This is a genomic window from Streptococcus sp. 121 (assembly GCF_016458205.1).
Classification (GTDB): domain Bacteria; phylum Bacillota; class Bacilli; order Lactobacillales; family Streptococcaceae; genus Streptococcus.
Map to the genome: position 1 here is coordinate 1 of NZ_JAEMED010000005.1, position 57671 is coordinate 57671.

General features: G+C 42.5%; 61 protein-coding genes (1 of these 61 running past the window's edge). 7 read left to right on the forward strand and 54 right to left on the reverse strand.

All coding sequences use genetic code 11. The features are described from left to right. The 12 genes from JEQ21_RS01470 to pcrA form a co-directional block, all read right to left on the reverse strand. Nucleotides 1-553: transposase (locus JEQ21_RS01470; protein ID WP_199363665.1), on the reverse strand; the 553-nt coding region annotated here is incomplete at its 3' end. A 356-nt stretch (nt 554-909) separates the two neighbouring features. Next, on the reverse strand, nt 910-2295 hold the full coding sequence (locus JEQ21_RS01475; RefSeq protein WP_199363666.1) for a sensor histidine kinase: 1386 nt from the start codon (nt 2293-2295) through the stop codon (nt 910-912). Further along, nucleotides 2282-2959 carry a response regulator transcription factor gene (locus JEQ21_RS01480; protein ID WP_199363667.1) on the reverse strand — a complete coding sequence of 226 codons (678 nt, stop codon included), beginning with the start codon at nt 2957-2959 and terminating at the stop codon, nt 2282-2284. The genes JEQ21_RS01475 and JEQ21_RS01480 overlap by 14 nt, the downstream gene beginning before the upstream one ends. A gap of 284 nt (nt 2960-3243) precedes the next feature. Next, the gene (locus JEQ21_RS01485; protein ID WP_199363668.1) at nt 3244-5790 is read right to left on the reverse strand and encodes a M1 family metallopeptidase; all 2547 of its coding nucleotides are present in this window, start codon (nt 5788-5790) and stop codon (nt 3244-3246) included. A 10-nt stretch (nt 5791-5800) separates the two neighbouring features. After that, nucleotides 5801-7111, reverse strand: coding sequence for an RsmB/NOP family class I SAM-dependent RNA methyltransferase (locus tag JEQ21_RS01490; protein WP_199363669.1), 1311 nt, complete (start codon nt 7109-7111; stop codon nt 5801-5803). Beyond that, on the reverse strand, nt 7089-7961 hold the full coding sequence (locus JEQ21_RS01495) for an inositol monophosphatase family protein (protein WP_233340687.1): 873 nt from the start codon (nt 7959-7961) through the stop codon (nt 7089-7091). The genes JEQ21_RS01490 and JEQ21_RS01495 overlap by 23 nt, the downstream gene beginning before the upstream one ends. Then, nucleotides 7927-8214, reverse strand: a complete 288-nt coding sequence (locus tag JEQ21_RS01500; protein WP_196091862.1) for a UPF0223 family protein — start codon at nt 8212-8214, stop codon at nt 7927-7929. Before JEQ21_RS01500 ends, JEQ21_RS01495 begins: the two co-directional genes overlap by 35 nt. After that, nucleotides 8198-8617, reverse strand: a complete 420-nt coding sequence (locus tag JEQ21_RS01505) for a Spx/MgsR family RNA polymerase-binding regulatory protein (protein WP_196091863.1) — start codon at nt 8615-8617, stop codon at nt 8198-8200. Before JEQ21_RS01505 ends, JEQ21_RS01500 begins: the two co-directional genes overlap by 17 nt. A gap of 96 nt (nt 8618-8713) precedes the next feature. Then, nucleotides 8714-9370, reverse strand: coding sequence for an antibiotic biosynthesis monooxygenase family protein (locus JEQ21_RS01510; RefSeq protein ID WP_199363670.1), 657 nt, complete (start codon nt 9368-9370; stop codon nt 8714-8716). After that, complete coding sequence (locus tag JEQ21_RS01515) at nt 9371-10294, reverse strand: bifunctional riboflavin kinase/FAD synthetase (RefSeq protein WP_199363671.1); 924 nt, start codon at nt 10292-10294, stop codon at nt 9371-9373. Nucleotides 10295-10306: 12 nt separating this feature from the next. Further along, nucleotides 10307-11185 (reverse strand): tRNA pseudouridine(55) synthase TruB, encoded by an 879-nt coding sequence (gene truB, locus JEQ21_RS01520; protein WP_199363672.1) that lies wholly within the window; start codon nt 11183-11185, stop codon nt 10307-10309. Nucleotides 11186-11194: 9 nt separating this feature from the next. After that, nucleotides 11195-13456: a DNA helicase PcrA gene (pcrA, locus tag JEQ21_RS01525; protein ID WP_199363673.1), complete on the reverse strand. Its 2262-nt coding sequence runs from the start codon at nt 13454-13456 to the stop codon at nt 11195-11197. Between the two features lie 236 nt (nt 13457-13692). Between pcrA and JEQ21_RS01530 the strand changes: the two genes are divergently transcribed. The 4 genes from JEQ21_RS01530 (at nt 13693) to JEQ21_RS01545 (ending at nt 18362) form a co-directional block, all read left to right on the forward strand. Beyond that, nucleotides 13693-14886, forward strand: a complete 1194-nt coding sequence (locus JEQ21_RS01530; protein WP_199363674.1) for a cation diffusion facilitator family transporter — start codon at nt 13693-13695, stop codon at nt 14884-14886. A gap of 379 nt (nt 14887-15265) precedes the next feature. Next, nucleotides 15266-15586 carry a role in replication gene (locus JEQ21_RS01535; RefSeq protein ID WP_199363675.1) on the forward strand — a complete coding sequence of 107 codons (321 nt, stop codon included), beginning with the start codon at nt 15266-15268 and terminating at the stop codon, nt 15584-15586. Nucleotides 15587-15696: 110 nt separating this feature from the next. Continuing rightward, on the forward strand, nt 15697-16065 hold the full coding sequence (locus JEQ21_RS01540) for a hypothetical protein (RefSeq protein WP_199363676.1): 369 nt from the start codon (nt 15697-15699) through the stop codon (nt 16063-16065). Between the two features lie 836 nt (nt 16066-16901). Next, nucleotides 16902-18362: an NCS2 family permease gene (locus JEQ21_RS01545; RefSeq protein ID WP_199363677.1), complete on the forward strand. Its 1461-nt coding sequence runs from the start codon at nt 16902-16904 to the stop codon at nt 18360-18362. A 47-nt stretch (nt 18363-18409) separates the two neighbouring features. Here the strand turns inward: JEQ21_RS01545 and JEQ21_RS01550 are convergent, their stop codons facing one another. The 24 genes from JEQ21_RS01550 to JEQ21_RS01670 form a co-directional block, all read right to left on the reverse strand. After that, complete coding sequence (locus JEQ21_RS01550; protein ID WP_199363678.1) at nt 18410-19183, reverse strand: acetyl-CoA carboxylase carboxyl transferase subunit alpha; 774 nt, start codon at nt 19181-19183, stop codon at nt 18410-18412. After that, nucleotides 19173-20045, reverse strand: a complete 873-nt coding sequence (gene accD / locus JEQ21_RS01555; protein ID WP_199363679.1) for an acetyl-CoA carboxylase, carboxyltransferase subunit beta — start codon at nt 20043-20045, stop codon at nt 19173-19175. Before accD ends, JEQ21_RS01550 begins: the two co-directional genes overlap by 11 nt. A gap of 283 nt (nt 20046-20328) precedes the next feature. Next, nucleotides 20329-21696 (reverse strand): acetyl-CoA carboxylase biotin carboxylase subunit, encoded by a 1368-nt coding sequence (locus tag JEQ21_RS01560; RefSeq protein WP_199363680.1) that lies wholly within the window; start codon nt 21694-21696, stop codon nt 20329-20331. Between the two features lie 209 nt (nt 21697-21905). Next, nucleotides 21906-22328, reverse strand: a complete 423-nt coding sequence (fabZ, locus tag JEQ21_RS01565) for a 3-hydroxyacyl-ACP dehydratase FabZ (protein WP_199363681.1) — start codon at nt 22326-22328, stop codon at nt 21906-21908. Next, nucleotides 22325-22783: an acetyl-CoA carboxylase biotin carboxyl carrier protein gene (gene accB, locus JEQ21_RS01570; protein WP_199363682.1), complete on the reverse strand. Its 459-nt coding sequence runs from the start codon at nt 22781-22783 to the stop codon at nt 22325-22327. Before accB ends, fabZ begins: the two co-directional genes overlap by 4 nt. 2 nt (nt 22784-22785) lie before the next feature. Next, nucleotides 22786-24018, reverse strand: coding sequence for a beta-ketoacyl-ACP synthase II (fabF, locus tag JEQ21_RS01575; RefSeq protein WP_199363683.1), 1233 nt, complete (start codon nt 24016-24018; stop codon nt 22786-22788). 12 nt (nt 24019-24030) lie between these two features. Next, nucleotides 24031-24765, reverse strand: a complete 735-nt coding sequence (gene fabG / locus JEQ21_RS01580; RefSeq protein WP_199363684.1) for a 3-oxoacyl-[acyl-carrier-protein] reductase — start codon at nt 24763-24765, stop codon at nt 24031-24033. Continuing rightward, entirely contained in the window at nt 24765-25694 is a 930-nt protein-coding gene (fabD, locus tag JEQ21_RS01585) for an ACP S-malonyltransferase (RefSeq protein ID WP_199363685.1), read from the reverse strand. The genes fabG and fabD overlap by 1 nt, the downstream gene beginning before the upstream one ends. An 11-nt stretch (nt 25695-25705) precedes the next feature. Then, complete coding sequence (fabK, locus tag JEQ21_RS01590) at nt 25706-26662, reverse strand: enoyl-[acyl-carrier-protein] reductase FabK (RefSeq protein WP_199363686.1); 957 nt, start codon at nt 26660-26662, stop codon at nt 25706-25708. 137 nt (nt 26663-26799) lie between these two features. After that, nucleotides 26800-27024: an acyl carrier protein gene (locus JEQ21_RS01595; RefSeq protein ID WP_196092214.1), complete on the reverse strand. Its 225-nt coding sequence runs from the start codon at nt 27022-27024 to the stop codon at nt 26800-26802. A gap of 212 nt (nt 27025-27236) precedes the next feature. Further along, a complete protein-coding gene (locus JEQ21_RS01600) occupies nt 27237-28196 on the reverse strand; it encodes a beta-ketoacyl-ACP synthase III (protein ID WP_199363687.1) in 960 nt (319 codons plus the stop codon). Further along, on the reverse strand, nt 28197-28631 hold the full coding sequence (gene fabT / locus JEQ21_RS01605) for a fatty acid biosynthesis transcriptional regulator FabT (RefSeq protein WP_199363688.1): 435 nt from the start codon (nt 28629-28631) through the stop codon (nt 28197-28199). A gap of 115 nt (nt 28632-28746) precedes the next feature. Continuing rightward, nucleotides 28747-29538, reverse strand: a complete 792-nt coding sequence (gene fabM, locus JEQ21_RS01610; RefSeq protein ID WP_199363689.1) for a trans-2-decenoyl-ACP isomerase — start codon at nt 29536-29538, stop codon at nt 28747-28749. A gap of 618 nt (nt 29539-30156) precedes the next feature. Beyond that, nucleotides 30157-31089: a bifunctional biotin--[acetyl-CoA-carboxylase] ligase/biotin operon repressor BirA gene (gene birA / locus JEQ21_RS01615; protein ID WP_199363690.1), complete on the reverse strand. Its 933-nt coding sequence runs from the start codon at nt 31087-31089 to the stop codon at nt 30157-30159. A gap of 2 nt (nt 31090-31091) precedes the next feature. After that, entirely contained in the window at nt 31092-31619 is a 528-nt protein-coding gene (locus JEQ21_RS01620) for a biotin transporter BioY (RefSeq protein ID WP_199363691.1), read from the reverse strand. 218 nt (nt 31620-31837) lie between these two features. Further along, the gene (locus JEQ21_RS01625) at nt 31838-32221 is read right to left on the reverse strand and encodes a hypothetical protein (RefSeq protein ID WP_199363692.1); all 384 of its coding nucleotides are present in this window, start codon (nt 32219-32221) and stop codon (nt 31838-31840) included. 26 nt (nt 32222-32247) lie between these two features. After that, a complete protein-coding gene (locus tag JEQ21_RS01630; protein ID WP_199363693.1) occupies nt 32248-32427 on the reverse strand; it encodes a hypothetical protein in 180 nt (59 codons plus the stop codon). Between the two features lie 425 nt (nt 32428-32852). Then, nucleotides 32853-33392: a thioredoxin family protein gene (locus JEQ21_RS01635; protein WP_233340689.1), complete on the reverse strand. Its 540-nt coding sequence runs from the start codon at nt 33390-33392 to the stop codon at nt 32853-32855. Nucleotides 33393-33978: 586 nt separating this feature from the next. Next, on the reverse strand, nt 33979-34299 hold the full coding sequence (locus tag JEQ21_RS10175) for a transposase (protein ID WP_199363696.1): 321 nt from the start codon (nt 34297-34299) through the stop codon (nt 33979-33981). 29 nt (nt 34300-34328) lie between these two features. Then, nucleotides 34329-34646, reverse strand: coding sequence for an IS630 transposase-related protein (locus JEQ21_RS10180; RefSeq protein WP_196091182.1), 318 nt, complete (start codon nt 34644-34646; stop codon nt 34329-34331). Nucleotides 34647-34701: 55 nt separating this feature from the next. Next, nucleotides 34702-34938 (reverse strand): hypothetical protein, encoded by a 237-nt coding sequence (locus JEQ21_RS01655; protein ID WP_199363697.1) that lies wholly within the window; start codon nt 34936-34938, stop codon nt 34702-34704. A gap of 292 nt (nt 34939-35230) precedes the next feature. Next, entirely contained in the window at nt 35231-35425 is a 195-nt protein-coding gene (locus tag JEQ21_RS01660) for a TmhB bacteriocin enhancer peptide (protein WP_196091204.1), read from the reverse strand. Nucleotides 35426-35447: 22 nt separating this feature from the next. After that, the gene (locus JEQ21_RS01665; RefSeq protein ID WP_199363698.1) at nt 35448-35696 is read right to left on the reverse strand and encodes a ThmA bacteriocin; all 249 of its coding nucleotides are present in this window, start codon (nt 35694-35696) and stop codon (nt 35448-35450) included. Nucleotides 35697-35804: 108 nt separating this feature from the next. Then, nucleotides 35805-35963: a hypothetical protein gene (locus JEQ21_RS01670; protein ID WP_196091206.1), complete on the reverse strand. Its 159-nt coding sequence runs from the start codon at nt 35961-35963 to the stop codon at nt 35805-35807. Nucleotides 35964-36455: 492 nt separating this feature from the next. Here JEQ21_RS01670 and JEQ21_RS01675 point away from each other — a divergent pair, with 492 nt between their 5' ends. Both JEQ21_RS01675 and JEQ21_RS01680 read left to right on the forward strand, forming a co-directional pair. Next, the gene (locus JEQ21_RS01675) at nt 36456-38606 is read left to right on the forward strand and encodes a peptide cleavage/export ABC transporter (RefSeq protein ID WP_199363699.1); all 2151 of its coding nucleotides are present in this window, start codon (nt 36456-36458) and stop codon (nt 38604-38606) included. Between the two features lie 37 nt (nt 38607-38643). Further along, nucleotides 38644-38787 (forward strand): hypothetical protein, encoded by a 144-nt coding sequence (locus tag JEQ21_RS01680; RefSeq protein ID WP_199363700.1) that lies wholly within the window; start codon nt 38644-38646, stop codon nt 38785-38787. A gap of 39 nt (nt 38788-38826) precedes the next feature. On the opposite strand, the gene JEQ21_RS01685 is transcribed toward JEQ21_RS01680, so the two are convergent. From JEQ21_RS01685 to JEQ21_RS01700, 4 genes are all read right to left on the reverse strand, one after another. After that, complete coding sequence (locus tag JEQ21_RS01685; protein ID WP_199363701.1) at nt 38827-40167, reverse strand: sensor histidine kinase; 1341 nt, start codon at nt 40165-40167, stop codon at nt 38827-38829. 10 nt (nt 40168-40177) lie between these two features. Next, nucleotides 40178-40915 carry a response regulator transcription factor gene (locus JEQ21_RS01690; RefSeq protein ID WP_199363702.1) on the reverse strand — a complete coding sequence of 246 codons (738 nt, stop codon included), beginning with the start codon at nt 40913-40915 and terminating at the stop codon, nt 40178-40180. Nucleotides 40916-41480: 565 nt separating this feature from the next. Next, complete coding sequence (locus JEQ21_RS01695; protein WP_199363703.1) at nt 41481-41672, reverse strand: bacteriocin; 192 nt, start codon at nt 41670-41672, stop codon at nt 41481-41483. A gap of 182 nt (nt 41673-41854) precedes the next feature. Then, the gene (locus JEQ21_RS01700; RefSeq protein WP_199363704.1) at nt 41855-42055 is read right to left on the reverse strand and encodes a ComC/BlpC family peptide pheromone/bacteriocin; all 201 of its coding nucleotides are present in this window, start codon (nt 42053-42055) and stop codon (nt 41855-41857) included. A gap of 361 nt (nt 42056-42416) precedes the next feature. On the opposite strand from JEQ21_RS01700, the gene JEQ21_RS01705 reads away from it, so the two are divergent. Next, entirely contained in the window at nt 42417-43673 is a 1257-nt protein-coding gene (locus JEQ21_RS01705) for an IS110 family transposase (protein WP_199363705.1), read from the forward strand. A 285-nt stretch (nt 43674-43958) separates the two neighbouring features. Here JEQ21_RS01705 and JEQ21_RS01710 read toward each other — a convergent pair whose 3' ends face one another. From JEQ21_RS01710 to JEQ21_RS01775, 14 genes are all read right to left on the reverse strand, one after another. Further along, entirely contained in the window at nt 43959-44798 is an 840-nt protein-coding gene (locus JEQ21_RS01710; RefSeq protein ID WP_199363706.1) for an amino acid ABC transporter substrate-binding protein, read from the reverse strand. A gap of 11 nt (nt 44799-44809) precedes the next feature. Beyond that, on the reverse strand, nt 44810-45439 hold the full coding sequence (locus JEQ21_RS01715; RefSeq protein WP_196091216.1) for an amino acid ABC transporter ATP-binding protein: 630 nt from the start codon (nt 45437-45439) through the stop codon (nt 44810-44812). A gap of 9 nt (nt 45440-45448) precedes the next feature. Further along, nucleotides 45449-46090 (reverse strand): amino acid ABC transporter permease, encoded by a 642-nt coding sequence (locus JEQ21_RS01720; protein ID WP_199363707.1) that lies wholly within the window; start codon nt 46088-46090, stop codon nt 45449-45451. Nucleotides 46091-46093: 3 nt separating this feature from the next. Next, complete coding sequence (gene lepB / locus JEQ21_RS01725) at nt 46094-46654, reverse strand: signal peptidase I (RefSeq protein ID WP_199363708.1); 561 nt, start codon at nt 46652-46654, stop codon at nt 46094-46096. 146 nt (nt 46655-46800) lie between these two features. Further along, the gene (locus JEQ21_RS01730; RefSeq protein ID WP_199363709.1) at nt 46801-49293 is read right to left on the reverse strand and encodes a bifunctional 2',3'-cyclic-nucleotide 2'-phosphodiesterase/3'-nucleotidase; all 2493 of its coding nucleotides are present in this window, start codon (nt 49291-49293) and stop codon (nt 46801-46803) included. A gap of 210 nt (nt 49294-49503) precedes the next feature. Then, complete coding sequence (locus JEQ21_RS01735) at nt 49504-49824, reverse strand: putative heavy metal-binding protein (protein ID WP_196091220.1); 321 nt, start codon at nt 49822-49824, stop codon at nt 49504-49506. A 23-nt stretch (nt 49825-49847) separates the two neighbouring features. Beyond that, entirely contained in the window at nt 49848-50456 is a 609-nt protein-coding gene (locus JEQ21_RS01740; RefSeq protein WP_199363710.1) for a GNAT family N-acetyltransferase, read from the reverse strand. 5 nt (nt 50457-50461) lie between these two features. Continuing rightward, nucleotides 50462-50626, reverse strand: coding sequence for a hypothetical protein (locus JEQ21_RS01745; protein WP_196091222.1), 165 nt, complete (start codon nt 50624-50626; stop codon nt 50462-50464). Nucleotides 50627-51133: 507 nt separating this feature from the next. Beyond that, a complete protein-coding gene (locus tag JEQ21_RS01750) occupies nt 51134-51871 on the reverse strand; it encodes a CHAP domain-containing protein (protein WP_199363711.1) in 738 nt (245 codons plus the stop codon). Beyond that, nucleotides 51855-52316: a phage holin family protein gene (locus JEQ21_RS01755; RefSeq protein WP_233340691.1), complete on the reverse strand. Its 462-nt coding sequence runs from the start codon at nt 52314-52316 to the stop codon at nt 51855-51857. The genes JEQ21_RS01750 and JEQ21_RS01755 overlap by 17 nt, the downstream gene beginning before the upstream one ends. Nucleotide 52317: 1 nt before the next feature. Next, nucleotides 52318-52458, reverse strand: a complete 141-nt coding sequence (locus tag JEQ21_RS01760) for a CD1375 family protein (RefSeq protein ID WP_233340693.1) — start codon at nt 52456-52458, stop codon at nt 52318-52320. Between the two features lie 19 nt (nt 52459-52477). Continuing rightward, nucleotides 52478-52846, reverse strand: a complete 369-nt coding sequence (locus tag JEQ21_RS01765; protein WP_199363713.1) for a DUF1366 domain-containing protein — start codon at nt 52844-52846, stop codon at nt 52478-52480. Nucleotides 52847-52859: 13 nt separating this feature from the next. Further along, nucleotides 52860-54875 (reverse strand): DUF859 family phage minor structural protein, encoded by a 2016-nt coding sequence (locus tag JEQ21_RS01770; protein WP_199363714.1) that lies wholly within the window; start codon nt 54873-54875, stop codon nt 52860-52862. A 1-nt stretch (nt 54876) separates the two neighbouring features. Continuing rightward, nucleotides 54877-57671, reverse strand: partial view of a peptidoglycan amidohydrolase family protein gene (locus JEQ21_RS01775; protein WP_199363715.1) — the 3' end only. It continues 2860 nt past the right edge of the window; 2795 of the gene's 5655 nt are visible here — the last part of the coding sequence; the start codon falls outside the window, past its right edge — the gene reads right to left on this strand; its stop codon occupies nt 54877-54879.

Sequence of the window (57671 nt, forward strand, 5' to 3'; positions counted from 1 at the left end):
CATTGAAACAATAGCCCGTTTGACTTTCAAAAGCATAGAGAGGATGGTAGCCTGTAGCACGGTAATGGGCATTGTAATCCGAACCTTCTTGCTTCCCATAAGTTGTAAAATGAGTTGAATCGACATCAATGATAAGATTATCCAACTGATGAAATTGTAAAAAGAGTTGGATTAGTTCAAAATTAAGCTGTCTTAAAGCCTCAACAGTTTCTTCTGTTGCACGTGAAAAGAAACGCGACAGGGTTGATTGAGAGGCAACTTGTTTCGACTCTAGCAGCTGATAGAAATAAGCATCATCTTTCAATTCTTGACAGGCATAGTCTGTATCATGACCCGCTAGAATTTGAAAAATGAGTTGGATAACAATCATTGTGTCTGAGTAAAGAGGGGAATGGCGTTGATCATTAGTGACTAAATATTTGGAAATTAACTCAGCCAGCTTCAAGACCTCAAACAATTCTTTAAAGAGAATCAGTCCGCCATAATTCGTAAGATTTCCTCCCTCAAAAGAAAAATTCTTGTTTTTAGCATTATTATTTGTTAGACTGAACATGTGGATTTCCTTTCTTTTTATTTTTTTTTGCACTTATATCATAAAGGGGAAATCCTTTTTTGTCTAGTCGAACGTTTCACCCAATGGGTGAAAAGCAGAACCTTCCAGAAACCCTGTAATCAATACGGTTTCTGGAAGGTTTTTAAGTTAGGTATGAATAATTTGGGATTACTGTGTTAGCTCGTCTTGCCGTACTTTAGTACTGCCTGCGACTCGCTGCCTTGTACTAAAAGCAAACCAAAAGACTATACAAAAATGAATCTGTCATTTTCCCCATCCCATTTTCCAAATATAACGACGTTCCTCTGAGATGGTAAATTTCAACAGCATAGTACAAAACAGGTTAGGAAACCACCCTAACCTGTTTTGTTATTCTCTTTATTTTTACTTTCTTTCTTCGCCTTCCTGCGTCCACCGTAGCGTTTTTTGCCCTCTTTGCTGAGGGTGAGTTCAAAGATACTTCCTTTAGGGTTGTTATCCCTGACTTGGATATCTGCATTCAAGGCATCAGTGATTTGTTTGGCCAAGGAGAGGCCTAGGCCAAAACCTGAACTTTGGCGAGTCCGGGCTTTGTCAACCCGATAAAAGCGGTCAAAGATGCGAGCTTTTTCGGTGTCAGGAATTCCAATTCCATCGTCCCAGACTTGAATTCTCAGATCCCCATTACGGTCTTGAGGGAAGAGACGGATTCCAACCCGACCTTCCTCTTCCGTATACTTCATGGCGTTGTCAAAGAGGATGGTCAGAACCTGCTTTAACAAAACCTTGTCCGATTGAATCTGGCCTTGAAACTCATTGATAGACTGGAAATCCTTTCCATTTTCCTCGGAAACGAGGTCAAAATTTTCCAGAATATCTTCAAAAAATTTGGTATCAATTGTCTCAAAAACAGGATCAATCCCATCGTCCCGACGAGCCATACTCAGGAGGTTGGTCGTCAGTTTACGCATATTCCGAACTTCTTCCAAGCTAGCCGCAACAGATTCGCTTTCATCCAAGATTGTTGCTTGGGGTTTGCGGAAGAGTCCTTCCAAGCGATTTTGGAGAACAGCTAGTGGCGTACGGAGCTCATGACTGGCATTCTCAATAAAGGTTTTCTGTCTCTGCATACTATCTAACAGCGGGGCCATCGTTAATTTAGCCAGGTAGTAACTAGCGAGAATGGAAATCAACCAGAAAATAAACAGAACCATCATAACCGTTTTCTCATTGCTTTGGTTTGTCGATTCAATTTGGCTGGTATTGATTAAAACCGCTGCGTAGGCAATCCCCTCAATGGGTTGTGCCAGCTCTAGGGGAAAGCAGATTTCACGGAATTTTTCTTTTTTTCCAAAGGTTGTTTTCATTTCAACCTGACGAATCTGATGAAATTTTTTCTTAGCATCCAAGGTGAGATTGCTAGTATCAACCAAATGACTATTCGTCGATAGGACTTCCCCATTTTCATTAAACAAAAGCACTTCTGAATTCGCTGAAAGTGGGGCCTCAATGTTTTTAAGATCCTTCTCAATGCCTGCAACATTCTCTGTGTAATCATTTAAAGAGCGTAGGGCAGCTAAAACCGTCGCTTCAGAATTCTGACTATAATTTCTCAAGGTCGCATCAACGGAACCATAAATACCGGATCGCATGATCTGAAGAATCAGCAAGGTCATAGCGCCAAAAATCAATGTAAAAACGGTAACATAGCGAATAAAATAGGGAAAATTAGCAGATTTAACTTTTTCTCTAACCTTCTTCATGCTTCAAAATATATCCTACACTTCTAAGCGTCTGCAAGTGTTCTGCAAAATCGCTACCTTTAAGCTTCTTCCGAATTTTAGACACATAAACCTCAACAACAGAGATCGTGGTATCTGAATCAAAACCCCAGATTCGGTCAAAAATTTGGGATTTGGGCAGAATCACATTTTGATTTTGTAGAAAGTAGACTAGGAGATCAAATTCTTTCCCCAACAGTTCGACATCCTTCCCTGCCATTTTGGTGCTATTGGTATTGAGATCCACTTCAATGTCTCCATAAGTCAGCTGATTGACATTGAACTTTCCTGAACGCTTAAGCAAGGCTTGAATGCGCATTTTCAGCTCTTCAAGGTAGAAGGGTTTGGTTAGGTAATCGTCTGCTCCCAACTCAAATCCATGCCCCTTGTCCTCCAAGCTTTCCTTGGCTGTCATGATCAGAACAGGAGTTGTGACACCCTTCTCTCGTAATTCTTGGAGAACTTGGAAACCATCTTTTTCTGGCAACATCAAATCCAAAAGGATGAGGTCATAGATTCCAGATTCCGCCTCATAGAGACCTTCTTCCCCATCAAAAACCTGCATGACATTCGCAAAGTCATCCAAAAAATCAAAGACCGAATTGGATAAGCTCAAGTCATCTTCGACCAACAAAATCTTAATCATAACTTCCCCTCTTTCAAAAAGGCTTGGAGCCTGTATAGGTTCCAAGCCTTTTCCTGTTGTTCTTCTACTCATCAAAATTCAAATTCTGACCTTGTCAATCCTGACGGTGAACGTATTGATTGCCTGCTTTGCACGCTTTATCGATAGTATTCAACAGGTCTCCCAGACCTGTTGAACAACCGTCATCGGCTTTCCGAATCATCTCTTTGAATTTTTTCGAGTGTTCTATTTTTAATTTAGTTACGTATTCCATCCCTATTTTAACTGCGGAAACTTAAAAAATCCTAATATCCTTTAAGAGCTGCCAATACTTGTGCTTGGTCCCGTTCCATTAAGGCGACACGCGCCTCAATTTCATTGATCCCCATAAGAATATTCCGCTGCATGGCCATATCCTTCACTTTCGGTTGGAAGAAATCCTTATAAGCCTGCAATTGATCCCGACGATGGAAACTATTGGCCGGATAGATGATGTATTTATCGAAGGACATATCTCCTCCCAAGGCATCCACAATCCAGTCCCAATGTTGACAAGCCCACTCCCAAGCCAGAGGACTAGCCTTGGTTTGAAGCAAGAAAGCCCGGTACCAAGAAAGGGCCAAATCTTGTGGTTTCACCACCGATTTATCCTGCCATTTTGATAGCAGCTCTTGCACATGTTCTTCCTTTTGAGCATAGGAGAGAGCACTTGCCAATTGCCGCTGGAAGGTTCCATCGGTTGCATTTTGGTACAAATCAAGGTAGCGTTCTATCAACTCTTTTGACTCAGCCGACTTCATTTGGTTGACCAACACTTGGGCACGGATGGAAGCAGGTGTCGCCTCCAAGTTGTCCTTATACTGTTCATAAAGGGCTGCAACTCCAGCCACGACTGGGGCATCACCAGCTTCCACCAATTGGGCCAAGGCCACTTGGCGAACCAATTCATCCTGCTCTGCCTCACCAGCTTTTGGCTCCAAGCCCAAGGACTCGATAGCCGGTCCAAAGAGCTGGGCTACTTTCTGGTTCAAGGCAGCCTGTGCGGACTCCTCTTCTTCGAGGAAGCGAGCCAAAGCACGGACGACATTAGCCCAGGCGGAGAGAACGATAAAGGCCTTCTCCTCTGGCCATTTCTCCATTAAAGCAATCAAGGAAGCATAAGAAATTCGACCCGCTTCTGCCAATAATTGCTGCTCCTGGATCAGCTGCAAACGACTGATCGCATCCAAATCAGCCAAATTCTCAAATAGGGCTGCTCCCACCTGACCTTGGTAATCACAGATATAATGCGCTGTATTGCCATCATTCAGGCGAAGGGCACCCGCAGCCTCATTAGTCGCTGCCAAGGCCGCGTAACCTGGAATCACTAAGGTCTTCTCGGTCATCATATCCGGCATGCCCTGCCAGTTGCTGTTCAGTGGAATATGCCAAAGGCGATTCTTACCTTCTCCTTGTCCCAAGAAGAATTGCTCCTGGGTCAAAACCAGATCATCCCCCTCTAGAGAAACGGTCACAACAGGATATCCCGGTTGCTCTAACCAAGATTCCATAAAGGCTCCCACTTCTTTTCCAGAAGCGCCTTCCAAGGCTGCCCAAAGGTCAGCCCCAACCGTATTGCCATATTGGTGTTTACGGAAGTAGGCTCCCAAGCCCTTGGAGAAGGCTTGATCTCCCAACCAACGATGCAACATGTGCATAAGACGGCTACCTTTGGCATAGACAATAGCAGGATCAAAAAGGGTGTTGACCTCATCTGGATGGTTAACCTGCACATGAACAGACTGCACGCCATCGGTCGCATCTCGACGAAGGGAAAGCGGAATACCGCTAGTCTGGAAGTCTTCCAAAATGTTCCAACCCGGTTCCAGACGATCCACGCTGACATACTCCATCATATTCGCAAAGCTTTCGTTCAACCAGAGGTCATCCCACCATTCCATCGTCACCAAATTTCCAAACCATTGATGAGCTACCTCATGGGCAATCACCAAGGCCACTTGTTGCCGGCTGTGGAAACTTGAGTTGGCATCCACCAAAAGATAAACCTCACGATAGGTTACCAAGCCCCAGTTTTCCATAGCCCCTGAAGAAAAATCAGGCAAGGCCAAGTGGAGAGATTGAGGGATTGGGTAAGGAACATCAAAGTAATCCTCGTAAAACGCAATCACACGCTTGGCAATATCTAAGGCAAATGCAAGATTTCTCTCTGGATGAGCCTTGCTGGCATAGACACCAACCAAGGTTCCCCGTTCCGTACGATCCGTGATTCCCTGAAGGTCACCAATACCGAAAGCCAAGAGGTAAGTGGACATCCGAGGTGTTCGTTCAAAGGTCCAAACACCTGTCTCAACGCCTCGTCCCGGCTCCTCTTCCGGCATATTGGAAAGTGCAATTTCTCCCTCTGCTTGGTCAAAACGCAAGGTCAAATCAAAGGTTGCCTTGGCTTCTGGCTCATCCACACAAGGAAAAGCTTCCCGTGCAAAATGACTCTCAAACTGGGTTGAAATGATTTCCTTATCTTGTCCATCCAAACGATAGTAAGATGGGTAAATACCTGTCATGCGGTCGTTAATGATCCCTTGATAGGTGACCACAACTTCAACATCCCCAGCCTCAAGACCAGAAGCCGTCACCAAATCATTTTCCTGATCGACGACAAAGTCACGCTCCTGCCCCGCAACCACGATGGAAAGAATGTCCAAGTCCTTTTGGTGCAAGTACAAGTCACTCCCTGACAAGTGTCCCTGAATGGTCACCTGACCGCTAAAAGTACGAGCTTTACGCTCAATTCTTAAATCCAAAGCATAGTGTTCTGGTTGAAACGCTGGATACAAACGTCGTAATTCTGTCATAACTTCCCCTTTATTGAAAACGTAATCCCTTGGGATAGTGGTTTTTGACCATCCCTTGGCTAATTTTAACAAAGCCCAACCCATTGTGGCCACACACCAATTGGTACCAGCCATTTTCCGGATTGCCGTGGGCTGGTAGGCTTTGGCCAGCTACATAGGCTGGAAATTCTTCTTCTGGTAATTCATAAATTTTCTGAGACTGGCTCGGTTTCAGAGCCATGCCTAAGGCAAAACTAGGTTCAAAGCGTTTTTTCTTAAAGGTCCCCAGATGGAGCCCGTTGCGCGCAATCCGAATTTTTTCCAGAGCTGGCAAGATCTCTGGTAAAAGATAAAGCTCATCCCCAAATGTCTGCAGGACTCCTTTCAAGTCTTCCTTCAAGTGCTCCTTTTCAAATGTTTGCCATAATTTTTTTTGGTCTGCACTCAGGTTACTGCGAGGAGGCTTGTTTTTCTTAGCCTTGTTTTCACCTCGATACTGCAAACGGGCTAGAAATTGGCCCTCCCCTTTGAAGTGATGAGGATACATTCGAGCAGTCTCCGTTTGATTCAAGCCTGTAACCATCCCATTTTTAAGCGGGACTGGCTCCAACTCAAAATCATATTCTGACAACAACCAAGCCACAATGCCCTCATTTTCCTCCGGAGCCCAGGTACAGGTCGAATAGACAAGACGCCCACCCGGAGCCAACATGGTGACAGCAGCCTCTAAAATCTCCCGCTGAAGGCTGGCACACTGGCTCGGATAATCCGGAGTCCAGTAGTCCATCGCCTCTGGCTGCTTCCGAAACATCCCTTCCCCTGAACAAGGAGCATCCAAGACAATCACATCAAAGAAGCCTTTAAAAACCTTGCTGAGAGCCGGTGCATCTGTATTGGTCACCACCGCATTTTTGGCCCCAAAGCGCTCCATATTTTCTACTAGAATTTTCGCTCTTTTGGGAGAAATTTCATTAGAGACTAAGACCCCCTGATGGTTGAGATAAGACAAAATGTGGGTCGATTTGCCTCCCGGGGCTGCAGCCAAGTCCAAGACCTTCATACCTGGTTCAATCCCCGCTGCATCGACAACCATCTGAGCCGCAGGCTCCTGGGAATAAACCTGTCCCGTGACGTGTTGTAGGGATTTGCCCGATACTTTTCCATAATAGGACCAGGGCATATTGGGAATCGCTTCTGCCCCTTCCGGAAGCTGCAAAGCTTCCTTTAAGGGATTGACACGAAAACCCGAGACAGCTTCTTCTTCAAAGGTCGCTAGAAAGGCTGAACTTTCCGGGCCCAAGATTTCCTGATACTTCTCTTTAAATCCTGCCGGAAAAGGCATCACGGCCACCTCCTCTTATTTTTTCCAAAAAATAATCCTCGAGATGTTGGGGGACTAGAAAAACAGGCTGTTTCCCCTCAAAACGAAGGGCCTGCCCCTGGGCCTCCAAAAAACGGTAGCCTAAAGCCGGGGCCAAAACATAGGCAGCCGCGTAATCCCACGGCTGCAGGTAGGAGGCATAGGTCAGGAGCTTGCCCTGCAAAACCTTGAGAAAGCTAATCCCAGCACTGCCGTAGACCCGCACCCCAAGACTATCCCTAGCAATATCCGCCAAACCAAAGGCATTATCCCGTAACATGGCTGAATTCCCTGCCACCAAGGACTGGTTGACACGAACACAAGCCGCCTGCCCTTCAAAGGGCTGACCATTACAGGTAACGGGCAGGACACCACCTCCAGATAAGAGAATCTGGCCCATCACATCGTAAATAAACGCAAAACCGGGCTGACCGTGGTTAAAAAATGCCAGCATAATCGCAAAATTTTCCTGCTGGGCCACAAGGTTATTGGTCCCATCTATCGGGTCCAAAACCCAGACCGCTCCGCTAAAGACGTCCGCTTGCTCCGCCAACTCCTCTGCTAAAAACGTATCTTCAGGAAAAACCTGTGAAATTCCCTTGATTAGGATATCTTGGACCGCCAAATCTAGATTGGTCACCAAATCGGTTCGATCGCTCTTACAGGCGACTTCTAGAGGCTGAGCTAGCTCCTTCTTTACAAACTCTCCCGCCTCCCGAACCAAATCCTGAGCTAGCTCAAAGCGAGCTTGCACCTGTTCTTTTAGAGACTGCGAGGCTGATGAATGGCCTTCGATGTTACTTGCTGCGGATCTCCAGTTTAATTTTTCCATATCCACGCTCCTTAGCCGCTTGCTGGGCCCGATAGAGAGAATAGCCACTGACTGCTTCAAATTCTCGTCCTAGTGTCTTTTCAGCTGCCTTGCCAGGAACGACCTGCTTAAACTTCTGATAGGCAGCTAAAAAATCGCGGGCTTCTACGCCCCCCTCATAGGCTTCTTCCACCCGATTGAAAAAAGAGAGCACCGAAGCCAATTCTTCAGTACTCCAACTTTCATCAAACGGATAACTATACTGATTCCTCATGTCGATCAATCTCCGCTCTCAATGTTGCATCTTTTAGTTCTTGCTTGCGATAGTCCCGAGGCAAAAAAGCCCGAATTTCATCCTCGTTAAAACCGATCTGTAGACGTTTCGAATCAAGGATAATTGGTCGCCGCAATAGACTGGGATTCTGCTCAATCAGCTGCAGGAGCTTGGAGATTGGCAATTCATCCAAATCTAAATTTAATTTTTGAAAAATTTTGGAACGGGTCGAGATAATATCATCGGTCCCATTTTCCGTCAAAGCCAAAACTTGACGCAATTCCTCTACTGTCAAAGGACTGGTCATAATATTGTGCTCTTGAAAGGGCACCTCGTGCTTTTCCAACCAAGCCCGTGCCTTCCGACAGCTGGTACAGCTGGGGGATAAGAATAAAGTAATCATTGTAAGATTCGCCTTCCAACCTACATACTATATCCATTTTATCAAAAATGGAAGGGGATTCCTAGTCTTTTTTTGAAAAGCCTATCAGATTGATCATCAAAGTACCAGGAGGTCTACCAGCTCTGCCCCACGGGTCGATACCACGTCCACTCCCAGCGGAAAATCTATCAAGTCTTTGGGGTCCCATCGGAGGGTTACCTGGGTATGATCAAAACCTGCCTCATCCCCCAACAGGTTTTCTTCCTGACGGTCACTAAAAATCTCCACTTGGTACCAATCCTTAGGCGATTGTTGATCATAGGCTAAATAAAAGGCGTGAAGCCCCATTTGCTTTAGGACATAGTCCTGGGCCAAGCGTTGAATACGATCTAAAGCCTCAGGATTCGGCCGCTCCTCCTGGAAAAGAGAGAGGCGTAGACCAGAGCTGGTTTCTGGTAACCTATCACTCAGTTTTTCCAAGAGGACTAGCCCTTCCAGCCGAATGTAAGCCTGCTCCCGAATCAAGGGTTGGGTTACTTCCTGATAGGCCTTATAAGTTGCTGAATTGAGGTAAGACAGGTAGGCCTGATTGGAAGCAAAGACCTCCAATATCAAGTAGACATCCTCCTGATCGGGACTCCGGAAAGCAAAAAGACTTAGAAATCCCGGTTCCACTTCCTTGGTTAACTTGGCTAAATGAGACAAGACTCCTAAAAAAGTATCCTTGTCCTCAGAATGAATGGCGATTCGAAACAAATTCATAACTGGTTTCATCTAACTACGCTCCTTCCACGCTTTAGCTTGGCGTTCATCTTCCTCTAGCTGCTCAATCAAAGCCTGTACACTGTTGAATTTGACCATGTCACGGAGGCGGCCCAACCAATCAATGGTCAACCTGTGCCCATAAATATCCGCTGAGAAACCAAAGAGATTGACCTCAAAGCGCAATTCATCGCCCTCAAAGGTCACATTCTTACCTACGGAAGCCATCCCACGATAGACCTGCCCTGCTTCATGGACATCCACCACATAAACTCCATCCGCTGGCATATGCACTCGGTCAAGGGGGGCCAGATTCGCTGTCGGATATCCGATGGTCCGTCCTCTTGCATCTCCATGAACCACAATACCACAGGTCTGATAAGGACGTCCAAGTAAATCAGCCACTTCCTCAACTTCTCCCTCAGCCAAGGCAGCTCGAATACGTGTAGAGCTGACTTTTTTTCCGTCCAAATCATAAGAAGGAATTACTTCGACCTGCCCGGGGAAGGAATTGGCCAAGAGTTGAGCACCCTGTCGATCACACCCAAAATGATAATCAAAACCAACCACCAACTTCTGAGCCTTGAGGGCTGAGACGTAAGTGTCCAGGAACTCCTGACCAGTTAAACTCCCAAACTCACTGGTGAAGTCCTGCAAATAAAGGAGGTCGACTCCAACAGATTCCAAGAGTTCCTCGCGTTGAACCTCGCTGCTCAGATGAAGCAGAAGTTCTGGACGAAAGCGGCTAAAAGCCAGTTGGGGGGATTCTGGGAAGGTTAGCAAGGCCACCTTCAACCCCTCTTGATCAGCGAGCTGACGAGCCCTTTGAAAGAGCTGCTGGTGCCCCTTGTGAATTCCATCAAAGTAACCCAAAACCAAAATCGTCGGTTCTGTCTGGTCAATATCACGCCAGTCTTGAATGACATATTTTCTCATAATTTCTCCTTCTTAGACAAAAACCTTATGAGGTTTCCAAGAATCCCCTTTTTTCTCCAGTACCGCAACTAACTTCCCTTGATAAAAGGCTGCTACCCGCTCCTCTTGATTGGCTGCCTTGATCCAACGACCAAACTGCAATTCCTGAGCTTCTTCTGCACTCAGTTCATAGACTGGCAAGGTTGAAGCACCATATTCTAAGGGAAGCAGGAAGGTCTGCTGACCTTCTTCGACAAGTTTCTCCAGCTCTTCCAAACTATAAGACTCTGCTAGTGTCAGACCAGCTGACTGGGTTCGCACCAAGCGGGACATGTGACTGGCCAAACCTAACTTATTCCCTAAATCTACAGCTAGGGTACGAACGTAGGTCCCCTTGGAACAGACTACCCGAAAATCAAAGCGAACCACCCCCTCTTCCCAACGGAGGTCTGACTGGCGGGAAAACTCTTGAATAGTCACTTGGCGGATTGGGCGTTCAACTCCCTCCCCAGCTCTAGCATATTCATAAAGTTTGCGACCATTGACCTTGACAGCTGAATACATAGGAGGAACTTGTTCCATTTCTCCTTGAAACTCCGCCATCAACTGATCAATGAGCTCCGAGTCAACATCCTTAGGAACTTCTGAGCGCTCCACGATGTCACCCCAAGCATCTTCAGTTGTTGTCGCATAGCCCAGAGTTATCTCACCTTCATAGACCTTTCCACCATCTTGCATGTATTCTATGAGCCGGGTTGCCTTCCCAACTGCAATCGGCAAAACGCCCGTCACCTGGGGATCTAAAGTCCCTCCATGACCAATCTTTTTGGTTTTCAAAATACGACGCAACCGGCCCACTACATCGTGGCTGGTCATACCAGCCGCCTTATTCACTGCAATAATTCCTTCCATGACTCTCTCCTACAGTTTTTCAATGGGAGCCAAGGCTGCCAATACTTTTTTCACCCCCATATCTGGGAAAGAAATTTTCAACTCCTGCGCATCTCCTGAACCGGAAACAGCCAAAACAGTCCCCTGCCCCCATTTACGATGGGAGACTTGATCTCCAATTTCCCAGGCTGTCGCAGATGTTTTCGATGGCTTGACTTGACCACCAAGAGACTTGGGTTGAACCGCTTGCTTTCTCATCCGTAGCGCTTCCTCTAAACTCATTCCCTGGCCAAATTTTTGTCCAGCTTGATTGGTATAGGAGACCGCGAAGCTCGCATTGGCTGGTTTGGCCAAGCCTTGGTAATCCAATAAGTCACTAGAAATTTCATTCAAGAAACGACTTGGTTTATTGTAACCCGTTCGCCCATAGAGCAGGCGGGAGTTGGCGTTGGTCAAGAAGAGACGTTCTTCCGCCCGAGTAATGCCTACGTAGGCCAAACGCCGCTCTTCTTCCAGCTCATCTGGATCTTGACTAGCCCGAGACAGTGGAAAGACATTTTCCTCCATGCCAATTAGGAAGACAAAAGGAAACTCCAATCCCTTAGCCGCATGAAGCGTCATCAAGGTAACCTCAGCCAACTCTACTTCCCCCTCATCCGCTTCCGAGCTCAGAGCTAAATCAACCAAGAAGCGCCCTAAACGATCCAATCCTGTCTCGTTGTCTTCCTTTTCTCCATCATCAAAGGACTGGGTAACCGATAGAAACTCCTGAATATTTTCTAAACGGCTTTGAGCTTCTACTGTCCGCTGGGCTTCCAGACTCTGACGATAACCTGAATCATCCAAAAGCACATTGACCAATTCCGTCACTGTCAACCGGTCCAAATCTTGTCGCAAACGGTTCATCATGACCGCAAAGTCTTCAATGGCTTGAGCCGCCTTCCCTTTAATCGGAGACAACATCAAGTCGCTACTTGCCTCAAAAAGGGACAAGCCTTGGAGTTGAGCAAAATCCCGCAACTTGGTCAAAGTTCCTGGCCCGACCCCCCGTTTGGGTTCATTGATAATCCGCTCAAAGCTAATATTATCCTTGGGATTGGCCAAAAGATTCAAATAAGCCACCAAATCCCTGATTTCCTTACGGCTGTAGAATTTGGTTCCCCCTACCATGGTATAAGGAATCGCCGACTTCATCAGAGCTTCCTCAATGGTCCGGGATTGGGCATTGGTCCGGTAAAGCACCGCCATGTCCTTGTAATTCTTTCCTTCTTCCAAGACCAACTGACGGATCGTTTTGGCTACAAAGAAGGCTTCTTCCTGCTCATTGGTTGCTCGGTAATAAACGAGAGACCGACCATCTGGGTTCTGGGTCCACAACTTTTTAGGACGACGATTTTTATTGTGAACAATGACTTCATTGGCTGCCTGCAAAATCTTCTTGGTTGAACGGTAGTTTTCCTCCAAAAGAACCACCTTGGCATTTTTATAGTCCCGTTCAAAATCCAAGATATTCTGCATATCTGCTCCCCGCCAACCATAGATGGACTGGTCTGCATCACCGACTACGCAGATATTTTTGAAACGAGAGGCCAAGAGTTTGACCAATTGGTATTGAGCTTGGTTGGTATCCTGATACTCATCCACATGAATGTACTGGAATTTTTGTTGGTAATAGGTCAGGACATCCGGATTTTGATCAAAGAGACGCAAAGTCATCATGATGAGGTCGTCAAAGTCCATGGCCTCTGACTGACGCAATTCACTTTGATAAGCCTTATAACATTTGGCAACAACCTGGCTATACATATCACTAGCTTGTGCCTCATAAGCCCGGTCATCCAAGAGGTCATTCTTCGCATTGGAAATGGTCCCCAAAACAGCTCTCTCATTCCACTTTTGCGGATCTAAGTTTAATTCCTTGAGAATTCGCTTCATCAAGGTCCGCTGTTCCCCTGGATCCACAATGGTAAAATTACGGTTATATCCAATATGGTCCGCATCTCGACGTAAGATGCGAACACACATGGAGTGGAACGTTGAAATCAGCGTATCCTGGGTTGCCGGATTCAAAGCGAAAGCCCGCTCCTTCATCTCCCGTGCTGCCTTATTGGTAAAGGTGATGGCTAGAATATTCCAGGGATTGACCATTTTTTCATCAATTAAATAAGCAATTCGATGGGTCAACACCCGCGTCTTCCCTGAACCTGCCCCTGCCATGATGAGAAGTGGCCCTTCCGTTGTTTGAACCGCCTCCGCCTGGCGTTCATTCATACCCGCTAATAGTGGATTCATGTTGTCTCCTTGTAATTGTGAAAATATCTTTCCCCATTATAACATTTGACGCCTTTAATACTCAATGAAAATCAAAATGGAACCTAGGAAGTGAGCCGCAGACAGTACTAAAGTACGGCAAGCCGAAACTGACAACGGTAACATTTGATTTTCGAAGTGTATCCTTCAATCTCGGCCATTGAATTTCCAAGCCCCTTTTGTTAAACTTTTTGATAAAAGAAAAAAAGGAAGTTCCAATGTCCAGTCCAACCCAGAATTTAAAAATGGCGGAACGCGGTGCCCTGCTGGCCATCGCAACCTATATCCTACTGTCTATCTTCAAAATCATCGCTGGCCATCTCTTCGGGTCCGCTTCCATCACAGCCGATGGGTTTAACAACATGACCGACATTCTGGGCAATATCGCCGTCCTCATCGGCCTCCGTCTAGCCCAAAAACCTGCGGATCGAGACCATAAATTTGGGCACTGGAAAATGGAAGACCTAGCCAGCCTAATCACCTCACTGATTATGCTGCTGGTTGGTTTCCAGGTACTCTTCCAGAGTATCCAGGATCTCATTCAGGGCAAACAAGAAAGCTTTGACCCCCAAGCAATGTGGGTCGGCTTCCTCTCCGCCCTTGTCATGACCGGTGTCTACCTCTACAACCGGAACCTAGCTAAGCGCGTGCACTCCAAGGCCCTGGAAGCGGCAGCCTTGGACAACCTCTCAGACGTCCTTACTTCCTTAGGAACCAGCCTGGCAATTCTAGCCAGCCAGTTTCAACTCTATCTGGTTGATAAAATCATCGCCATCCTTATCAGTATGATCATCCTCAAAACCGCCTACGATATCTTCCGAGAATCCACCTTCTCCCTCTCAGACGGCTTTGACGAAGACCTGCTCGAACAATACACCCAGAGCATCCTCACCATTCCCAAAATCGACCAAGTCAAAGAAATCCGCGGCCGCAGCTATGGCAGCCACATTTACCTAGACATTATCCTAGCCATGAACCCTGACCTCTCCGTCTATGAGAGCCATACCATTGCCGACCAAGTCGAGCACCTACTCCAAGACCAGTACGGCGTCTTCGACATCGATATCCATATCGAACCCTCCCCCATCCCAGAAGATGAAGATATGGATTTCCTCCTCAAAAAACTCTTCCTCTACCAAAGTCAGGTCGAAGCCGGCCAAAACCTCGACGACTACGTCGCCGAGGACTTCACCTACATCCCTGTAAACGGCCACGTCCAAGACCGCACTGCCTACCTTGCTGCCAAACACCAAGAAATGGCCTTCAAAAAATTCCAAGTCAAATCCATCAGCCAAAAAACAAAACTCGTCTCCTACCAACTCAACGGCAACCAACACACCACCATCTGGCGTCGCCACGAAGACTGGCAACAAATCTTCCACCAGGAAACGCAAATTGAGGAAGAGATATAGGAGTTTGGACAACACTAAAACTTTTTCGCACTACTTAAAAGGGTGAACAAATAAGAATAGCTTAGAATCACATCTTAAGAAGTATTGATTCTAGGCTATTTTCATTTTTGAATGACCATTTAGGACGTTTCAATGACCGTTTGGGAAGTAATGAGTTAACACTGATACGAGGTGCTACACTAGAATCATGAAGTTGCAACTGATTCACAAGATAAACGAGCGATTCAAATCATGAGAAAGAGCATTCCAAAACAGTTTTTACCCCTACAATGATCTAATCGCTACAGGTAGGCAGCATGAGAATTTTTATCTTCCTTCCACTCTTATGCTTTGAATCTGTTCTTGTAAAAAACAAAATTGGGAGAAAGCAATTCACAAAATGAAAACACTTTATAAAGAAAAAATGGCTGACGTTTGGAAAATTGGTAGACAAACACCCCAACCAGATTGGGTTCAGGAGGCATTTAGGAAAAACTACATTGTCTGGATGGACAATCACGTACGTATCCTCCTATCTGGCTTGAAGCCGTCAACTTCAACAAATCTGAAGAATGGAGCAACAGGTTCTGTAGGTGGAGGTTTTGCTGGATACGGAATGTACGTGCTAGGCTATCCTGGTGATTATTTAGATGTAACGAATCATCGAGTGGTATCAGAAAAACGATTTTTAAAGGAATACAAAATCATTGATAAGCAATGATTCCATAAATCGCTTGGATCTAATCAGCCAAGCGATTTATTTTTTGATCAACATTGAAGTCTGGTCTATAAAAATTTGCAATTCAGATTCTGAGGCTAAACATTGGGAAAATGGTAGAAAAAATAGATACCGTTAAAAAAAATCTCGCTACAATGGCTTATAATTATAATAGAAACACAACAAAAGGAGACAACAAAATGGAGATTTCTGTATCACGAGACAAAAGAGTTGGTTTTGCCACGAATACAAAACATTTTGAAAAAGCTAAAGCAGTCGCGAAGGCTAATGGTTTGACTATCTCTAGTGCTATGGATATGTTTGAAAAACAAGTTGCTATTACCGGAAAAATGGCATTATTAGATGAAAAAGAAATTCTATTTTTACAGGTACAAAGCGAAGTCAAACAAGCCATTGATAATTATTCAAATGGAGTAAACACATATTCTGTAGATGAAGTAAGGGAGCGCGTTGGATTATAAAATACAATATAGCAATAAGTCTCACAACACTTTAGTCGAGATAATAGAATGCATTATTCATAACTTCCATCAGAACAATCTACATTAAAAACGATTACTAATATAGTCTTTTAGTTTGCTTTTAGTACAAGGCAGCGAGTCGCAGGCAGTACTAAAGTACGGCAAGACGAGCTAACACAGCAATAAAAGATAAACTAAAAGAGTATATCATCACTAAAATTAGTGCTTTGGAAATATTCCCTGAGGTTGGATTTGATGCGGATGAAAACTTTCAAAAAACCTTAGACAAATTCCATAAAACAAGAGGCCTTACAATTGGAAAAGAGTATATTGCCTTGTATTTTGTCGACGATGAAAAAAGAACGTTGTCATTACCCACATTTTGTCAACCAGAAGTGATTATCTGAAACTGTTTGATTTATAGTTTGATCATCAAAAGACCCTAGTAGAGCTGCATTCCACTAGAGTCTTTTGATGTAGTTTTAAAAATCTTTACATTATAAATAAGCCTACTTTATCCCATAGACCAGATTCAGTTTTTTTAGCTTCATCTATCAATATCAATCACCTCATCCGCCATATCTCAAATTTCTGGGTTCTGTGAGGCAATTACAATGAATGGGGTGAACTTCTTAAGGGCACCTCGAAAAACTCCGGTTTTGCATCAAATCATGTCGTAGAAATCTTGATAAATCAATGTTCGAATTTTTAAGAGTTTAGTTTTTAGAGGTGCCCTTAAGTATGAAAATAATATTTTCAATCACTTACGCTCTTGAAAATCGAACATTCTTTTGTTAGAATGATACTATCATTCGTAAATAAAGGAGAAACGACCCGTGGAACGGTTTTTTAATTTAAAAGAATACGGTACAACCGTATCAACTGAGGTCATGGCTGGGATTACAACTTTCTTTGCCATGTCTTATATTTTGTTTGTCAATCCGAGTGTACTTAGTGTGGCAGGAATGCCAACCCAAGCAGTTTTCTTGGCAACAATCATTGCCAGTGCGGTTTCAACCTTAGTGATGGGACTATTCGCCAATGTCCCCTATGCCTTGGCACCAGGAATGGGGCTCAATGCCTTCTTTACCTACACAGTCGTGATTGGTCTCGGCTTTACTTGGCAGGAAGCCCTAGCCATGGTATTCCTCTGTGGTCTTTTTAACGTTTTCATCACTGTTACCAAGGTTCGGAAAAGCATCATCAAGGCAATTCCGGTCAGTCTCCAACATGCGATCGGTGGAGGGATTGGGGTCTTTGTAGCCTACCTTGGTTTCAAAAATTCCAATCTCATTACCTTCCTTACTTCAGCTTCAGACATTATCACTGTCAACGGAGTTGCTCCTGCTGAAGCGACTTCCGAAACCTTTGCCAATGGTGTTACTTCTGTTTTTGCAGGGGGTGGAGTTGTTCCTTCTATTTCCACTTTCACTGATGCAAGTGTCCTCTTAACTGTGTTTGGGCTGCTTTTAACAGCTGTTTTAGTCATCAAAAATGTACGTGGTGCGATTCTCATCGGGATTGTCGCAACGACCTTAGCGGGAATTCCGTTTGGAGTGGTTGATTTATCGACCATTGATTTCGCCAACAATAATTTGGGAACAGCCTTTGGAGAATTGGGAACAACCTTCTTAGCAGCTTTTGGTGGTCTTTCTTCTCTCTTTGCCGACACTAGTCGTTTGCCTTTGGTTCTGATGACCATTTTTGCCTTTAGTTTATCAGACACCTTCGATACTCTCGGAACCTTTATTGGAACTGGTCGCAAGACTGGCATTTTCTCTGCGGAAGATGAAGAGGCACTTGAAAACTCTACTGGCTTCAGTTCCAAAATGGATAGAGCTCTCTTTGCCGATGCCATCGGGACATCCATCGGAGCCCTCTTTGGAACTTCAAACACAACAACATTCGTTGAATCTGCAGCCGGTATCTCCGCTGGAGGACGCACAGGTCTTACGGCTGTTTCAACGGCAGTCTGCTTCCTCCTTTCAACATTCCTCCTTCCATTTATCGGAATCGTCCCAGCAGCAGCTACTGCTCCAGCCTTGATTATTGTCGGGGTGATGATGGTGTCCTCCTTCTTGGATGTTGACTGGAGCCAATTCGAAGATGCTCTTCCAGCCTTCTTCGCAGCATTCTTTATGGCCCTCTGCTTCTCCATCTCTTACGGTATCGCAGCAGCCTTCATCTTCTACTGCTTGGTTAAGGTTTCAACTGGTAAGGCTAAAGAAATTCACCCAATCCTTTGGGGAGCAACCGGACTCTTTATTCTCAACTTTGTAATCTTGGCTTTACTATAACCACTTTAAAACGGACTTTCGAGCGAAAGTCCGTTTTTTTGCTTCTATCAATACTTCCGAAACCGTTGGTAACGGTCTTCCAGTAGTTGCTCTGTCGGGAGGGCCGATAAGTGAGCCAACTCATCCATCAACTGGGTCTTAATTAGTTGGATAATCTCACGGGAAAAATAGCCACGTTCTGGGATGATCTTATCAATAATTCCCTGATTTTTTAAGTCGGCTGCTGTCATCTTCATCAATTCAGCGGCTTCCGTGGCTCGGCTTCCATCCTTCCACAAAATAGAAGCAAAGCCTTCAGGGCTCAAGATGGAATAGGTTGTGTTTTCCAGCATCCAAACTTGATCGGCAAGGGCAAGGGCCAAGGCTCCTCCCGAGCCGCCTTCTCCTATAATAATGGCGATAATGGGCACCTTCAGATTACTCATTTCCAGAAGATTTCGGGCGATGGCTTCTCCTTGACCACGTTCTTCAGCCCCTTTTCCTGGATAAGCACCGGCGGTATTGATGAAGGTTACAACAGGACGCCCAAATTTTTCTGCCTGTTTCATCAGGCGGAGGGCCTTGCGATAACCTTCTGGGTGGGGTTGTCCAAAATTACGCTTCAAATTATCATGGAAGTTTTTTCCCTTTTGGATCCCGACAACCGTTACGGCTCGTCCATCCAATTTTCCTATACCCCCAATAACTGCCGTATCATCACGGAAATTGCGGTCTCCATGTAATTCGAAAAAGTCATCAAAAATCGCTTGGGTATAATCTAGAGCTGTCAACCGTCCTTGATTCCGAGCTTCTTTTAAAATATATGCTACCTTACTGGTCATTTACTCCCCCATGAAAATTCAATAATTGTCCAACTGTAGCTGGTAAGTCTGTCCGTTTGACAATGGCATCCACAAAGCCATGTTCCTGAAGAAATTCCGCTTTTTGAAAATCGTCAGGGAGATTTTCACGCACAGTTGATTCAATCACACGGCGACCTGCAAAACCAATTAAGGTTTGGGGTTCCGCAAGAATAATATCCCCCTCCATGGCAAAGGATGCAGTAACACCGCCGGTTGTTGGATCGGTTAGGACTGTGAGATAGAATAATTCTGCATTGGAATGGCATTTTACTGCTGCTGAAATTTTGGCCATCTGCATAAGCGAAAGAATTCCCTCCTGCATGCGGGCTCCTCCTGATGCGGTAAAAATGACCACTGGCAGTTTTTCCTGAATGGCATATTCAAAAAGACAGGTAATTTTTTCTCCGACAACCGTGCCCATGGAGGCCATGATAAAGTTGGAATCCATAATGGCAAGGGCAGTTTCTTGTCCTCGAATCTTGGCCCTACCTGTTAACACCGCCTCATCCAATCCTGTTTTTTCCTTTACAACTGCTAATTTTTTCCGATAGTTGGGAAACTCGAGAGGATCCTTTGTTTCAAAACCGGTAAACATCTCTTCAAAGGTTCCTTCATCAACCATGAGGGCTAAACGTTCCTGGGCTGAAATCCGAAAATGATAGGAACAGGCTGGACAAATCTTAGCAGGCCCTAAATCTTTTTGGTAAATAGCCGATTTACAGGCTGGACACTTGGCAAAGAGTTCATCGGGTACTTCTGGCATCTCCCGTTCCACCTTCCGCCTAACCGAACGGTTGGGATTGATACGGATATATTTTTCTTTTCGAGTAAATAGTCCCATGTATTCTCCTTTCCTCTCTTTCATTTTTCATACTCGAAACAGTTCGAAATCTGAAACGAAGTTTAAGCCAGGAATTGGATTAAACTTTATATGCAATTAAGCAAGCTTGGCTTGCCTTCAATCCGATGAAGATAGTTCAACAGATCTGGGAGACCTGTTGAATATTATCAATAAGGTGTGCAAAGCACGCAATCAATAGGTTCGGCGAAGAGGATTAACATATTCAAATTTTAAAATGTAATGAGTATCAATAAAAGAGGCTGGACGCAAGTCCTTCCCCCCCCTAATCCTTTTCAGCATAGGCTGGTAAAAATTGTTCCATCAGAAAACTGGTATCGTAATCACCGGCAATCACGTGATCATCGGAAATGAGGTCTAATTGGAAGTCAACATTGGTGACAACCCCTTCAATCTCTAGTTCATAGAGGCTCCGTTGCATCTTCATAAGTGCATCAAAACGGTTCTCACCATGAACGATGACTTTGGCGATCATGGAGTCATAATAGGGTGGGATTGTATAACCTGGATAGACCGCTGAATCCACGCGCAAACCGACACCGCCTGACGGTAGGTAAAGATCTGTGATTTTTCCGGGGCTGGGTGCAAAATTAAATTTTGGATTTTCGGCATTGATCCGACACTCAATGGCATGACCTGTAATCTGAATATCTTCTTGCTTATAGGATAATTCTTGACCAGCCGCGATACGAATTTGTTCTTTAACGATGTCGACACCGGTCACAAATTCAGTTACGGGATGCTCAACTTGAACACGGGTATTCATCTCCATAAAGTAAAACTCACCGCTTTTCTCATCGAGGAGAAATTCAATGGTTCCTGCATTTTCATAGTTAACGGCACGGGCTGCCCGTACTGCTGCTTGACCGATCTTGGTCCGAAGTGTTTTTCCAATCGCAATTGATGGTGCTTCTTCTAAAACCTTTTGGTTGTTCCGCTGGAGGGAACAATCACGTTCTCCCAGGTGAATGATATTGCCAAAAGAATCCCCTAAAATCTGGACCTCGATATGGCGAGCTGGGTAAATCACTTTTTCGATATACATGGCTCCATTGCCAAAGGCAGCTTTGGCTTCTTGAGAAGCTGACTCAAAAGCAGACGCCAAATCCTCTTGGCTCTTTACTTTTCGAATCCCTTTCCCACCACCGCCGGCCGATGCCTTGAGCATGACCGGATAGCCCAGTCGATCTGCGATTTCCAAGGCCTCATCCGCAGTGAACACTTCGCCATCAGATCCTGGGATAACAGGAACCTTGGCTTTTATCATTTCGGAGCGGGCATTGATTTTATCGCCCATCTTATCCATGACTTGGCCAGCAGGACCAATAAATGTAAGATTCATCTCCTCGCACATGGTTGCGAACTTTGAGTTTTCACTCAAAAAACCAAATCCAGGGTGAATGGCTTCTGCTTGGGTTACAATCGCTGCAGATAAGACAGCCTTCATATCCAAATATGATTCTGTCGATTTAGCAGGTCCAACACAAACAGCCTCATCCGCCAAGGCAACATGGAGAGCTTCCTCGTCTGCTTCAGAATAAATCGCAACGGTTGCAATCCCCAACTCACGCGCCGCCCGAATAATCCGCACGGCAATCTCCCCACGATTGGCAATTAAAATTTTCTTGAACATTTTCTTCTCCTTTGGTGGAGTGTTATACTTAACAAATTTCAAAATCAGAATACTCACGGCATTTCAAAAAAAATGACGAGGAAATCCGATGATGATCGTTCAACAGGTCTAGGAGACCTGTTGAATATTAAGAATAAGGCGTAGAAACACGCAATCAATCAGTTCATCAAAGAGGCTTGACAAAGTCATGTTTTGAAACCCAAAGAGTATTAGTTACCGATGGCAAAGGTCAATACCCCTGAAGCAGCCAATTGACCGTCAACCTCTGCCTTGGCTTCCACAACCGCAATCGTGCCACGACGTTTGATAAACTTAGCCGTCATGACCAGCTGGTCTCCGGGAACCACTTGTTTTTTGAAGCGAACCTTGTCCATCCCTGCATAGAAAACCAGCTTGCCCTTGTTCTCTTTCTTAGACAGTTCCAAGACACCGGCTGTTTGCGCTAAAGCTTCCATGATAAGAACACCTGGCATAACTGGGTATTGTGGAAAATGCCCTTGGAAAAAAGGTTCGTTGATGGTGACATTTTTTAGCGCAACAATCTCATCTTCAGAGGTTTCCAGAATCCGATCCACTAAGAGAAAGGGGTAACGATGCGGCAGTGCTTCTTTGATTTGATTCAGATCCATCATTTGATGCGTACCAATCCTTTTCCAAATTCGACAACTTCTTCATTTGCAACTAAGATTTCCGTCACGACACCATCCTTGGGAGCCGGGATTTCATTCATAATTTTCATCGCCTCCACGATCAGCATGGTCTGTCCTTTTTTAACCGTGTCCCCTACGGAGACAAAGGCTTCTTTATCTGGGGCCGGGGACAAATAGGCGACCCCAACAAGCGGACTTTCGACCAGGTCACCTTCAACCGAAGTCACGGATTCCTCCAGAACTTCTGCTTGAGCAGGTGAGGTTTCTGGAACAGCTGGCTGACCAGTCTGTACGGGAGCTTTTTGCTCCACTACTGCTAGGGAGGCCTGTTCATTTTTGGAAAAACTCAGCTCATCCGTGTGGTTTTTGTAAGAAAATTCACGGAGACTGGAGCTATCAAATTGCGCCATCAAATCTTTAATTTCATTGATATTCATGCTTATCCCTCCCAGCGCTTAAAGGCCAAGACAGCATTATGTCCACCAAACCCAAATGTATTTGAAATCGCATAGTTCACTTCTGCCTCCAAGCCTTGACCATAAATGACATTTGCTTGAATGTCATCGGATAGTTCTCGTGTCCCGGCTGTCTTTGGAATAAAGCGATGTCTCATCGTTTCAATGGTCGCGATAGCCTCAACAGCACCGGCTGCTCCCAAGAGATGACCGGTAAAGGACTTGGTCGAAGACACCGGAACCTCTGTTCCAAGAACGGCGACAATGGCCTGACTTTCCCCTTTTTCATTGGCTGGTGTCGAGGTCCCGTGCGCATTGACATAATCAACATCCGCCGGCTGGATCTTGGCTTCATCTAAGGCAAGCTTGATGGCCTTGGCTGCGCCAGATCCATCCGGAGTTGGCGTGGTCATATGATAGGCATCACAATTGGAACCGTAGCCAACAATCTCAGCTAAGATGGTAGCTCCTCGTTTTTGCGCGTGTTCCAGACTCTCGATGACGAGTACACCCGCACCTTCGCCCATGACAAAGCCATTCCGATCTTTGTCAAAAGGAATCGCCGAACGAGCAGGATCCTCTGTGGTCGATAGAGCTGTCAAAGCATTAAAACCACCAATCCCAATTCGGGTAATAGAAGCTTCCGAACCACCGGCTAAAATCACGTCCTGATGACCATACTTGATTTCTCGGAAGGCTTCCCCAATCGCATCATTCGCGGAAGCACAAGCTGTTGTGACAGACTTACACACTCCCTGCGCCCCGATTTTGAGAGCAATATTCCCAGCTCCCATATTTGACAAGGCCTTAGGGATAAACATGGGCTTAATCCGCTTCATTCCACGCTCACTCATGCGGATAATTTGTTCTTCCAACTCCTGGAGACCACCAATCCCTGAGGAGACAATGACACCCGTCCGATCACGATCCACCTGCTCCATATCTAGACCAGCATTTTCCAATGCTTCCATGGCAGCGTAGATGGCATAGAGCGAGTACAGATCCATCCGATTGGTATCTTTTTTTACAAAATATTTATCAAAAGGAAAGTCTTGAATCTCTCCAGCATTCTGCACGTCAATCTCAGATACATCAAATTTTGTAATGGGCTTAATCCCAATTTTCCCCTCATAAAGGTTCGTCCAAAATTCTTGAGGTGTATTTCCGATTGGGGAGGTCACACCATAACCTGTTACAACCACACGCTTATTAGTCATCTTCTACCTCTTCTATTGCATCGTTAAACCGCCATCAACCGCAAGCACCTGACCTGTCAGATACTCTTGTTGGGCCAGGAAAACAGCTACATCGGCAACCTGCTCCGGCTGACCAAAGGCTTTCATCGGGATCTGTGCCATCATCGCAGTTTTCATCTTGTCGGATAGTTGATCCGTCATATCGGATTCGATAAATCCAGGGGCAATCACATTCACCCGGACACCACGCGCCGCCACTTCACGAGCGACAGACTTGCTGAAGCCAATTAAACCAGCCTTAGAAGCCGCATAGTTGGCCTGCCCAGCATTCCCCATCAAGCCCACGACTGAGGACAGATTGATAACAGCCCCTTGCCGAGCCTTGATCATAGGCTTCAAGACCGCCTTGGTCATATTAAAACTTCCGGTTAAATTAACTTTCAGAACGGATTCAAAATCTTCCTCCGTCATTTTCAAAATCAGTTTATCAGTGGTGATTCCTGCATTATTAATCAGAATATCCACAGAGCCTAAAGCTGCTGTCGCTTCCGCTACCATCCGCTCTGCATCCGCTGCATCTGAGACATCCCCAGAAATCGCCACTACTTTGACACCATAGTCTGAAAACTGATTCAGTAAATTCTCTGAAATGACTGAACGTCCATTTAAAATAACATTGGCTCCTAAACTCGCAAATTTATGCGCAATCGCTAAACCAATCCCTCGAGTCGAACCCGTCACAAAAACATTTTTCTTTTGAATTTTCATTAGTTTCCCTTCCCCTTGAGCAGTGCTTCAAAACTTTCCCTATCCTCAACCGATGTGGTGGGAAGCCCCTTATCTATTTTTTTCAAAAAACCAGACAAAACCTTACCTGGGCCAATCTCAATGACCTCATCAAGGCCAAAGTCTTTCATCGCTGCAATCGAATCATAAAAACGAACCGGCTCCATAACTTGGCGAGCCAAGAGGCTCCGAATCTGATCAGCCTCCATAATCTTGGCCTCTGTGTTCCCAACCAAGGGGATCTTAAAGGCTGAAAAGGGAATCCGCTCCAGCTCCAGCGCTAATTTCTCAGAAGCCGGCCTCAAGAGCGCCGTATGAAAGGGTCCCGAAACATTTAAGGGAATCAAGCGTTTGACCCCTTGTTCTTTCAAGAAGGAAACGGACTCATCAACAGCTGCCACTTCCCCTCCAATCACAATCTGATTTGGTGTATTGTAGTTGGCTGGACTGACAATCCCCTTAGCAGAAGCTTTTTGGCAAGCTTCTTCAATCAAGGCCGGATCGGCATTGAGAACAGCAACCATTTTTCCACTTCCAGCTGGAGCTGCAGTCTCCATGTATTCTCCACGCTTGGCTACAAGAGCTACCGCATCTTCAAAAGCCAAAGCACCACTAGCCACCAAGGCCGAATACTCTCCTAGAGATAAGCCGGCTACAATATCCGGTTTTATCCCATGCTCCGCCAATAGACGATAAATGGCCAGGGAGGTTACCAGAATGGCCAGTTGGGTATAACGGGTTTGATGGAGCTTGACCTCATCCTCGTCAATCAAGGCCCGCAAATCGTAACCTAAAATCTGACTGGCTCGATCAAAGGTCTCCTTAACAATGGGATAAGTCGCGTACAAATCACTAGCCATCCCCAAAGTCTGAGACCCTTGACCAGCAAATAGAAATCCTTTTTTTGACATCCTTCGTTTCCTTATTCTACCCAGCGTCTCGCTTCTTCTAAAATAACCTCGCGAGCCCCTGTCACTAGATCTTCCACGATTTCTTGACAGCTTTCTTCCTTCCGTACCAGACCTGCAATTTGACCGGCCATCACAGAACCGTTGACAACATCGCCATCCACCACTGCATTTCTGAGAGCACCAGCCCCCAACTCTTCAATTTCATCAGCAGAACGGGATCCTGCCAAAAACTCTTTTTCCGCATTGGCGTAAGTGGTGGTCAATTTATTTTTAAGCGAGCGGACCGAATGCCCCACAATGGATGCTGAAACAACCGTATCAATATCCTTGGCCTTCAAGACCTTATCTTTGAAATTCTGATGGGCGTTGGATTCTTTTGCGACCACAAAACGGGTCCCAACCTGAATGGCTTCTGCTCCAAGCATGAAGGCTGCCGCAGCCCCATGACCATCCGCAATCCCTCCGGCAGCAATCACAGGAATGGTGACTGCGTCTACAACTTGGCGAACCAAGGTCATTGTCGTCAATTTACCAATATGACCTCCGGCTTCCATCCCTTCCGCTATCACAGCGTCAGCCCCTAGCTTTTCCATCCGTTTGGCCAAGGCAACGGAAGGAACAACAGGAATCACCTTGATCCCCGCCTGGTGAAAATGGTCCATGTATTTTCCTGGATTTCCAGCACCTGTTGTAACCACCTTGACCCCTTCTTCAATCACAAGGTCTACAATATCATCCGCAAAGGGAGACAGGAGCATGATATTCACACCAAAAGGCTTATCCGTCATCGCTTTGACCTTATCGATATTTGCCTTAACAACCTCTTTAGGGGCGTTCCCTCCACCGATAATCCCTAGACCACCGGCATTGGATACAGCTCCAGCTAAATCTCCATCCGCTACCCAAGCCATTCCACCTTGGAAAACTGGGTAGGTAATCCCTAACAACTCTGTAATTTTTGTGTTCATTTTCTCTACCTTATCTGATTTCTTCTTAAAAAATACTTTGATAATTAAAGTATTTTTTAAGAAGAAAGGTTGGATCCAATCCCCATCAAAAATCAACCCAAGATTTTCAATGAGGATACCTCACAACCTCGTTTCAACTATTTTGTTTTTTCCTCAACGTAAGCTACTAAATCACCCACATTGCTCAAACCATCTTCCGTTTCGATCTGGATATCAAAAGCATCTTCAATTTCTGAGATCACTTGGAAGACATCCAATGAATCTGCGTCCAGTTCGTCAAATGTTGTTGTCAACGTTACTTCTTCTGCTTCTTTACCAAGCTCTTCAACAATAATTTCTTGTACTTTCTCAAATACTGCCATGATTTTTCTCCTTTAAAATAAATAAATAAATAAATAAAATTTTTAAAACTCGAAACAGTTCGAAATCTGGAACGAAGATTAATCCAGAAAACTGGATTGATCTTTTTTGCCGATTAGGCAAGCATAGCTTGCCACCTTCACCGATGAAGGCAGAACTAGGGGTTCGGCGAATAGGATTAACACATTCAGATTTTGAAATGGAATGAGTATAATTACGTTAAAACGAGGATATTTCCCCACGTCAGGCCACCACCAAAGCCTGAAAGCAAGAGTCTCTGATTTCCATTCATAGGAATAGTCCCATTAGCCACATTTTCCGAAAGCAAAATAGGAATAGAGGCGGCCGAAGTATTGCCATAGTGCTGCATATTGGCCAAAAACTTTTCTCGCGGAAGACCAATTTTCTTTGCCATGATATCCAAAATGCGGATATTGGCTTGATGCAAGAGGAGGTAATCAGGTTCCCCTGACTCCTCAATCATGGCCTTCACACTCTTGGAAACCGTCTTGATAGTAAAGTCAAAGATTGCGCGGCCATCCATTTTCAAGTAAGGATTCACATCTGTTCCCTGGTAAAAGGGATTAGCCACAGTCGTCATGCCAGACTCTAGACCAGTTTTACTTCCGTCCGTATAGAGTTTTTCCGCTAGAAAATGCTCTGTCTCTGACCGTTCAAGCAAAACACCACCGGCACCATCACCGAAGAGGACTGCTGTTCGGCGATCTGTCCAATCAAGCGCCTTGGAAAATACCTCAGCGCCAATGACCAGACCTTTCTGAGAGGTTCCTGATTTGATGAACTTCTCAGCGGTTGCGAGGGCAAATACAAATCCTGTACAAGCTGCTGCTATGTCAAAAGCAAAGGCATTTACCGCACCGAGAGCAGCTTGCACACGTGCTGCGGTTGAAGGCATATTCGAATCGGGTGTGATGGTTGCGACCAAGATGAAGTCTAACTCTTCCGCCGCATAACCCGACTTTGCCAACAAGTCTCGGGCTACCTCAATCGCCAAGTCACTCGTCTGTTGCCCTGTAGAAATACGACGACTTCTAATCCCCGTCCGACTGCTAATCCACTCATCCGAAGTATCCATGATTTTAGATAAATCCTCGTTGGTGACAATTTTTTCAGGAACATAGTGAGCAACTTGACTGATCTTTGCAAAAGCCATTTATTTAAGCTCCTCTAAGAATTGATGAAGTTTTTCCAATCCCCGTTGCATAACTTCCAACTCTGCTGGATCCATCCCGTCGGTAATACTGGTGACCATGGCACGATGGAAGCGTCTATGCAAGCGGTAAATCAATCGTCCTTTCTTGGTTAAGCCAAGATGAACCACACGACGATCAATGGTAGAACGTGTTCTCACAATATAGCCCTTGGCCTCGAGCTTGTTCAGACTGGTGGTCACAGTCCCCAAAGTCACCATGAGGGTTTGGGCAATCTCGCTTGGAGTCACATCAGGTCTCTTACCAATCTCATCAATGGTGTGCATCTCCTTAATTGATATGTCCTTAAAACGACTCGTTTTTAAACTATTTTCCTCAATAATCAAAACATTATTAAAAATATTAACCAAGTAGTCATTGATTTGTTGATAATCCATGATGGGCCTCCTGCAAGTGTTTGATTATCAAAGTTGTTAAAACTTTGATAATCAAACTATAACAGATAGCGAAACACCTTGCAAGGTTTTGTTGCGAAATAATTTGATTTTAAAACTATTTGCCTAAAAATTTGGGGCGGCGTCGCTCCGAATGAGCTCTCACACCCTCCTTGAAATCTTCCGTAAAAGCTAATTCCTTCTGCAAGGATAACTCTAACTTGGCATAGTTTTCCCAGGCGGAAAATTCACTTTCCCAGACCATGCTCTTGATGGCTCGGTAGGTATTTTTGGATCCCCGAGCTAGCTTTTTCAAAAGCTGATCGGCTACTTTGGTTACTTTCTCACTCTCACAAACTTTATAGACAAAGCCCCAGTCTAGAGCTTTCTCTGCAGAGACTGCTTCTCCTGTCATGGTAATTTGTGTCGCTCGATTGATGCCAATAGAGCGGGTTAAGAGAAACAAGCCTCCTGCATCTGGGGCTAGACCAACTCCCACAAAAGCTTGGATGAACTTGGATTTTTCAGATGCGATACAGAAATCTGAAGCCAAGACCATGTTAAAAGCTGCACCGGCAACCGGACCGTCCACCAGCATGATAACAGGAATCCCTAATTTTTTTAAGGCCAAGGAAATTTCGTTTACCTGTTCTGCGATGCGAACCAGGGAATCGATATCGTCCTTATCGACAGCTTCCTTCATTTGAACCAAATCACCACCAACAGAAAAAACTTTTCCAGCCGCCTGAATGACCATCGCTCGCAAGGATTCATCGCTTGCGACATCCGCTAAGGCTGCTAAGATACTGTCACACATGGGGACGTTAAAGCCATTTGCCACTTCTGGTCGGTTTAGCGTCAATCTTGCAAGCCCATCCGTTTTTTCCATCAGAATTCCATAATATGCCATAAAACCCCTTTCCTTTTATTCTTAAATGGTTTGATTATCAAACCTTATTAGACACTTTACCACAAGTTGAACAAATTCTCAACAATTTTTACAAAATTTTTAGTTTTACCCTATAAATCATTTGAAGTGTAAAATTATTGAAAGACCGCTTCCAGTAAGGCGAAAAAAGACTGGGCAAAACTTCCAGCCTTAAAACTTTGATTAGTGAAAACAATTTTGACGCAGTGGTTGATTCGGTCAAACAGCTAGAAGGCTGTTTGAGGTGCAGATAGGAGAGCGAAGCAAATAACAATTGTTCACTTTTATTGAGAGAACATTTCATGTTCTCTTATCAAGAAACTCAAAGAGTCATCTCCTGACTCTTTGAGTCCAGAAAACAACCTAATCAACATTGACATGAACTTCGTTCATTTCATCTAGAAACTCTAAAGGCATTCAACATGCCTTTAGACCGGAGGTGGGATTCAAACAGTCTGAGGAGAGACTGTTTGAACCCGAGCCTAACAATAAAAGAGCGAGGTCGGTTTGGGGAGAAACCGTTTCAGCTTACAACTTGAAATAAAGACTTGTAACGAACAATTTTTTTGCAAAAATTGTTCTGTCCCACTCTCTGTTTTCTCACCATTTGCTTAAGCTAATTTCCCCGCTGGAAAGCTTCTGGATTCCTGTGCTGGTTTCAACAAGAAGCTCCCCAGTTTTTAAAACATCGACTGCGGTAGCCGTCAGTTTTTGTCCTTGAAATTGGTAACAAATCTCACGACCTAGGACTAGAGAGTGTTTTTTGTAAAGGTCAAAAAGATCTTCTGATTTACTGGTCAAAAAATTTTTCCAAATTTCTGCAATCAGATCGTTTCTGTTAATCTGGGGCTGACTGGTAAAAAGCGAGCCTGCCTTGTCTTCCAGGTCCTTTGGAAATTCTGGTATATAGAAATTGATGCCCACTCCGATGATGATATGGGCCACGGTTCCAGTCTCGACATCTGAGACAGCCTCTGTCAAAATACCGGCAATCTTCTTCTTGCCAAGATAAATATCATTGACCCATTTGATGTTGGTGTCTATCCCTGTCAGATTGTGGATTGCCTTGACAATACTAGCCGCAATCAAGAGGGTATAACTTGGAAGTTGGTCAAAAGGTAGCTGTGGCTCCAGATGGAGGCTCATGTAAATCCCTCCCCTTTCAGGCGCAAAAAAGGAACGGGAGAATCGCCCACGTGCTGCTGTTTGACTCGGAGCCAGGTAAAGTGCGGAACTTGTATTTCCAGCCTCAATCCCCTGCTTGGCATCCAGTTGTGTTGAGGAACTGGTTGAATTGTGATAGACAGCTAGCCCTGTTTGTTCCGCAATGGCTTCTGGTAGTAGGAGATCCCCAGCTACCAAACGGTAACCCCTATTTTTCAAACTGTCAATCACAACTCCTTGCTTTTCCAACTGTTTGATAGCCTTCCAAATGGCTGCGCGTGACACTTGGAGTTGTTCCGCTAGCGCTTCACCACTCACAAAATCTGTGGCAGTCGAGAGTTCTTGGAAAATTTTTTCATAAGTTTTCATAATTATAGTTCCCCATCAGAAAGACGAAAGGCCATCAGACTTGCGACAGACGCTTTTAAGAGATCTCCGGGAATGAAGACCAAATTGGAAATCAGGGATTGACTAAGAGGCATATTCGTTACATGGGATAGCCAAATCGAACCTAGAAGATCCACAAAAAGAACCCCAATCAGAATCGTGACTAAGAAAAGGATTGGAAAAGTGACTCGCTCAATCCTTGAGAGAATCAGTCCCATGAATAAGGGAACCAAAGCCCAGGCCAAAAGATACCCCGCAGTCGGACCAGCTAGTGCCGTCAAAGTCGTTGATTTCCCTGAAAAAACGGGAATCACCAAACCAAGCAGGAAAAAAAGCAACATGGTAAAAGTCCCTTTTTTCGCTCCTAAAGTCTCCCCAACCAGTATAACCCCAAGGTTTTGAAAGACGATTGGGACCGGAATAAATCCTAACGGAATTGCCGGGAGTAAGCCCAGCACAATCAAGAGACTCGTCATCAGACCAATCTTAGTAAGATCTCGTGTTGTAAACATTCTAAACTCCTTTGAGATAAAGTATATCCACTATAAGGGATTTATCCTAGACTGTCAACCTTGATTTTCTATGAAGTTTACTAATAAGCCATCATCATCTCAATTTTCCCTAGCCTTGCAAGGGGTGTGTATCCCTTTAACCTGAGTGGTTCACCTTGGTTTTTCTGAGTCAAAATAAACCTGACTTTCCTACGAAAGTCAGGTTTTTCAAACGAACATTATTTCCAACGCCCCGCTTCATGACGCCCTTTCCGAGCCAAGTTCCAATAAGTAAGGTAAAGGAACAACAAACTGTAACTATAGCCGTCGAACCATTTGGAAAAGAAGAAAAAAATCGGCAGCAGTAAAAGGAAGCTGAAACGAATTAAAAAATCGATAGCCAGATAAAGGGATTGCCGAAAAGAATCTTGGCCACGGTAATCCTCAGGATCCGCACTCAAGCGCCGACTTTTCAATCTGAAAAAGCAAGGACCGATGATAGAAACAAGGATTACTACCAACATACTCCTCATAAAACCATCATCATCTATAAAATAAGCGAGACCAAGCAAGGCAAATCCTACCAGCCAGTCCAATACTAACAACCATTTTTCAATCTTCATTCTTCCTCTCCCAAGGCAGTTCAAAACTAACTCTTATCCTCTGAAACCTTCCCGATAAACCAGCGGTAAATTCGGTAATCTGCCAAAAAAACAGCGGATGAAATCAACCAGTAAAGCAAATTTGTGTACCCCAAATACTCACGCAGCGGGTAGATAATCGAAGTAGTCATCAAGAGCAAAAAGCAAACAAGTGCGACTTTTTTCATAAGATACCTCCTCGTTGAGAAAATCACAGTTCAGAACTATCCTATCCTCTATATTTTCAAATAATTTTATTTGCTCGAGATTTAAATTGAACCACTTTAAATCCTAAATATGAAAATAGAAAACCAAAAATCATTAAGAATAGATTCCCATGACCTGAGGTATTTGGTAATCGACGATTCGAACTCTCATGAACTTCAATCCTTTCTTCTTTGGCAGATAAAGGCCTTATCCGAACACGATCATCGAATCCATCTTGAATTTTAGTAACTCTCGTATCGACATCTAATGTTTTTTCCTTTTCAATGTTTTGAGTTATCAGTATAGAACCTTTGGAATTCTCCCTTTCATTCTCAAACTCAGTATCGGATTGTTCATTTGATTGATCATGATTTTCAATTTTAATTGCATATAAATGATTGTATAATTATTGAGCGGTTATTCCTCCACCTACCCAAGCAGCCAGCGGTTTACCATTATACATGCGTAGCAAGGCAGGTGTACCAGGAATTCCAACAACTCTAAACAAGAAATCCTTTGCTTCCTCCCCGAAATCTGCTCCATCAATGTCGTAGTACTCCAAATTGCCATCGATCAGTTGATTAAATATCTTTAATTCAGGTGAAAAAACACGACAATGATAACAAGTTCCTCTTCCAAAATAAAGAGTATGCTCTAGTTGATCATTTTCAAAAGATCGACGCACCTCTTCAATGCTTACTTTGCGAAAATCTGCAACATTATTGAGATACTCTTCAAAACTAACGTCTTCAATCTCAGCAGGTTCCTCGCTATTTTTATCACTTACTTCTGAATTAGGACTATGATCTTGAATAGCTACCTCTTCTTCTGCAACTGACTCCTCTAATACTTCAGCATTTTCAGGTCTTATTTCTAAACTTTCGACACCTAGCTCTGCTGAAGCCACTTTTTCGTCATTTGTCAAGCCAAAATCTTGAGATTCCATTGAGGACTGGATTGAGTACTCTTCAATCGAATTATTAGTATTTAACTCATCAGCATGAAGAACAATTGGATTGTAAACACAAATAAGTAGTATACTCTTTTAGTTTATCTTTTATTACTGTGTTAGCTCGTCTTGCCATACTTTAGTACTGCCTGCGACTCGCTGCCTTGTACTAAAAGCAAACTAAAAGACTATATCAGTGACATTAATATAACTGTATATTTTTTCATTATATCCTCACACCTCTAATTCCAGTATTAAAAATAGGGAAGAGTGTCCAAAATCATGATGGATGAATCATCACTGTTTATCTTCCCTACATACCTCCACAATTAACTGATGTCTAAAGTTCGAATAACCTGTAAAAAAGTTTACAATAAGAGCCACTCGATTTTTAGTTTATAGTTATTTAGTTTTTAAATAGTATGTTATTGCATCAGTTATAGAGTCCATTTTGCGAAGTAATTCTGTAACTGATTTTTTTAAAATAGCCCAACTTTTCTCAATGGGATCTAATTCTGGAGAATACGGTGGTAGAGGTAAAAAGAAGTGACCAGCATCGATAGAAAATTCATCTAATATTTTCTTAGGGATGAAAACTTGCATTGTCCATAACAATGACATGAGGAGTCTTTAAAGATGGTAGAAGCTCTTGTTTAAACCACTCTACAAAGAAATCGCTAGTCATACTCTCTTTGTAAATCATTGGAGCTATAAAAGTCTGACCAACTTGTCCTGATACAATAGAAGTGCGTTCAAAACGACGACCACTAATTTTAGAGTGAATCTTTTCACCTCTGGGTGCACGGGCATTTTTACGATATAGATAAGTATCAATACCTGTTTCGTCAATATAGACAATTGGAAAGTCTTTCAAAACGGCTAGTGATTCAAGATATTGTTGCACCTTCTTTGCATTTTGTTCTTTGTAACTCGTTATCTTTTTTTTAAAGTGATGTTTATTTGTTTTAAGGCAGACCAAACAGAAGGAATACTGCAAGAAAAATGTTCTGCAATTTCCCTTAAAAAAGCGTCTGGATGTTCTTCTACAAATTCTTGTAATTTATCTAAAGGTATTTTTCTGGATTTAGCAACACGCTTTTTACGTTCTAAGTGACCGAGTTCTCTCTCCTGCTTTTCCCAACTGTATAAAGTGTTGGTGCTAATATTAAATAAAGCTGCTGTTTCTTTACGTGTATGTCCCTCTTTAACATATTCAAGGACACGTTTTCTAAAATCAATTCCGTATGCCATAAAAATAGTATATCACATACAGTTTATAATCTCAAAGAGTATATCATACAAACACCTATTTCTTTAACTGATGTTCAATCTCATACAAAACTGAAATCGGCAAAAATATGGCTAAAAAATGAACCCAAGAAATTCCATCACCTACTCCTACAATCAAATTCAATCCTGCAATAATAAAGATAAACAAACAAGCTCTATAGTTTTTGTTACGAAAACGCTTAAATGCAATGCTTAAAACTAGGTAGACTACATAGAGAACCAGTAAGCAAGATTGTATATCACCTCTACTCATAAGCTCTCCTTCCTTCTTTTTTAGTATCTTGAACGATTTGGATCATATGCAATTAATCCTTCAACTTTAGCCATTATAATAAACTGAAAAGAGTTCAAGTCTTAAAATACTAATTTGAATACGTTCCACTAAAAATATAATTTCTCACCCAAAAATCCAATCAACAATAATTGATGATAATAGAGACAGAAGTGGAATCAGCCCAGCAATAACTAGTTTATGCTCTTTTTTCTTCATACCATACAATATTATCAGCAAGCTGGGCAAGATTAGTATTAAGAAAAGCAGATTTTTATAGGCCACCTATAATCACCTTTCCTCCACCCACAACACAGCCAACTCCAGCTGCAAGACCTCCTGAAAATGCGCCACCAATGATTGCACCTCCAACACAGTGTCCCAGAACAGAGCCCCAGTTAATGTCACCTCCCTTTACATCGGATAAAGTAATATCTGACAAAGGCTTAAAGGCTTTATAAATATTCATAAAAACTACCCCTTTCAATTAACTAATTTCCTAGTATTCCTCCCATACATGCAAAACCACCAGCAATCGCTCCTACATGAGCACCCACAAATGCACCTGGAATAGCACCAATACCCCCTTCAGGAGCACCCCATAAGGCATCACTACCTGCACCAGACAGAACAAATCCTCCCATATCTCTCAGGCAATCATTACCAGAATATCCCCCAGTAACAGCTGCAATATCATATATGCTCATAATTTCAAATTGATTTTGAATTGAGTTATCCATATAATAACCCCTCCTATTTCTTTTAAAATATTCCATTGGCATGGTCAACAGAAGTTATACTCCTTAGATTACACGTAAATGATCCTAAATTTCTTTTTCTAGTATATATTAATGGTTGAAAAGACCGAAAACTAACCCACTACCGAAACGAATTCCAAGATCAATTACTCCACCGCTTATCCTTCCAACACCTCCTGCAACTCTCAGAAGTCCCTCTTCAGAAATTTCTACAGAATTACTATTTTTAATAACTTCAAATTCAATCATAGTGCTAACCTCATTTCCACATAATCAGTTTTACTTAGTATAATTTCAAAACCAACTTGCAATCGCCTCGCCAGTCAAACGCCCTACATAAAACATTCCCTACATAAGTCCAGGTAGTAATATCAATACAAAAATGCCTTCAATTATGGATTTCACCTTAATATTGTTAGCTCCATTTTTAACCTCAAAAATAATTTTATCCATGTATAGACACCTCGCAATCCTTAATTTTTCCCTGTTGCAGCTTGACACTATAACTATATCATTTTTTATAATTGGACTTTCTCCATTTCCTGAACAGTCATTGAAACTTCCTGAACGGTAAAAAATATCTCATTTTTCTCTTCAAAACTCTTTTTTAGCTTCAGAAATGACCGTTCAGGAAGTTTGAGCTACCGTTTAGGAAATTATCCTAAATCGAACGCTTTTTATGTTATCTTATATCTATAACAAATCGAAGGATTTTAGCCATAATTTAAGGGAGTGATTCGCTTGAAACAATTTCACAAAACTTTTGTAGCTCAAATAGACGCTAGAGATTGCGGAGTTGCTGTCCTAGCTTCAATTGCAAAGTTTTATGGTTCCGACTACTCTATTGCTCATCTAAGAGATCTAGCTAAAACAAATAAAGATGGAACTACAGCACTCGGCATTGTTACTGCTGCAGAAACCATAGATTTCGAGACACAAGCTGTAAAAGCAGATATGAGTTTGTTCGATTTAGAAGATATCCCCTATCCTTTCATAGCTCATGTCGTAAAAAATGAGACCCTTCTTCATTACTATGTGATTTATGGGATTAGTAACGAAGACATTGTAATTGGTGATCCAGATCCAACTGTCAAGATTACCAAAAAATCAAAGTCCGACTTTGCAAAAGAATGGACTGGAGTCTCTATCTTCTTAAAACCAGGCAAAAACTACCAGCCTCACAAGGATGAAAAAAAGGGACTTCAGCAATTACTCCCTCTTATCTATAAACAAAAAAGAATCGTGTTCGGAGCTGTTTTAACCAGTATTCTAGTAACCATGATTAATATTGGCGGTTCTTATTATCTACAATTCATACTAGATCAGCTTATTCCTCAGCAAAATATCTCAACACTTAGCATTATCACAATCGGACTCTCACTATCCTACTTATTACAACAAATATTCCTTTTTTCACGGGAATACCTACTGACACACTTAAATCAAAAACTAAGTAGAGATATCATTCTAAATTACATCCGGCATGTTTTAAAACTCCCAATGTCCTTTTTTGAAACGAGACAGTCAGGTGACATTATTTCTCGATTTACAGATGCAAACTCAATCATTGATGCTTTAGCCTCCTCGGTTATGTCCCTCTTTTTAGATGTTACAATGCTATTCTTAATTGGTGGAGCTCTTATTTATCAAAATCTGCAACTATTTCTGATTTCCATGCTTGCTATCCCAATTTATACCATCATCATTGTTTTCTTTGTAAAGCCCTTTGAGAAAATGAATTTAGAAGTGATGCAAAGCAACTCTGAAGTCAGTTCAAGTATTATCGAAAGTTTAACAGGGATTGAAACGATAAAAGCATTAACCAATGAAGAGGGGCGACTCAAAAAAATTGAAAATGATTTTGAAACCTATCTAAGTAAATCATTACGATTGAGTAAATTCTCTATAACTCAGGATGTTTTAAAACAAGGAACTCAATTGTTATTCAGTATCCTCATTCTTTGGGTAGGAGCTCAACTTGTGATTGATTCCAAAATTACCATAGGTCAGCTCATTACTTTTAATACTTTATTAGGGTACTTTACGTCACCTTTAGAGAACGTCATTCGATTACAAACAAAACTACAAACAGCCCAAGTAGCCAATAATCGATTGAACGAAGTTTATCAAGTAAAACCTGAATTCAGGTCATCTCCATCTTATATCCCTGGTTCACTTAATGGAAATATTAAAATTGAAAACTTATCTTTCAGATATGGTTTCGGCGCTGATACCTTAACCGATATTCATTTAGAAATCCAAAGAGGAGATAAGATAAGCTTAGTTGGAGTTAGTGGTTCTGGAAAAACAACACTTGCCAAAATGTTAGTTGGTTTTTTTACCCCCTATAACGGAAACATCTACATTAACGAGCATCCGTTAAATCAAATAGATAAGAAAATTCTACGCCAGCATATTCACTATGTTCCGCAGCAAGCTTTTCTATTTAACGGAACCATTTTGGATAATTTACTTTCAGGTATCGAAACAGATGTAAATGAAACAGAGATCATTGATGCTTGTAAGTTGGCTGAAATCCATCAGGATATTTTGAAAATGCCAATGGCTTATCAAACAGAATTGACCGATCATAGTGGATTATCCGGAGGCCAAAAACAAAGAATTGCGATTGCCAGAGCATTATTAACCAAAGCTCCTGTACTCATTCTGGATGAAGCAACAAATGGACTGGATATCTTAACAGAGAAAAAAGTTCTGGATAATCTTTTATCGTTACAAGATAAAACGATCATTTTCGTAGCTCATCGACTCACAGTTTCAGAGATAACACCAAAAATTGTTGTCTTAGAAAATGGAAAGATTGTCGAGTCTGGATCTCATTGGAACTTAATGCAGCTTAAGGGCTACTATTATGAGTTATTCAATAAGTAATCCGAATTAAAATAATAATTTTCGAGGAGGACACAAAATGTCAAACTTAGTTTCAAATCCAAAAATTCAAAATTTAAAACAAACAGAATTAATGTTAGTCAAAGGAGGAGACTGGCCATCTGCATTCCATAATCTATTTAAATCATCTGGAAGTAAAATTGCCCTCGGTAAACCAAAATAAAAACTAGAAGCTCGGATCAGTCTGGGCTTCTAGTTTTATTTAAAAGATATTTAAAATTTGGGTAAATCGATAATCTTTGCTCTGAGTTTTGAGTGTGACATTGGGATACTTCTCTATCAATTTAAGAACATTGTAAAGACCGATACCTCTCCCATCACCTTTTGTTGAGTAACCAAACTCAAAAATTGATTTCAAATCTTTCGCTTCTTCGTTAATTGAATTTTCAACAATAAAAACTTGGTTTTTTTCCTTTTCAAAAAAAGCTATAGAAATTTCTGATGTTGTTTCATCGATGGCATTGTCCACCAAGACTGAAACCACGGTAATCAGATCTACCAATTTCATCCCTCTAGGTTGAATCGAAGCTGGAATTTCCAAATGCATCACTCGTCCCTTATCACCCGCCTCTGAAAATTTTGCAGCTAGAAGACTTTTAAGAGCAGGTTCCTGAATATTGACCAAACGCCCAAAATCAAAATGAGAATCGCGTATCCGTTTCTCAGTATCCTTTAAAACTGAATGATAGACCTCCTCAATCTGAGCAAGATCTCCAGCATCAATCCCCATTTTTAGGGTAGTCAAAAGATTTGTGTAATCATGTCGAAATCCTCTAACTTCACGATACAACTCCTCCATATGGAGGCTATAGTTTTCTAGATTTCGTTGATGTAGTTCCTGTTGAAAATTCAGTTCTGCCTGCAGTTTTACCTTTAAATGCTCATCTAATTGTTTGATCATCCCCATAAAGAGAATGAGATACACAACAATGATTAACTTTCTCAATTCAAAGGTATCGAAAGTTTTTTCATATTGAAAATAAGATAAGCTTTGCATTATTAGAAAGTATAAGCCCATAGCCCAATTTAAAAAAATTATGATTATTCTGTCATCAGGTTCTAGCTTTCTTTTGTTTAACATTCGGAAATCATAATCTAACCACTGAATAAATGCTATGACTATTAGTGCAGATAAGATCTGTATCAGAGCAAAAGTTAAATCATCTCCTATTACACCATCCCTAATTCCAATGAAAGGAAATATGAAGAAAGCGATAGATCTATAAAAAATATTATGAAGAGTAACGGGTAAAAAACCATAAAAAATGATAAGGCTTTTTTGACTATTTCGAAATAGATAATAAGAAAACAGTAAATAGAATAAGGGTTCAGCAATGAATAGAAAAAAACTAGAGAATCTGTCGATGAGAAAAGACAAAATTAGAATAACTGTGATCTTTAAAAAAAATCCCCTCAAAATCAACTGTAACGTAGGCTTAATCTTATTAATTTTTAACATCATGTATACAGAAAGCACATGAGGAAGTGCTTGTAAAATCAAAGATAAGCTCACTTCAATAGAATATCCAACATTAATAGTCAAAAGTCCCTCCTCATTCCGTTTTCTCCACCTTAGCTAGAGTCTCTTTCATTTTCGTCCTTGCAATAAAACAAGTCAAATCATTAGGAAAATGAGCTATCCTTTCCTTTTTGTCTATTTTTACTACATTCTTAGGATTGAGAGCATAGGACCGATGACATTTATGTAGTCGAGACTCCTGTTTCAATACTTCATTCATACTAGTGAAAAACTCGATTCGCTCCGTTTTAGTGTAGAGAATAACATGATGAGAAATTGAAGAAGTTTCCAAAAAATAGACATCCTCAAAAGGAATTTGGAATTGTTGATATTTTGACTTAAAATTAAAAGAAGTATCTGCGACCGTTTGCCGATCTTGTTTCTGAGCATAAAGCACTGCAGCTTCAACACGCGCTTCAAAATCTTTCTTATCTAAGGATTTATCAATGTAGTCCAGTGCAGATAGCTGATACCGAAACGTCAGGGGCATAAACTCCGAATGTGTTGTTACAAAAACAATCAGCGCTTGAGAATCCTGTTGACGAATTCTATTTGCAACATCCATTCCTCTCAATGTATCTCCTTTAATTTCGATATCTAAGAAAAAAAGTTGGTGACTTCCTTTTTCCTGAATAGCTTGTAGAAGCAGATCAGTTTTAGAATATACTTCAAGCCGTTTAACTGGTAAAGCATGTTTTTCCTGCAATTGATAAAGGAGATTTTCCATCCGCCCTTGTTGCTGGTAATCATCTTCTAAGATAAAAATATTCATATGGGAAGACCTCCTCTAATCACAGCTTTTCTTTAGTCTAATAATATCATAATTAAAACTCTAACACAAATAACCTTAGTACAGCTAAAAACCCCTGGATTGAGATAAATCCAGAGGTTTGACTATCTTTATTTGCTAGAGAACTTTCTCTCTTAAACTTCTCATAATTTACAAATGTAGTGGACAAGCTTCTAATTTATTTTCCTTCATTACACCTCATAGAATGCAAAGGAGAAATATATATTATACTGCCAACCGGTAACCATTGCTTACTGCAATATTTTGTGCTATAAATCCTGTAATAATTAAATTCAGAGTGTATATTCCTTGATTGGCAAGAATTGATAATGAAAGAAGCGAAATTGACACAATAATCAATTTTTTTACAGAATCACGATAATTAGACTGTTCAATAGGAATATGAGAACTGAACTTTTTTGTTAGATAGTTAATACAGAATAGAAAAACAATTTGTAACAACATTAAATTAATAACTAAACGTAAATTGTTGTAATGAAGATAATTTGTATATATATTTAATATGATTGCTAATAGGTATATATTTTTACGTATTCCATCCACCAATAGCACCTCCTATGACAGTAAAACCGCCAACACAAACACCATAAGCAGGACCTGAAACTGTACAAAGTTGCATACCTGTTGCTGCTCCACCCATAGCTCCGGTAAAAACATTCCCCCAGAATCGATCCCCACCTCTTATATTTCTTAAGTCAGCCACTTTTAATTGCTCCATTATAAACCTCCCCATAATATGAAGTATAGCGAATTATTAAAACTAATATTAGTTAAATTTCAAAAATCTTTATATGTCAATCCTATTCTCAGATCCACTTACTTTGTCCTCATCGGATTAGCATATCAGATTTTAAAACTATCTCGAATATAAATTTCAACAAAAATATATAAATATCGTACTTAAGATAAACGAACGGCTGTCCAAAAAGCTGTGCCATATTGAGCTCCCAAAATACAGCCAGCTAATCCACCAATTGCAGCACCTACTCCACAAGCAGCGAGTGCAGCAGTAAACACTTCTCCACCGCCAACTCGCGCTCCAGCATTTACTAAAACAAGTTCTTCTGCATTTAATACTGAAAATTTATTAACATCCTTCATAATCTACACTCCTCGTAATATAAGTTTAGCGGGTTATTAAAACCCAGTTTGAACATTAATTGTATAAATACTTGACTATTGCAATGTTTCCCAGAACAATAGAGTTATGGAAAGGACTTTTGGTTGTTTCTTCTCCTCCTTGTTGCTCAGTCTTCATTACAAAGTCTGTTACCCAGCCCTTCATTTTACCTCCAACCCACTAGCTGTTTCCACCTCTTCACTTCTGCTCTTAGTAGAGAGTAGGCGGCCTGTGAATAGGTGATGAGAATTCTATTATGCGAGGCTGTCGAATGAAGGACTTCTGGGGAACCTTACAGTAGTCAAGGAAACTTCCAAATCTAATAGAAAGGAGACCTTTCACATGAAATGTTTTGTCGGTTTAGACGTCAGCTCTACCAAGCTAGATGTCTGTATTATGTTGAGTGATACATCTACACCATTTAGTGCTTCACTTCCAAATGATTTAGCAGGTGCTTCTGAAATCAAGAAAACTGTTATTGATCTCAATGAGAAACATAGCTTTAAAAGGATTGTGATTGGGATGGAGGCAACGAGTCTCTATAGTTTTCACCCCGCAATGTTCTTCAATGAAGACAGCCAGTTAAAACAGCTTGGGGTTGAAGTGGTCGTTGAACAGCCAAATAAGATTAAGAAATATCGAGAAGCTTTCGAAGAAAATAAAAACGATTTTCTTGATGCTTTCTATATCGCTGATTATTTCCGTATTGAACGCTTTTCGCCGGCTTTTCTTAAAGAAGAAAAGTATATGGCGCTTCAACACCTCACTAGAACCAGACTACAGATGGTGGAACAGTTGATCCATACAAAACAACACTTTATCGAAAATCTTTACTATAAATGCAATACACTTTCTTCTGAAATCAAGAAGGAAGAGCTTAACACCTCTGTCTTCTCATCAACTATCCTGAGCTTAATGACCGAGGATTTATCCCTTGATGAAATAGCTTCCATTCCTCTCGACCAACTTGCCGACTTCTTACAAAGTAGAGGTAGGGGACGCTTTAAAGACCCCACTAAGCTAGCCAAAGCTATTCAAGCTGCAATCAGAGGGAGTTACCGACTCTCTAAATTACAACAGGAATCTGTCGATGTTATCCTCGGACTATTGGTTCGTGAAATCAGAAATCTTGAAAAAATCATTAAAGATATCGATAAAGCTATTGAGGATATGGTCGAAACTATACCTGAATACCAGTGTCTAACCTCTATTCCCGGTGTTGGCAAAGTCTACGCTGCTGGCATTATTGCGGAAATTGGGCAAATTGAACGATTCAATGATCACCCTCAAGTCGCTAAATATGCAGGTCTTAACTGGAAAGAATCGCAATCTGGAAACTCAAAATCTCAAAACACTTCTCTTGTGAGAAGAGGCAATCGTTATCTACGTTATTACTTAGTTGAAGCCGCCAACTCTGTCAGACGTTATGACGAAGAATACAAAGCCTATTACCAGAAGAAGTGTCAAGAAGTACCAAAAAACAAACATAAACGAGCTCTCGTCTTAACTGCTAGAAAATTTGTGCGTCTGGTGGATGTACTACTACGCAACCGCCAACTCTATACGCCACCAAGGAGGCTTATGGAAGATACCTATTAGGATCTGCACACTCCTTGAAAATCTAGTGAAAATTGATTGAAAAACGTCATTTTTCACTAGCTCTTTTCAGTGCACCCTTTTTTCTGAAAAAAAGAGTAACTGCCCAGAACTTTCAGCTTGACTTTTCACCACTAGACTTTATTAAAAATTTGTCCGTTGCAACTTGACACTATTAGTATACCGTATAAACCTCCCACTCCTCCTCCATTTCCCAAACGGTCATTGAAACGTCCTGAATGGTCAAAAAAGAGGGTTTTCACCCTCTCACTATTATTCTTTTATTTCTCATTTCTTAGCGGTTTCTTTTAGCTGCTTGCTGGCGACGTCGTCTCCAAACCATTTATCAGATATTTCTTGGAATTGGCCGTTTTGATAGAGTTGAACCATTCCTTGATTGAGGTGTTCTTGGAGGGTTTTATCGGTTTTGCGGATGCCAACTGCGAAGGCTTCTTCTGGGAAGCCGACTGGGAAGACGTTATAGTCTTCAAGGACTCCTTTTTGGGTTAGGTAGTAGTTGGCGTAGACGCGGTCGATCAGGAGGCCGTCGATGCGGTCGTTCTCCAAGTCAATCAAGGCTTCGTTGAAGCTCTGATATTGGGTTGCTCGGTTGTTTTTGACATACTGCTTGAGCAGGTCTGGAAATTCCTCAAATTTGAGGTAGCCAGAGGAACCTGCTTGGGCACCGAGGACATTGTCCTTCATGGCTTCGGGGGTCTGAATCCCGGATGTTTTTTTGGTCACCAGGACTTGTTCATTGGCCATGTAAGGGAGGCTGAAGTTTACTTTTTCTGCTCGTTCTTCGGTTTGGGTGTAGCCGTTCCAGATAAGGTCGATGGTGCCGTTGTTGAGTTCGGTTTCTTTCATGTCCCAGTCAATGGGTTGCCAATTGACTTTAAGGCCTTGGTTTTCAAATATACGGTTGGCCAGGTCAATATCAAAACCGACATTGTCTCCATTTTTCTCTTGGAAGCCCATGGGTACGAAGGTGTTATCAAAGCCGATGGTCAACTCTCCTCGTTCCTTGTAGGTTTCCCAAGCATCTGTTTTAGGATCGGTCACCCGGCTACTACAAGCCGTCAAAAATAATAAGGGAAGTAGGATCAGGAATCCGATGATACGTTTCATTGGCGAACCTCCTATTGGGGAATCACTTCGAGAATTTCGTCTGCAATGTTTTGAGCAAATTGCATATCGTGTGTGACGACAATTTGAGTCATTCCCATTTCCCGGTTTTGGATGAGTAGTTTTTCAACTTCTAGACGGAGTCCTGGGTCCAAGGCACTGGTTGGTTCATCGTAACCGATGATTTCAGGTTCAATCATCATGGCACGCGCCAGGGCCACCCGTTGTTTTTGTCCACCAGAAAGGGCGTGTGGATAGTGGTCTGCATGTTCTTCCAGACCAAGTCGCTCAAGGAGTTGCCGAGCTTTTTGCTCGGCCTGAGCTGGATCCATGTTCATGGTTTTTACTGGAGACAGGGTCAAGTTGGTGAGGACGGTCATGTGTGGGAAGAGTTGGAAGTCCTGAAATACAAAGCCCAAGAGGTTCATACTCGCCAGCTCACTGGCTGAGATTTCCTTCCCATTGTAGAGCACCTGTCCGCTATCAATGGTTTCTAGTCCTGCCAACATCCGCAAGAGGGTGGTCTTACCTCCTCCTGACTGACCCACGATGGCTAGGATTTTCTTCTCCGGTACATTTAAGTTAAAATCTTTGAGGATTTGCCGCTCCCCGAAACGTTTATTAATATTTTTTAATTCTAGCATGCAGCCTCCTTAGCGATCATAGGCATATTTTTGTTCAACTTTTCGAGAAACAAGGGTCACCACCCCAATCATAATGAGGTAAATGGCTCCAGCAACGAACATTGGGGCCAAGCTGGCATCGCGATTGGCTGCGGTGCGGCTGACCAAGATAAGGTCCGTAACGCCCAAAGCATAAACCAAAGAGGTATCCTTGACCAAGGCCATAATCTCATTGAAAACACTTGGCAAAACAATCTTGGTTACTTGGGGAAGAATGATGTACTGGATTGTCTGAAGGGGGCTGAACTTAAGAACCTTGGCAGCTTCATATTGTCCCTGAGGAATGGAATCAATTCCCCCACGGAAAATCTCCGCAAAATAAGCTGCGTAGTTGAGGGTGAAGGCGATAATCGCTGCTGGCATGCGGTCAATTCGAATGCCGATACTTGGTAAAATATAGTAAACAAAGATCAATTGCAAGAGCAAAGGGGTTCCCCGCATCACCCAAATGTAAATGGATAACAACCAACGGAGTGACTTGGAATCCACTTGCATGATAAAGGCCACTAAAATCCCTAAGGGAATGGACAAAATCAAGACTAAACTAAAAACTTGCAGGGTGACAGTTGCACCCTGCAACAAACTAGGTAAAATTTCTAAAACGTATGCCATTTATTACTCCACATCTATAAAACCGAAACGCCCCAAGGGGGTTAAACGAAAGCTAATCACGCCTTTAATTTGCTCTTTTTGTATCAGGCCAAATTCACGACTGTCATCATGGTTGAGGCGATTGTCATTTAAAATTAAAAACTCCTCTTGCCCAATAACATCTTGATTGGACAGGGTCAAGGACTCAATGGTGAAATCTTCTGTAAATAGATTTCCAGTGTTACTCGTTTTTCCTTGATAGGTGTTTTTCATACTACGAATATAGGGCTCATCCTTGACCTCATGGTTGATATATAGAACATCATCCATATAGACTGCTCTTTCACCATCTTGAGCGATGACACGTCCAACATATTCTTTTTGATTAACTTCGTATAAGACGATACTTTCATTGGGGATTTCATTTTGGTTAAACGCCAATACATAATCAGCTGCTTCCAAACCCTTCTGGACATCTTTTTCACTCACGTGATGGGGGGTAAACCAAAATAGACGAAGGAGTACAAAGACCACCGCCATTAAACAGACAATAAAAATATTCCGAAATAAATCTCTTCTGACCATGTCTTCTCCTTTTTACTTTCGCCTATTATATCACGAAAGAAGGGAGAAAAAAAGGAGGTCTTTTCAGAAACCTCCTCTTTTTCAGGAAATAAGCACTTTCTTATTCGGAATTAACGAACTTTTATCCCACTTGTCTGGCACTTTCCTCATTTTTGTTTGCGTTTCCCTAATCCTGCTGGCAGCAAGGCAAGGAGAGCCAAACCGAAACTCATCCAGATAGAGTCTTTAGTTCCAGTATTTGGAAGAGTCCCTTTTGAAGATGAACTTTGAACTGCTAGCAAGCTTGATTCTTGAACTTTTGAAGCTCGGCTTGGTTGATTAGCTAAAACTTGAGATTCTTGACCATCCAGACTCCTATTGGGTTTTGTTGGAGTCAGTGGTTGAACCGAAGTTACAGGCTGATTAGGGCTAGCCGGATTAGTTGGTTGACTAGGCTGTTCTGGCTTTGTGGGTTGTTCCGGTTGAACCGGTTGCTCTGGTTCCGGAAGTGGGCTGTATTGGTAGCGGAATTCACCAAATCCTTCGACTGTATCTGAAATTCCCACAAAAGAAATGGCCGGATTGCTCGCTAAATGTTCTTGAGCTTTCAAGGAAGTCAAGAAACGAAGATCTAAATCCTTAATGGTATCCGCAAAGCTCCAGTTATGATTTGGACGAGCATCAATCGTTTTTTCAGACACAATGTAATCAATCAAAGCTTGACGATTTTGCAAGTTGAGCAGGCGGCTTTCTTGGGCATCTTTCACTCCTGGGAAAGGACCGCTTGCTCGGTAGTTATTGGTAACAACCATGAAGATTTGGTCATCTGTCACTTCTTTTCCTTGGTAGCGAAGGTTGCGAACCCGGCTAGCAGTTGGATTGACCAATTCCGCACCAATAGAATATTTATTGGGTTGGGTAATATCCAGTTCGTAAGTAACACCGTCAATTACATCAAAGTTATAGGTTCTAAAGGAGGTGTTAATCATATTTTGTGGTTCTTTTTTTGTCGGATCAACTTGATTAAATTGACCAGCCGCCATTTCCAACCACTCCTTCAATTGAGCCCCATTAATTTTAAGCAAGGCCACAACATTGTCATAGACATAAAGATCCGCCACGTTTTTAATGGCTAAAGGCCCTGCCTTAATATCGGTATAGGAGTTAGGATCGTTCCGTGCCCCAGCTTTAAAAGGTGCCGCTGCTGAAAGCAAGGGCAGGTTAGCCTCTTCTGTCCCCGCAAGAACCTGTTTGGCATACCAGAGTTGTGCCTGATTCACAATTTGAACGGATGGATCATCCTGAACAAGGGAGAAGTAAGAATGGATAGGACTTGGAGTCTGTCCAACTTCTTGACGGACATAGCGAATGGTAGCTTCGTGTACTTCTTTGGCCAAATTCAAGACCCGTTCATCTGCCTTGCTGGATTTGGTATCAATTTTACGAAGGACTGCCCCAGACTCCTCAACCTGCCAAGCACCATTGGTGTAGTGCAATTTCAAGTCCATGATCCCCAAGTGATCCCCGTATTTACCTGCCATGGTTACTGGGATCCCATTGATTTTACCATTGGTATCATCCACACCCTTAATTTTTGAGTAGAAACCGGTCCCAGTTCCAGATGGGAAATTAGCGTGTGAATGCCCGGTCGCAACGGCATCCACTCCAGGAATACCTGCAAGTTGGTAGCCAATATTTTCTTCCCCAACAAGATAGGTATCATCTCCGATACCAGAATGAGACATGACCACAACCACATCTGCTCCAGCCTTCCGCATTTGTGGAACCAAATCGGTTACAGCTTGAACGGCATCCAGAGCGATTACTTTTCCTTCAAGGTGACCACGATCCCAGTTCATAATTTGAGGTGGTACAATTCCTGTGAGCCCTACTTGAACTGTTACCAACTGTCCTTCAGAATCCTTGAAAGTTTTAGGGACAATCACATAAGGAGTAAAGAGATGCTCCTTGGTTTGGGCATCCAACACATTGGCATTCAAAAGCGGAACTTTGGAAGAGGCCACAACCCGACGTAGGTAGTCAAGTCCATAGTTAAATTCATGGTTCCCCAATGCGGCTCCATCATAATTCAATTCCTTAAAGGCCGCAAACATGGGATGCTCTTCACCTTCTTTAACCGGATCCACAATAGCCTTGTAAGTTCCAAGAGGTGTTCCTTGAATCGTATCCCCACTATCAACGATAACTACATTGGAATTCTCTGCAATCGCTTCTTCCATCAAGACAGCTGTCTTAGCCAATCCAAGTGTCTCAACCTGCATATCTTGGTAGTAATCATAGTTCACCAAGTTAGTATGAAGGTCGGTCGTTGCTAGAATTCGCATATCCACTCGTTGACCTTCGACAGGTGGTTTGACTGGTTCTTCCTGAATAGGATTGGACAAGACTGTAGCCTCAGGGGCTTTCTCCTCAATTGCCAATCCACCATTATCCTGCCCTTGAGCTGCTTCCGCAGGGGCTTGCAAGAGTGGATCGGGAGTCTCAGGCATCTCCGCTTGCGGTAAGGCTGGACTAACCGTTTCTTGCCCTGCTGTAGATTGGGGATTCGTTGCTTGATCCGCCTGAACCTCTTCCGCAACTGCCACTGCTGCGGCCAGGCTTAACAGCATCGCAGACTTTTTCAAATATGAATGAACCATGATAACCTCCTAAAACTGTTCGATTCTTGAATATTATAAACAATATAGCGTCACAATTCAAGAATTCACCAGTAATCTCCGAACATTTTAGACAATCTGTCCTCAAATGTTCCTTTTATATTTGTTGTTGCTTATTACAGCTTGGAAATCAAAAAGTCTACAACCGAGTATTTTTGACACACTTGATTGTAGACTTTTGTTTCAGTTCCATTAATGAGTAACAACGGCTGTTCCTGAACAAGTTACCATCATCATTCCATTGTCGGCACCCAGGATTTCATAATCCATTTTCATACCGATGATGGCATTGGCACCAATTTGCGCTGCTCGTTCTTTCATTTCCTCAATAGCCTCTTCCCGGGCAGACTTGAGCTCATCTTCATACCCTTTAGAACGACCACCGAAGACATTTCGCAAGCCTGCACCAATATCTTTAAACATATTGACACCTGTAATCACTTCCCCAAAGACGATTCCTTTGTATTCCTGAACCGTTTTTCCTTCAATAGCATTGGTTGTTGTAACGATCATCGTTTTCTCCTTTATTAATGACGTTAGTGAGGAACTTCACTAATTTCCCGAATAAAAACACATAAACCATTTTCTGACTGAAAATTTGAAATTTCTCTAAAGCCAAAATCTTGATAAAAATTACGTAAAACAGTGATGTTCTCACATTCTAGCCACACATATTTTGCTTTTATTAGTCTTGAAGCAGCTAAAACATAATCATAGGCTAATGCCAGTAACTCTCGACCTTTTAGCACATATTGTGCTCTTTCAGTTTCTCTAGAATAATTTTTACCTATTTGCCCAATTAGATAGCTATTAATTTGGAATTTCTCTCCGATTAGACGACCATATTTGCTAAATCGTTTTCTCTGAGTCCTACTTAAACTTTCAAAATCCACCCTACTTATTGTTAGAGGTTTATTCGCGAGTGAAAAATAACCTAATAAAATGCTGGACTCCTTTTCAAAAACTAAATAGGTTGATGCCGTCGCAGTTTTTTGAAAGATGATAGCTTTTCGATGCAAAAACTCTTCAACTTCATGTGTTTGATCTGCAATATGGATACTTTTAAAAGTATTCAAAATTTCCTGAATAGTCTCACCCCTAAGATTTTCCAAAAGATCTTCTAATGAAACAATTCTAATTCCCAATATAGCTAACCTTTCTTAAACATCTCTTTTATCGTTTTAGGATTCGTAACTACTTCAACATTTGTTGGACCTTGAAATTTTATATCTGATTTTGCAGAGAGTGCTGTTAATAAGCTATCTGCCGAATCTCGAGTAAAAATTAAATCAGTTGTAAAACTCTTTGTAGCCATTAAAACTCCCCTTCAATCTTATAATTAACATTATTATCCCAAAGTATTTTATTTCTTTCAAGTATAAACCTTATACTAAGGAATAAAATTTCCTCAATCCAAAATAAATTGTAGACTTAAAAGCACTAAAATTTTGTAAGTCAAAACCTTAGATGATTATTTTTAAAGTTCAAATATTTAAAGGAAATACTTTGGAATTACTATCTAGACAGCACGTTCAAAAAAATCCCTTAGACCTAGGTTTATAACCTATTTCCAAGGGATTTAGAAAATTTAAATCGATATTAACGTACAGTGCGGATATAGCGGTGTAATTTTTAGTGCATATAAATAGGAAGAAAACCCTATAAAATAAGCATCTATAAGACCCGAATCTACCTCCACTTCCACCAAAAATCTACAAAAGTTTTAGTCTTATGCCCCTTTTTTGCCCCCTAAAAACGCAAAAAATCCCATCCGAAAAAAATCCAGAGAGGTGTTTTTGTCACCGACAGAACTGTCAGCTACCTATTCGAAAGAACCAAAGCTAGTTACACGACGACCATTTTCAGATTGACCAACTGCAACATAGCGACGATTGCCTGATTGGGCGATGTAAGTGATCCAGATGTATCCGTCGAGATCACACCATCCATCATAGTGAATTTTTTGACCTGGCGTATAGACCGCTATAATCTCACCGTCAAGACCTGCCTTCGCACGGACATTCAAAGCTGAAACTTCTACAGTGAAAGTTCCTGTTTCTTCGTAGATAGTACCGTCTCCGGTCGGAGTTGGTAGAGCAGGCGCTGGTGAGTCAGATATTGGGTAATAGAACCAACCAACAACTCCATCAAAACCACGAGTAGTATATCGAGCTGGACCTCCAACAATCAAGCTATCCGCATTTCCATCAATGTTTTGCTCGATTGTCTGCATGGTATAGCCATCAGAATCTGCAATAACTAGCCCAGTATGGCCGTATGGATGTCCCCAAATATAAGTTGTATCCATAACGAATACCGCCCCAGCTCTCGGCTTGGAATTGACATTTCCAACTTCGTTGTACTCTACTTCCCAGCCAAGTCCTGCTGCTGCATTAAGCAGGTCAATCGCATTTCCCCAAAGGGTTTTACCAAAGAACTGACTTGCGATTCCGTTTGGTAAGTCCACACACTGTGTACCGAAATATCCGTCCTGATCCCAACCTTGCCCTGCATTTGCGAGATTTTCCGCAAAGTTAATAATCTCATTTAGTGTCGCCATTTGTATTTCCTCCTTTATTTTCAATATTCAAATTAGCCTCAACCAAAGACTGCGCCAATTGATTGGCTTTTTTCTTTTTCTGGTTGATGTAGGGTTTTAAAAACTCGGGAAAACCTAGACCGATAACTTCCCAATTCTCAACTATCGAACCTAAATAGTTAAAATTGAAAAACATAACCCAAGCAATCCCAAAAGGCCGAACCCCCAAAGCCCGTGAATAAGTCGCAACGATAATAATAGTCGCAAAGACTAGGATATGCCGAAGCATACCCAAAGTTCCTGTCTTGCTATCAAAAGTTTTTGTTTTCATCGCCTTAACATAACCCGTGATAATATCAGTCCACATCAACCACCAAAAGGCATGAATATAGGGACTGTTGACCAGCCCCCTTAAATGTAAAAATAAATCACTGGCTACTAAGTCAGGCAGAATTGGTTGGTACATCCTACTTGCCTCCTTCTTCCGCTCCTGATTCGATTCCAGATAGTTCTAAAAGTTCTTTCACCTTAGCACGATACCGTTTTGGTACTTGCTCAAGAGTAATCCATCCACGTTCAATCTGCATTGCAAAAAAGTTAATCATCATAGCTTGTTCTCCTTTAAAATTATTCTTCAATTTCTGTAGTATCTTCATCATTATTAAAAATAATTTCATTGACAGTCATGCTGACAGTTTGAATCATCTTCTCAGATTCATCTAATGCCTTTTGCATTTTATCCATCATCTCATTGAACTGGGCGATTTTTTCACCCATGACATTAAACTTCTCGTTCTCAGCCCGTTGCGGGAAGTTCTGATTGTAGATTTCATCCATCGCTAACTCGTAGAGTTCGCTATCAGACTTCTCAATCACATCTGGACTAAGAAAGACTGGATAGACCGCACCTTCCGCATTACCAAGATTGATTTGCGCCTTAGATGGATTCCCATCTGCTCCATAGCGCAACGCTTTTGATTGGTATTCAAGTTTCATAGTGTGTTCCTTTCTAAACTGTAAATGTGATTTGGGCATTGACGACGTAATTATTTCTGATTGTCCCACCTAAGAACGACCAATCGCCTGTTTCCTGGATTTGAAGTTTCGCAATCTCATTGTTGACTGCCCACATTGCAATATTTTCCATAATCCGGTATGGAGGTCTGTATTCTTCAGGAAGAAGTGTAAACCTCATATCAGTTCCTTTAGTCAACTTAATTTCTACCAGCTTGATAGTAACTATCTCACCAACTCGTTTTACACTGACACCTTCTTGGAGTTCTACCCATTGAGGTTCTGGTGGTTTTGGTGGTTCTGGTTTCTCTGCTCCAATCTCTCTCCAGTTTTTCCAAACACCAGAGTTATTGCAGTTTCTGACAAAGACCCTTAAATCCGTAGAGGTAAATTGTTGTGTAGTTTCCCACTTATCACTACCCATTTGGGTACGGAAGGCTTGTAAGAGACCCCAAGAAGAAATTGGCAAGTTTTTAGCTGAACCGGCACACCAGTAAAATCCTGTTGTCGTAACTAAATTCGCATCCATCACCCAATAACCGTTTGGGTTTCCAGTTATTCGCCCTTTCTCTAATAAAGTTCCGTCTTTATCCGTTAATGCTGTCATTTGGATCATTCTATTATTCACAAACACATCACCAGCAACATCTACCGCCCCACGTTCCCATGGTTTTTTGATTCCAACACCGTCTGGCGTATAGGATAGAACTACTTGTTCTGGCGGAACTTGATAGACAAATTCTGTAGAGGTGAAGGAATCTTCCAGAACTCCTTTGATTGTCCAAGAACTGGTTCCAGAGTAACTACCAGTGAGCTGAGCTTCCGCATTGATAAATTCAAAAGTAGAGGTCCACTCGCCAGCGGCGGAACCGTTTGCTGCACTGAAGTTAGGTGATAGACCTTTCGCAGCGAAAAACCGCAATTTCATGCGGTTTTTATTGCCAAGACTGGCCACCTTAGCATTCCTATTGATGAGCAGTACATCTTGCAAGGCTCCACTTCGCCTTATGCTGAAAGACAAAATCGGCGCATGGTATGGCTCAAATCGAACCTTCTTATCAACTGGAGCTGATTCACGGCCACGGCTATCAATAACAGTGGCTCGAATCGTCACCTCACCGCTGCGATCGATAACTCCAAAAGTGCCGTTGTTTTCTGTTACTGTCTGATTGCTGCCTAAAACAACCGCTTTATATCCTTTGATGGTTGAACCTCGTACACCATGAGCCACGCCGAAATTGACCTTAACTTTGGATAGGATTTGAACAAACGGTCCATCAGGGAGTTTCCGTTTTACCACGTCGCTCCCTTCAGACAGACTGAAATTGCTAAGGGTTGGCTTGACAGAATCCGGAATTGTAACATTAGTCGCAAAAGACCGAGTCCCTAACTTCCTGCTACCACTGTAAGTATCCACATGGATTTGACCTGTTCCTGTTTGAGCGTTTGGAAAAAGGTCACACAGGTCCATCGGAGGTATCCAGTTAGTCGAGGTTGCCACATTTGATGCAATCGTTCCAGATTTATTCCCAAACTCATAGCGAACGGTGTGAGTGTATCCAGCCTTAACCGGTTGAATGGCAATGGTCATTTGCGAGCCAATAACCCCACTTGGGACTGTTGCTGAACTCGCTCTTGCAATATCTGCCAACTTGTAGCCTTGCTGACCAATGGCTAAGGCGTTAGGAGAGTAACCTCCCCCACCTTGTAAGTGAGCTGTCATGTTAGCTGTCTTAGAACCATCATCGTTGTGATTGACCGTGATGGTCTTATCTATCAGCTGGATACTAGAGTTATTTGAAAGCATAGCGGGTGAGCCAGAATAGGATAAAGTTTGCCCATCTACCGTCACACTCGCATTGATTTGATAACCCGTGAAAGTCCAGCCACTGTTTAAAAGATGAGCCCGTACACGAATTTGACTGGTATTAGCTTCGACATTTTGGGAGGTGGTATCCAACCATACACGAAGACGAAAGCCACGGTCATTATTTGACCAAAATTCTGCCATATTATAGACCTCCTATGTATCTGATGACATTCATATCAAGATTAGACTGGTGTTGCTCTAAACGGAATCGCCCAACTTGTAAGGATTTCACGAAGACCCCGTTGTCAATCTGGAGAACCCCTTGTGAGATGAAGGCGACTTCTTTACCAGCTGACACGAAGGAAATCCGGTCATTGGTTACTCGAACCGCCGAGGAACCATCTTTCCGACCAAGAATCAAGCCATCATTACTTTGACTGAAATAGGTATCCATGAAGTCTGTTCGAATTTGCATATCTCCCATATTTTGTTGGAGAGCTATAATTCGTTGACTTGCAGAGATAAGAGCCTGCTCAGTCTCTTTCTTCCCACGTTCAGTCTCTTTGATTTGGTTTTTGACCGTCTCAATCCACTGAGCCATAATGTCGGCTGATGCCTTGGCTTCCAACTCCGCAATCAGGATACCTGCTTGCTCGTTGAGTCGGTTGATTTGTTCGGTGGTTAGTTCGGCGTCGGCTTTTGAATCAAAACGCGCATCAATATCTTCTGGAGCTTCTCCTGCATCTGTAACGATGTTGCTTTGTGTTAACTCAACTTTTCTAAAAGACACAGAACCAATTCCGTTATATCCTAAAATAATTCGACGATGACTGAAATCTGAATTAGGTTTAAGAATACCGGTAACACTATAGCGAACCCAGCTATCGGTCAACTGCACATGCTTAGACATATGGGTTACAACGTTGTTATAATTCACTTTTCCATTATCACGAAGCTCAAACCAAACTTCCGGATTCCCAGAATTCACTTTCGCTTCAAATGATAATGTGTAAGTTTCGCCAGTTTTCAGTTCTGCTAAAGCTGTGCTATCTAACTTTCCTCCAAGACGAGTACCACTCTCCGAATGAATTTGCCATTGATGCCACGTTGCTGTAGTTGTTGTCACCGTAAAGACACTATCTGAAACCCCTCGAGTAGTCTTTGAACTATCTCCCTGAGAATACTCCCACAGCCCTCGACTAAAATCATAGTCCTCTGCGTAGTTACGTGAACCAACTTTGACTAAGTCAAATAGCGCTGTCCATTGATACCTAGAAGGGTCCTCGCTATCTCTTTCAGTAAAATCTGTCAGAGTCCCTATAAATCGTTTGTTCCGACTATCCGTCGTACTAAATCCTTCTCGACCGTCTTCGGAGTTAGCCCAAGCGGTATGGAAATAGGGAGTCCTTCCGTCAGAACCCTTTGGACCAGGAACACCTTGGTCGCCTTTTAGCCCTTGAGCGCCGCGGTCTCCCTTGTCTCCTTTATCACCTTTAATTTTTGTCCAACGATAGCGAGACGGATTTGGACTATCCGCTTCCTCAAAGTCCACATACATACCGATATAGGCTTTAGAACCATTGGTAGTCTGCGAGAACCCACCACCAAGATTGGTATCTGCATAAGCGATGTGGGTGTACTGTGTCTTCCCATCGATTCCTTTCTGTCCAGGAATCCCTTGTTCCCCTTTTGGACCTTGGAGACCTTGAAGCCCCCGTTCTCCTCGTGGGCCAACGGCTCCTTGTTCCCCTTTATCGCCTTTGTCACCCTTGTCACCTTTCGGACCTTGAGCGCCGTCTTTACCATCTCTCCCGTCTTTTCCTGGTGCACCGTCAGCTCCATCGCGACCATTTTTACCATCCTTACCGTTTCGACCGTCTTGACCTTTCTCGCCGTGTACAGCAAGCAAAATAGGCTCTGTCGTCTTCACAGAACCATCTGAATATTGTTCCATGCGGTAATACCACAGGAATCGTTTTTCAGGAGTGACTGCTAGGATTTCTGGTACCCAGCCAAGTTCTTTATCAGATTTAACAGGTTCTTTTAGAGGAATTGTTCCTTCAACCAGGGTGGCATAATTCACAGACTGGACAATACTTGCGTTTGTATCGTTCTGGTCTTTACTAGATTCTGAACCGTGCCTCAAAATACGAATAAAATGCTCATCTCTGTCAAAGTTTCTCCGCTGTTCCTCACTCATAGTCTCAAGACTAGGAACTGTGAACGTAGCATATCGTCCGCCAGGTTCAAATTTGAAATGTGAAGGAGAGTTCTGCAGGTTATTTGTATTAACCGGTGCTACTAGTTGAATCAAGTCACCGTTTAGGTACGCCATCGGAGTATAGTTTTTACGACTTGTCGCCTTAGCATCCCTAAACCAGAAAATACAGAGAGTGTACGTTTTACCGGGAACGAGTCTTTCAGAAAGTACATAATCCGGAATGGCGTGATTGGTTGTCTCTCTTTTTACGTCACTCTCAAGCAAAAGATTCCCTCTTGGGACACTTACTGCCTCTGCGCTCTCGGACAATGCATAGTAGTTCTTATAGCTGACAACCCCTCGTCCATCTTGACCATCATCACCTCTGACTTTCACCCACTTATACATGCCAGGATCCGTAGAATCTTCTGGTGTGTAGTCGGTATAAGTCCCCATAAATTCCTTGTTTGCGGAATCTTCAACAGTGAAATTCAAGCGACCGTCTTCACTATCCGCCCAAGCGGTGTGGAAGTATGGTGTTCGTCCGTCCGCTCCTTTTGGTCCTGCTTTTCCGACAGTACCATCTCTGGTATTGGTGAAACTGATGTCGGTTGTTGCGACCAGAACATTATCTACATAGGCCTCGACTACCACATTCAAGACATTTTCAATATCTTCTGCTTTGACTTCCAACTGTTGACTGGTACCAAGGAAGTTATCCTCCAGGTCCTTGAAGATAAAGACTGCCTGACGCTCACTTCTTCCTTTAAACAATTGAGCAGTAAGTAACGACGACC

What these genes read in the sequence shown, in the direction of transcription:
- accB (WP_199363682.1), bottom strand. Translation starts at nt 22,783, where the DNA reads ATGAATATCAATGAAATTAAAGATTTGATGGCGCAATTTGATAGCTCC.
- JEQ21_RS01550 (WP_199363678.1), bottom strand. Translation starts at nt 19,183, where the DNA reads ATGACCAGTAAGGTAGCATATATTTTAAAAGAAGCTCGGAATCAAGGA.
- JEQ21_RS01630 (WP_199363693.1), bottom strand. Translation starts at nt 32,427, where the DNA reads ATGAAAAAAGTCGCACTTGTTTGCTTTTTGCTCTTGATGACTACTTCG.
- JEQ21_RS01480 (WP_199363667.1), bottom strand. Translation starts at nt 2,959, where the DNA reads ATGATTAAGATTTTGTTGGTCGAAGATGACTTGAGCTTATCCAATTCG.
- JEQ21_RS01505 (WP_196091863.1), bottom strand. Translation starts at nt 8,617, where the DNA reads ATGATTACTTTATTCTTATCCCCCAGCTGTACCAGCTGTCGGAAGGCA.
- JEQ21_RS01700 (WP_199363704.1), bottom strand. Translation starts at nt 42,055, where the DNA reads ATGAAGGATGTTAATAAATTTTCAGTATTAAATGCAGAAGAACTTGTT.
- fabM (WP_199363689.1), bottom strand. Translation starts at nt 29,538, where the DNA reads ATGGCATATTATGGAATTCTGATGGAAAAAACGGATGGGCTTGCAAGA.
- JEQ21_RS01560 (WP_199363680.1), bottom strand. Translation starts at nt 21,696, where the DNA reads ATGTTCAAGAAAATTTTAATTGCCAATCGTGGGGAGATTGCCGTGCGG.
- fabF (WP_199363683.1), bottom strand. Translation starts at nt 24,018, where the DNA reads ATGACTAATAAGCGTGTGGTTGTAACAGGTTATGGTGTGACCTCCCCA.
- JEQ21_RS01745 (WP_196091222.1), bottom strand. Translation starts at nt 50,626, where the DNA reads ATGGCTACAAAGAGTTTTACAACTGATTTAATTTTTACTCGAGATTCG.
- fabK (WP_199363686.1), bottom strand. Translation starts at nt 26,662, where the DNA reads ATGAACACAAAAATTACAGAGTTGTTAGGGATTACCTACCCAGTTTTC.
- fabT (WP_199363688.1), bottom strand. Translation starts at nt 28,631, where the DNA reads ATGGATTATCAACAAATCAATGACTACTTGGTTAATATTTTTAATAAT.
- JEQ21_RS01490 (WP_199363669.1), bottom strand. Translation starts at nt 7,111, where the DNA reads ATGCCTTTTCCGGCAGGATTTAAAGAGAAGTATCAGGAAATCTTGGGC.
- JEQ21_RS01680 (WP_199363700.1), top strand. Translation starts at nt 38,644, where the DNA reads ATGTCAAACTTAGTTTCAAATCCAAAAATTCAAAATTTAAAACAAACA.
- JEQ21_RS01750 (WP_199363711.1), bottom strand. Translation starts at nt 51,871, where the DNA reads ATGGCGACACTAAATGAGATTATTAACTTTGCGGAAAATCTCGCAAAT.
- JEQ21_RS01485 (WP_199363668.1), bottom strand. Translation starts at nt 5,790, where the DNA reads ATGACAGAATTACGACGTTTGTATCCAGCGTTTCAACCAGAACACTAT.
- JEQ21_RS01530 (WP_199363674.1), top strand. Translation starts at nt 13,693, where the DNA reads ATGTCCAGTCCAACCCAGAATTTAAAAATGGCGGAACGCGGTGCCCTG.
- truB (WP_199363672.1), bottom strand. Translation starts at nt 11,185, where the DNA reads ATGGAAGGAATTATTGCAGTGAATAAGGCGGCTGGTATGACCAGCCAC.
- JEQ21_RS01690 (WP_199363702.1), bottom strand. Translation starts at nt 40,915, where the DNA reads ATGAATATTTTTATCTTAGAAGATGATTACCAGCAACAAGGGCGGATG.
- birA (WP_199363690.1), bottom strand. Translation starts at nt 31,089, where the DNA reads ATGAAAACTTATGAAAAAATTTTCCAAGAACTCTCGACTGCCACAGAT.
- JEQ21_RS01475 (WP_199363666.1), bottom strand. Translation starts at nt 2,295, where the DNA reads ATGAAGAAGGTTAGAGAAAAAGTTAAATCTGCTAATTTTCCCTATTTT.
- JEQ21_RS01510 (WP_199363670.1), bottom strand. Translation starts at nt 9,370, where the DNA reads ATGAAACCAGTTATGAATTTGTTTCGAATCGCCATTCATTCTGAGGAC.
- JEQ21_RS01670 (WP_196091206.1), bottom strand. Translation starts at nt 35,963, where the DNA reads ATGATTGAATTTGAAGTTATTAAAAATAGTAATTCTGTAGAAATTTCT.
- JEQ21_RS01735 (WP_196091220.1), bottom strand. Translation starts at nt 49,824, where the DNA reads ATGATCGTTACAACAACCAATGCTATTGAAGGAAAAACGGTTCAGGAA.
- JEQ21_RS01730 (WP_199363709.1), bottom strand. Translation starts at nt 49,293, where the DNA reads ATGGTTCATTCATATTTGAAAAAGTCTGCGATGCTGTTAAGCCTGGCC.
- JEQ21_RS01515 (WP_199363671.1), bottom strand. Translation starts at nt 10,294, where the DNA reads ATGAGAAAATATGTCATTCAAGACTGGCGTGATATTGACCAGACAGAA.
- fabD (WP_199363685.1), bottom strand. Translation starts at nt 25,694, where the DNA reads ATGTCAAAAAAAGGATTTCTATTTGCTGGTCAAGGGTCTCAGACTTTG.
- JEQ21_RS01760 (WP_233340693.1), bottom strand. Translation starts at nt 52,458, where the DNA reads ATGATGATTAACTTTTTTGCAATGCAGATTGAACGTGGATGGATTACT.
- JEQ21_RS01770 (WP_199363714.1), bottom strand. Translation starts at nt 54,875, where the DNA reads ATGGCAGAATTTTGGTCAAATAATGACCGTGGCTTTCGTCTTCGTGTA.
- JEQ21_RS01600 (WP_199363687.1), bottom strand. Translation starts at nt 28,196, where the DNA reads ATGGCTTTTGCAAAGATCAGTCAAGTTGCTCACTATGTTCCTGAAAAA.
- lepB (WP_199363708.1), bottom strand. Translation starts at nt 46,654, where the DNA reads ATGGTCAGAAGAGATTTATTTCGGAATATTTTTATTGTCTGTTTAATG.
- JEQ21_RS01495 (WP_233340687.1), bottom strand. Translation starts at nt 7,961, where the DNA reads ATGGAAAAATTAAACTGGAGATCCGCAGCAAGTAACATCGAAGGCCAT.
- JEQ21_RS01660 (WP_196091204.1), bottom strand. Translation starts at nt 35,425, where the DNA reads ATGAATATTTATAAAGCCTTTAAGCCTTTGTCAGATATTACTTTATCC.
- pcrA (WP_199363673.1), bottom strand. Translation starts at nt 13,456, where the DNA reads ATGAATCCACTATTAGCGGGTATGAATGAACGCCAGGCGGAGGCGGTT.
- JEQ21_RS01705 (WP_199363705.1), top strand. Translation starts at nt 42,417, where the DNA reads ATGAAATGTTTTGTCGGTTTAGACGTCAGCTCTACCAAGCTAGATGTC.
- JEQ21_RS01715 (WP_196091216.1), bottom strand. Translation starts at nt 45,439, where the DNA reads ATGCTAGAATTAAAAAATATTAATAAACGTTTCGGGGAGCGGCAAATC.
- JEQ21_RS01620 (WP_199363691.1), bottom strand. Translation starts at nt 31,619, where the DNA reads ATGTTTACAACACGAGATCTTACTAAGATTGGTCTGATGACGAGTCTC.
- JEQ21_RS01695 (WP_199363703.1), bottom strand. Translation starts at nt 41,672, where the DNA reads ATGGAGCAATTAAAAGTGGCTGACTTAAGAAATATAAGAGGTGGGGAT.
- JEQ21_RS01655 (WP_199363697.1), bottom strand. Translation starts at nt 34,938, where the DNA reads ATGAGTAGAGGTGATATACAATCTTGCTTACTGGTTCTCTATGTAGTC.
- JEQ21_RS01635 (WP_233340689.1), bottom strand. Translation starts at nt 33,392, where the DNA reads ATGGAATCTCAAGATTTTGGCTTGACAAATGACGAAAAAGTGGCTTCA.
- fabG (WP_199363684.1), bottom strand. Translation starts at nt 24,765, where the DNA reads ATGAAAATTCAAAAGAAAAATGTTTTTGTGACGGGTTCGACTCGAGGG.
- JEQ21_RS01720 (WP_199363707.1), bottom strand. Translation starts at nt 46,090, where the DNA reads ATGGCATACGTTTTAGAAATTTTACCTAGTTTGTTGCAGGGTGCAACT.
- JEQ21_RS01535 (WP_199363675.1), top strand. Translation starts at nt 15,266, where the DNA reads ATGAAAACACTTTATAAAGAAAAAATGGCTGACGTTTGGAAAATTGGT.
- JEQ21_RS01540 (WP_199363676.1), top strand. Translation starts at nt 15,697, where the DNA reads ATGGTAGAAAAAATAGATACCGTTAAAAAAAATCTCGCTACAATGGCT.
- JEQ21_RS01500 (WP_196091862.1), bottom strand. Translation starts at nt 8,214, where the DNA reads ATGAGGAATCAGTATAGTTATCCGTTTGATGAAAGTTGGAGTACTGAA.
- JEQ21_RS01665 (WP_199363698.1), bottom strand. Translation starts at nt 35,696, where the DNA reads ATGGATAACTCAATTCAAAATCAATTTGAAATTATGAGCATATATGAT.
- JEQ21_RS01625 (WP_199363692.1), bottom strand. Translation starts at nt 32,221, where the DNA reads ATGAAGATTGAAAAATGGTTGTTAGTATTGGACTGGCTGGTAGGATTT.
- JEQ21_RS10180 (WP_196091182.1), bottom strand. Translation starts at nt 34,646, where the DNA reads ATGGCATACGGAATTGATTTTAGAAAACGTGTCCTTGAATATGTTAAA.
- JEQ21_RS01765 (WP_199363713.1), bottom strand. Translation starts at nt 52,846, where the DNA reads ATGAAACTTGAATACCAATCAAAAGCGTTGCGCTATGGAGCAGATGGG.
- fabZ (WP_199363681.1), bottom strand. Translation starts at nt 22,328, where the DNA reads ATGATGGATCTGAATCAAATCAAAGAAGCACTGCCGCATCGTTACCCC.
- JEQ21_RS01710 (WP_199363706.1), bottom strand. Translation starts at nt 44,798, where the DNA reads ATGAAACGTATCATCGGATTCCTGATCCTACTTCCCTTATTATTTTTG.
- JEQ21_RS01755 (WP_233340691.1), bottom strand. Translation starts at nt 52,316, where the DNA reads ATGTACCAACCAATTCTGCCTGACTTAGTAGCCAGTGATTTATTTTTA.
- accD (WP_199363679.1), bottom strand. Translation starts at nt 20,045, where the DNA reads ATGGGACTATTTACTCGAAAAGAAAAATATATCCGTATCAATCCCAAC.
- JEQ21_RS01595 (WP_196092214.1), bottom strand. Translation starts at nt 27,024, where the DNA reads ATGGCAGTATTTGAGAAAGTACAAGAAATTATTGTTGAAGAGCTTGGT.